We start from the raw sequence: 57,525 nt of genomic DNA, 5'->3' as shown, positions 1-57,525 counted from the left end.
CGACCCCGGCGAGTGGGAGGCCCGCCACGAAGCGCGACGAATCGACTTCGCGGCGCTGACGACGCTTCTGGAACGCCACGAGGCGCAACTGAAGTTCGTCGTCACCGACCCCGACGACATGGCCGAGATAGACGCTCTCGTCGCCGACGTTCGCGAACGGACCGACGCCGACCTGAACGACCACGACGTTCTCCTCATGCCCGAGGGCCAAACCCGCGAAGAACTCGAATCGACCCGGAACGTCGTCGCCGACTTGGCGGCCGAGTACGGCTACCGCTACACGCCACGTCTGCACGTGGACCTGTGGAACGACGCGCCGGAGACCTGACCGACCGACTTCGACTCTCACACCACCCATGACAGAACACGACGCGTCCGACGCAGAACCGACAGAACACGAGATCGAACCGGACGAACGCGACGCCGAATCGGCCGAACAGGGTCCCGCCGCCGCGGACGACCGAACGCGCGCCGTCGTCCTCCTCTCCGGCGGGATGGACAGTGCGACGACGGCCTACGAGGCGGCGGCGCGGGGGTACGACCTCTACGTCCTGCACACCTCCTACGGCCAGAACACGGAGACCAAAGAGTACGACTGCGCGACGACCCTCGCCGAGGAACTCGACGCGGTGGACTTTCTCCACGTCGAGACGGACCACCTCTCGCGCATCGGCGCGTCGAGTCTCACGGACGACTCGATGGCGGTCGAGGACGCAGAACCGGACAGCGAGGAGATACCCACCTCCTACGTCCCGTTCCGGAACGCGAACCTGCTCTCTATGGCCGTCTCTTACGCCGAGGCCAACGACTGCGACGCCGTCTTCGTCGGCGCGCACTCGGAGGACTACGCGGGTTACCCCGACTGCCGCCCCGAGTTCTTCGAGGCGTTCGAGGCGATGGTCGAGACGGGAACGAAACCCGAGACCGAGATACGAATCGAGGTGCCGTTCGTCACCGACTCGAAGACGGACATCGTCCGTCGCGGCGTCGAACTCGACGTCCCCTTCGAGTCCACGTGGTCCTGTTATCGCGCCGAAGAGCCCGCCTGCGGCACCTGTGACTCGTGCGTGTACCGTCTGGAGGCGTTCGGGAACGTCGGGCGCGAAGACCCCATCCCGTACGCGGAGCGACCGACGCACGCGGACTGACGTCGCTCTCGTACCCGCGTCGGGCGAACGGGTCCGCGGGCGGATCGGTCCGTCGGACCTGACCACGTTCGTGCCAAAAGTAGGAAAATTGCCGTGGCGGTCCCAATCCTGATTCCCCTTGGTACTGTAACGCTCCGTATGGCACGAGTCGCAATCGTCGGCGGCGGCCCCGCCGGTCTCGGCGCGGCGTTGTACACTGCGAAGAACGACCTCGACACCGTGGTCTTCGACACCGACGAGACGTGGATGCACAAGGCGCGTCTCTGGAACTACCCGGGAATCGAAGAGGTCGGCGGCACCGAGTTGATAGAACGGATGCGCGAGCAAGTCGAGAACTTCGGCGCGGACGTCCGGTTCGACGAAGTGACGGACGTCGAATCGACGGACGACGGCTTCACCGTCACCGTCGACGGCGAGACGGAACACGACGCCGACTACCTCGTTCTCGCCACCGGCGCGAACCGCGACGTGGCGGAGGAACTCGGCTGCGAGTTCACGGACAACGACCTCGTAGACGTGAACCTCCAGATGCAGACGAGCGTCGAAGACGCCTACGCGACGGGCGCGATGGTCCGCGCCGAGGAGTGGCAGGCCAACATCGCCGCGGGCGACGGGTCCGCCGCCGCGTTGAACATCCTCTCGAAGGAGAAGGGCGAGCACTTCCACGACTTCGACGTCCCCGACGACGCGGAGTAGACCGTCCGCTCCTCTGTCTCCCGAAACGAGTAAGCCGAACGAGGCGGTGTGATGTGGTATGTCCCGGCAGTCCCCGGCGGTGTCCCCGCTTTTGGCCCTCTCCGTCGCCGTCCTCGCGGTGAGTACGAGCGCCATCCTCGTCCGATTTAGCGAGGCGCCGAGCCTCGTGAAGGCGTTCTACCGGGTGCTGTTTACCGTCTCGCTCCTCGCGCCGGTAGCGTTCTCGCGCTCTCGGGAGTCGTTCCGCGCGTTCGGGCGGCGCGACGCCCTCGTCGCCGTCGCCGCCGGGGTCGCCCTCGCCGTCCACTTCGCCTCGTGGTTCGAGAGTCTGGAGTGGACCAGCGTCGCGGCGAGCGTCACCCTCGTTCAGGCCCAACCGCTCTTCGTCGCAGTCGGGGCGTGGGCGCTGTTGAACGAACGCATCACCCGGGGCGTCGTCGCGGGTATCTGCGTCGCTCTCGTCGGGATGGTTACGATGACGCTCGGTGACCTCTTTTTCCCCGCTCTGTTCGCCGGGCTCCCCGGCAGTCTCGGCGCGCTCTACCCCGGCGGGGCGGCGGAGGCGTCGCTGTCGGGCGAGGCTCCGCTCTACGGCGACGCCCTCGCGGTCGTCGGCGCGGTGACGGCCGCCGGGTACGTCCTCGCCGGTCGTTCGCTCCGACAGCGGATGTCGTTGATTCCGTACGTCACCGTCGTCTACGGCGTCTGTGCGCTCGTCCTCCTCGCTCTCACCGTCGCCAGCGGACACGCGCTCGTCGGCTACCCGCCGCGGGAGTGGCTGCTCTTTCTCGGGATGGCCGTCGGCCCCGGCGTCGTCGGTCACACCGTCATCAACTGGGCGCTCGCGCATCTCGAATCCAGCGTCGTCTCGGTGTCGCTTCTCGGCGAACCCGTCGGGAGCACGGTGCTCGCGTTGGTCCTCCTCGCGGAGGTTCCGACGCCCGCCACCGTCGTCGGCGGTGCCGTCGTCCTGTGCGGTATCTACGTCGCCGCCGCCCGTCGTTCCGGGGTGGACGCGGACGTCCCGGCCGACGACGCCCCCCGTCCGACGAGCGAGTGACTCGCGGAATTTCGTATCACGCTTGATAACTGGGGCACAACGCTGATACTCCGAACGTAGAGAGTCGAAGTATGGTCAGCCTGAGCGATAGTGTTACGGTCCTGCACGTAGACGACGAGCCGCGACTCTCGTCGCTCGTCGCCACCTATCTCGAACGCGAGGCTGCCGACGTGAAGCTGACCGTCGAGGCGACAGAACGCCCGCAGGAGGCGCTCTCTCGCGTCGAAGACGAATCGTCGTCGGTCGACTGCATCGTCAGCGACTACGAGATGCCCGAGATGGACGGCCTGTCGTTTCTGCGGGCCGTCAGAACGGTGAGACCGGACCTGCCGTTCATCCTCTACACCGGGAAGGGGTCAGAAGAGGTCGCTCGCGACGCGTTCCGCGTCGGCGCGACGGACTACATGCAGAAAGACGCCGGGACGGACCAGTACGCCGTCCTCGCGAACCGCGTGTTGAACGCCGTCTCGCGGTACCGAGCGCAGGTGGAGTCGCGGCGCTACGGCACCGTGTTCGAGGCGCTCGACACCGCCGTCTACGTCCTCGATGGGTCCGGGCGGTTCACCGCCGTCGACGACGCGTTCGTCGAACTCGTCGGCTACGACAGCGAGGCGATACTCGGCGAGCACGTCTCCGCGCTCACGTCGGGGTCCGACGAGCGAGCGTTCTCGGAGCAACTCGACCGAGTCGTGTCCGGCGGCGATTCCGGAACGGTCCAGTTCGAGGCGGACGTCCGTTCGGCCGGCGGCGAGCGAATCCGGTGCGTCGGGACGATGGGACTGCGACCGCTCGGCGGCGACGACGCGGACGGCGTCGTCGGAACGCTCCAAGACGTGACGGAGAAGCGCCGACGACAGGAGACCGTCCGGTACCGAACGAAGCTGAAAGACGTCGTCCTCGACACCTCGACGACGCTCATGAGCGCCGAACTCGACGAGGTGGAGACGAAAGTCCACTGGACGCTCCAGAGCATCGGCGAGTTCCTCGACGTGGACCGCTGTACCGTCTCTCGGTACGACGAAGACGCCACCACGCTCCAGAAGATGAACGAGTGGACGGCCGACGGCGCGGCGGGGCAACCGGCGTCGGTCGCCGCCGACGACTGCCCGTGGGTCTTCGACCGCCTCCACCAGTTCGAGGACGCGCGCTCCGTCGACGGGGCGATGCTCCCGTCCGACGCGTCGGGCTTCGAATCGGCGTTCGACGCGCCCGACGACGCGGCGTTCGTCACCGTCCCGATGGTCTCGAACTGGTCGCTCTCGGGCGCGGTGACGCTCGTGTCGGAGAACGCCCGCCCGTGGCCCGACGAGGAGGTGTCGCTGCTCCGGACGGCCGCCGACATGCTCTCGCACACGATAGAGCGCAGACGGCGAGAGGAGGAACTCCGCAGGCAAAACGAGCGGTTAGAGGAGTTCGCGAGCGTCGTCAGCCACGACCTCCGAAACCCGCTGAACGTCGCGGACGGCTTCGTCGAACTCGCGCGCGAGACGGGGAACGTGGCGCACCTCGACCGCGCGAAAAACGCCTTAGACCGGATGAACGTCCTCGTGAACGACGTTCTCGAACTCGCGAGACAAGGTCGAACCGTCGGCGACACCTCGCCGGTGGAGGTCGGACACCTCGCAGAACGGGCGTGGCGCGCGGTCGATACCGACGACGCGGAGCTATCGGTCTCCGATTCGCTCGGCGTCGTCTCGGCCGACGGCGGAAGACTCGGTCAGGCGATGGAGAACCTCTTTCGGAACGCCGTCGAACACGGCCCGACGGGCCGCCAGACGCAGTCTGGCGATGTCGTGGAACGCGGGTCAAAGAGCGGTCCGGTCACGTCCGACGATACGGTGACGGTCTCCGTCGGCCCTCTCGACGAGGGACTCGGGTTCTACGTCGCGGACGACGGACCCGGAATCCCCGAGTCGGACCGAGAGGCGGTGTTCGAACACGGTCACACCACCTGCGAACAGGGGTCCGGGTTCGGTCTCTCCATCGTCGAGAGCATCGTCGAAGCGCACGGCTGGAACGTCCGCGTGACGGAGTCCTCGGCGGGGGGCGCGAGGTTCGAAATTCGGACGACTGCTCCCGCCCTCGAGTTCGAGACGCCGGTCGGCCCGCCCGAGCACTGACGCTCAGTCGAACCACTCTCTCGTCCGCCGGTGCCTGTCGCGGAACATCGGTTCGAAACCGACGACCGCAAGCGGCGACACCGCCCGCCCCACCGGACCGAACGGGAGTTCGTACTCGACTTCGTCTTCGACTATGGTCTCGTCGCCGTCGGCGAAAAAGCGGTGCGTGTGCGTCCACGACTCGAACGGGCCGCCGACCATGTCGTCGCGGAACATCGCGCTCCCGTCTCTCTCCTCGCGCGCGACGATTCGAGAGGTCCACTGCTGACGCGGGCCGACGCCGAACGGCCGCATCGACATGCGAATCTGTGACCCCGTCTCCAACGTCTCGGGGTCGGACTCGCCGTCCGGGCCGCGCACCGCCTCGATGCGGAGTCCCATCCAGTCGGGCGTGAGAGCTTCGAGTCCCGACACGCGGGCGTGAAATTCCCACACGTCCGAGAGGGGTGCGTCGATGCGCGTCAGCCGAGAGTACGTCGCCATGGACGGATATAGGGGCGACCGGAACAAAAGCGAGGGGGGACGGACGAATCGGGCCGGGAGACGCCGGACGCGACGCCGCGACGGCGGCGACGCTCACCGGTATCGGCGCGAAGAAAAACGGGCCGTCCCGGGTGGAGGCGCCACGTGGACAGGGGTGAGTAGATGCGGCGGGGGGACACCCGGGCGGGCGGCCGTTCGTCCCGGCGTCACAGACGCCGGGCGGGTGTCCACGGCGACCAGGGGGAGATCGCCGCGGCGGTCGTAACGACTCACGTCTGACACTTACGTTTTGCGTCGAACCCGCGCGGGGTGGCGGGCCGCGGGCTCCCGGTTTGCGACGACGCGCGGTCGGGTGCGCCGTCTCAGAGAGTAAAGCGGGTGACGTTGGTTCCCGCCTCGGTCAGGCCGCGGTCCGTCGCCGCCGCGACGGTAATCTGGTTCTCCCCGTACTCGATGTCGGGGCGCACCTCGAACTGTCCGTCTTCGGGTTCGACGAGCATCGTCTCGCTCGGCGTCTTCACCGCGACGACTGCGGCGTCGGTCTGCCCGGAGACGACGAGTTTGTCGCCCATGAACCGGGTACTGACCTGCAGTCTGGGGCCGTTCGGCCTGTCGGAGTCGACGTACCGGTCGCGGACGAAGTCGGGCATCTCGACCGGTTCGCCCGCGGCGACGCCGTGTGCGAGTCGGATGTACTGCGCCATCGACCACGCGAGGGGCGTCGCCGCGCCGGTTCCCTCGCCGAACTCCCAGTTGTAGTCCGTGGCGTGTTCGCGGTCCCACACCTGCTCTGAGAGCATCCGACCGGAGTTCGCGAACCCGGCCATCGTCCGCAGGAGGTTGTCGGGCGCAAGCGGTCCCTCGTCGGTTCCCGAAAGGAGTTCGTACTCGCCGCGTTCGCCCGTGAAGATGGGCCACAGGCGGCCCTTTCCTTTGGACTCGACGGACCACGGCGCGCCCTCGTCGCCGCGTTCGCGTTCGCCGTAGCCGTCGCCGTTGTAGCGGTAGAACGCCGGTCCGTGCGGCGTATCGACGCGAATCGTGTCGTCCATCTCGCGGACGGAGTTCTCGATGACGGCGTCGTCGTAGGACTTGATTCCGAGTCTGGTGAGTTCGAGAAAGCCCCCGTCGATAATCTCGCGTTCGTCGAGCGTCGGCCCGTTGTTCGCGAGCGTCCGGAGGTGCCCCGCGTCCGGGTCGCCGTCGCGGGTGACGCGGACGTAATACGGCGTGTGCTCGTGGCGGTCGGTTCCGGTCGTCGTCGCGCACCAGTCCTCGACGCGTTCGGTCCAGTCGTCGGCCAACGCCAGCCAGATGAGGGCGTCTGCGTCGTATCCCTCGTCGATGGCCAACGAGGCGGCGCACGACAGGCCCGCTATCTCCGCGGCGATGGAGGACGGCGAGTAGCCCGCCTCCTCCTCCCAGCGTTCCTGAGCGGTCGGCGGACCGTTACGCGCGACGTAGTCCGCAGAGCGCTTTACGTTCACGTAGTCGTAGTCCACGTCGTCGAAGGTGACGCCGTGTTCGGCGAGCATGTACGCCATCACCGACGGGAAGGAGATGTTGTCCATCTGCTCGCCGCCCCAGCGAGTGCGGCCGTTCAGATACGTGTTCTGCGGGATGAAGCCGCGTTCGTCCTGTTGGAACTCGTAGATGTACTCCAAGGAGTCGATCGCCGTCTCCACGTCGCCGACGGCTTCGAAGACGGTGAACACCTGATACAGGTCGCGCGACCAGACGAAGTTGTACCCGTACCCCTTCGACTCTTCTGAGGTGACGGCTTCGCCCCACGGCACGGAGGGCGAGGCGATGCCCGCGCCGAGGAACGTCTTGTCCTCGACTGCGCGAAGCGTCATCAAGCAGGCGCGGTACTGGTTCGCGAGTTCCGCGTCGTCGGCGACGGACGTCGGCAGTTCCTTGTCCGCGAGGAAGTCGGCCCACGTGTCGGCGTAAGCCTGCCGCACCGTCTCGTACCCGCGGGTGAGTGCGCCCGCCGCCTCGCCGAGTGCGGCGGCGGTGTCTGCGTTCTCTGCGAACCCGAGTGCGAGCGTCTCGGACAGTCGCGTCCCGATGCCGACGCGGCCGACGAGGACGACGTTCTCGTTGTCGATGCCGTCCTGCGGCGTCGGCAGTTCGCCCGCGGAGAACAGCCCCGACAGATGCTCGGACCCGGCGACGCCGACGGTGGCCCAGTCGAACCGACCGGCCGAAGTCATCGCCACGGCGACGCTGTACTCTTCTCCCTCTTCGTCGATGAGGAGCGGTTCCGTCTCGCCTTGCTGGTCGTACGCGCCGGCGTCGCGGGCGACGAGATGGTACGTGCCCATCTGACCGAGGCGGAGCGCTCTGTCCGTCGCGCCCGTGTTCACGAGTGCGGTGTCGGCGACGGAGTACAGTTCGTACTCGTTGCCGTCGTGGGATTCGAAGTTCACGTCCACGAGCAACGCGTCGTGTTCGGGGTCCGTCGCGTACTCGACGGTCAGCGTCCACTCGTGGCCGCGGCCGTCGCCCGTCTCGCGTATCGTGTGCCGGTAACAGAGCGCGTCGTTTTCGACCATCTCGGCGGTGCGTTCGATGGTGTCCGCGTGGTCGTCGCGCCGCGTCTCGTTGTGCGTCCGCGCGGTGTACGTCGAGTCGGCGTCGCCGTCGACCACGAGGAAATCGAGCGTCCGCATGTTCATCAGATCGACCCGCGGGAAGCGAATCTCGGTCAGCGACCCCTCGGTCAGCGTGAACCAGAGGCGCGAGGGGTCCGATTCGGTGTGGTCGGCGACGGTGCCGACGCCGTACTTCTCGCCGGTGGTCCACCGCGGACGGTGTTCCGGCCCCGACGGCGCGGGCTTGGGAGCGGGAAGCGCGTCGTGCTCGTGGAGCACCGCCGTCGCGTGCAGGCGAAGCGCGTGCGACCACCCAAGCGGAGTCGCACTGTCGAACGACCCGTCGTCGAACACCTGCTCTGCGAGGTTGCCCGACTCCGTCGTGAAGGGGCCGTCCTCTCGGAGCAGTTCGTAGAGGTTCGACGCCCGCTCGAAGAACTCCTCGGACTCGTCCTCGCGGCCGTAGTCGTCGAGAAGCACCGCCAGGTCGGCGGCGGCGTTGACGCCCCACGCGGTGGAGACGGACCAGACCTTCTCGTCGTCCTGTCCCGCGCTCCGCCAGTAGTCGTCTTCGAAGCGGATGAGTCCGGCCACCTCGCCGTCGTCGGACTCGCGGTAGAGGTCTTCGAGCGCGATTTCCACGTGCGAGGCCAACCGGTCGAGCGTCCGTTCGTCGACGTCCGCGAGTTCGTCGTACTCGACGACGGCGTCGACGAGCGCGAACGACCCCGAGTCGATGCGCGAGTCGAGTTTCTCGCCCTGCAGGCGGAGGCCGTACACCTCGTAGCCCTCGTCCCACAGGAGGTCGAGCCCCTCGAACACCGCGTCGGCCTGTTCTCGCGCGTGGGTGGCCAGTTCCTCGCCGACCGGCGCCCGAGCGACCGCCGCGTACGCCTGCAGGAACGTCGCGGCCGTGTGGCTGAACCGCCCGACCATGTTCTCCCACGCGTTCTGACATCTCTCGGGGAGCCCGTCGGCTTCGAGCGAGTCGTCGAGTCCCTCGACGCCGCGTTCGACCGTCCGTCGCACGTCTCTGCGGAGGTCGGGGTCGAGTCGGCCGCGCCGAGAGCGCAGGAGCGTCGCGAGGAAGGAGACGACGCTCGCGGTCTGGTCGGCCTGATACTCGGGCTTCTCGGAGCCTTCGACGCGGGCGTGCGCCCACCCCGGGGCGATAGAGCCGTCGACCGCCCACGCGCGTTGCGGCCACGTTCCGTCCTCCAGTTGCGTGTCGCAGAAAAAGCGCGCCGCCGTCGCCAGACCCTCGGTGAGTTCGAGGTCCAACAGGTCGTCCGCGCCGAGGAGGTAGCGCGACAGTTCGGCGTCGTCGCGGAACCACGTGTAGCCGTACCCGCCGGTGTGCGAGTAGAACGGGTCGAACTCCGGACCGGCGATGTGCGACCCCGACGGTGCCGTCAGAAGCGAGAGGGCGCGGAGGTCGGAGCGCACCAACTCCTCGCGGGGGACGTGGTCTGGGACGTACACCTCCGCGCGTTCGCGCGCCGCCGCCCGGATGTCGTCGGAGGTGGCGTGGTCGAGCGCGCAGTGGCGGAGGTCACGAAGCGCCTCCTCGCGCGACAGTTCTCGGTGGTCCGAAAGCTGCGTGACGAGCGTGGTCTGTGCGCCGCGACCGGCCCGTTCGAGAGGGGCGGAGACGACGATGTCGCCGCTGAGGTGCGTGTCCTCGTACTGCTGGAGGACGGCCTCGCGCGGGAACTCGAACACCTCCTCGGAGAGCACCTCCTCGAACCGTTCGGGGACCTGCCCACGGACGTCGTCGAGACCCGTCGAAGCGGTGACGTAGTCGTGTTCGTCCCTGTGGAACACTTCGACCGCCTGTTTGCCCTCCGGACCGCCCTCCTCGTGGATGAGGCGGCCGACGCGCGTCTCTCGGCCCTCGGGGGCGAGCGTGAGAAACGCGGTCAGGTGCGCGTCGGTCGGTATCGCTCCGCGGAGTTCGACGTGCGTGACGTGCGCCCGTCCGAGCGTCAGGTCGTACTGGTGGACGGTGAACTCCCCGGCGTCGTACTCGGTTTCGACGAGGCTCGTCTCTCGATAGTAGTGCTGTCGAACCGGTTCGAGGTCGTCGAACCACTGGGTCTCGCCCCCCGCCTCGATGCCGAAGCGAGAGCGGTCGATGCCGTACAGACCAGAGAGCGAAGACGAGTAGTCACGGAGCGACCCGTCGGCGCCGACGTAGACGAGTCTGTCCCCGTGGCCGGAGAACGCGCCGTCGGCAGTCCGGCACTCCTCTGGGAAGCGCCGCGCGCCGCGGTCGCGCTTGTAATCGTTGAGTGCGGTCCGGAGTCTCATATCATGTGCAGGCGTCCGCCCGAGACATAAGTATTGGCTGATACTGTCCGATAGACGAGAATTCCACTCTATCGGAAACCGCAAACGGCCGATTATCGCCGCAGCGACCGGTTAATCAGGCTCCACAACAATTCTTCGAACAGGAGTAAAGACAAAGGGCCGACGTGCCGTTGGTAGTAGTATGCATCACCCAGGCCCGCCCCGATTCATGGCCGTGGGCGAGACCGTACAACTCGCTCCGCGGGACCCAGACCCCGACGCATCGTACCGGTGGCGAGTACAGAGCGCGCCGGTCAGCAGCCAACTCGAACTCGACGACGACGAGGCGGTACTCGACTTCACGCCCGACGCCGCGGGGACGTTCGTCGTCGAACTCGACGCTCCCGACGGGACGCACGAACTCACCCTCCGCGTGTTCCGCGGCGACATGGCCCCGACCGGCGGTGGCACCGGGTCGTCCGGACAGAGCGGATACAGCGGGTTCCAGAGCGGTCCGACCGAGACGACGCAGCGAAGCGGCGGCGTCTCGGGGTCGGGTTCAGGTGCCGGGTCCGGCGGCGGCGGTGGCGGCCGCCCCCGAATCCAACTCCACGGGTCGGTCGAGGGCGACCACGTCGTCGTCAGCGCGGACCCCCAACCGAACCCCGAGAGCGACACCGACCGAGACGACCTCGTCGTCGAGTTCCTCGTGGACGACCGAGACGGCATCTCCGAGTCCGACGTGGAGGTGTCGGGGTGGGAACTTCGCGTGCCTCTCTCCGCCGTCGGCGACCGCCTCCGCGTCCACGCCGTCGCACTCGCGGACTCCTACAGCGTCCCCGACAGCGTCGAGTTCACGCGCGACGCGATGACCGACGGGGGCTCCGAATCGATGGCGACGGAACTCGTTTCCGACGGCGGCGAGGCGGAATCGGTTCCGGCCTCCGGCGCGGACGCCGTCACGGTGTCGCGCCCGAACGACCCCCCGGAGTGGGCCAAAGAGGTGACGCTGTACGAGATTTACGTCCGCGGGTTCGCCTCCGACGACGACGAGGCAGAAACCACCTTCGAGGCGTTGGAGAAGCGTCTCGACTACCTCGCTGACCTCGGCGTCGACTGTCTGTGGCTCACGCCGGTCCTCCAGAACGACCACGCCCCGCACGGCTACAACATCGTGGACTTCTACGAGATAGCCGAGGACCTCGGCACCCGCGAGGACTACGAGGCGTTCGTCGAGGCCGCCCACGACCGGGGGATGAAGGTGCTTTTCGACCTCGTGTTGAACCACTCCGCGCGCGACCACCCGTTTTTCGAGGACGCGTACGAGAACCCCGACTCGGAGTACTACGACTGGTACGAGTGGAAGGAAAACGGCGAACCGGGCACCTACTTCGACTGGGAGTTCATCGCGAACTTCGACTACACGACCTTGGAGGTCCGCCGCCACCTGTTGGACGCCGTCGACCGGTGGTTCGAAATCGCGGACGGCTTTCGCTGCGACATGGCGTGGGCCGTCCCCGACACGTTCTGGCAGGAGGTCCGCGACCGGGTGAAGTCGCGCGACCCCGAGTTTCTCCTCTTGGACGAGACCATCCCGTACGTCGCGGACTTTCACAACGGGATGTTCGACATGCATTTCGACACGACGCTTTACTTCACGATGCGGCAGGTCGGTCGGGGCCACCAACCCGCGGACGCGCTTCTCGACGCCGTCGACCAACGCTCCGAAGTCGGGTTCCCGTCGCACGCGGCGTTCATGCTGTACATCGAGAACCACGACGAGACGCGCTACATCGTCGAGTGCGGCGAGGACGCCGCGATGGCCGCCGCGGGCGCGTTGTTCACGCTCCCGGGCGTCCCGATGCTGTACGGCGGGCAGGAACTCGGTCAACGCGGCCGTCGGGACGCCCTCGCGTGGGACCACGCCCGCGAGGAGATTCGAGACCACTACCAGCGACTCATCGACGTCCGCAACGAGACGCCGGCGCTCGGATACGAGGGCGCGTTCCGACGCATCGACTACGAGGCCGACAGCGAGGACGCCGTCGCGTTCGCCCGCGACGGACCGGACGAGACGTACGTCTGCGTTCTCAACTTCGGCGACGACGCCGCCACCGTCGGCGTAGACGGGCTTTCGGTCGATTCGACCGACGTGATAACGGGCGACGACCTCGCCGACGCCGACGGACTGCGCGTCGATAGCGTCGCGGTCCACCGCGTCGAGGAGTGAGCATCGACCGCCGACGCGCGCCGCGAGTCCCCCTCCTACGGCCTTCCTTCCCCGACACATGAACCCAGAGCACGACTGCCGACTGCTGCGGGAACCGACAGACGAACTCCTCGCGTGGCACGACGACGTGACGGCGCGCCACGAGTCGGCCTTCGAGGCGGCGACGGAACTGACCGACCGACTCGGCGTCCACGCGGACGGAGACGGAAACGCCCGCGTCGGCTTTTGGACCCCCGAACTCGTCGAAGACGGCGTCCCCGCCGACGACGTGTTTCTCGACGTGTTGACCCCGCCCGAGGGCGTTGACCCGGGCGACACCGACGTTCGGCGCGTCGAGTTCCGCCGCGAACGCGTCCCCCTCGAACGACGCGGCGAGTACCACTGGGGCGTCGTCGCGGGGATGCGACCCGGAACTCGGGAGACGCTCGGGTCGCTCTACCGACTCGCCTACCGCACCGACGACGGGTGGGAGACCGTCTCCGACCCCCTCGCGTACTCGGTTCCGTTCGGCGCGTTCGCCCCGGCGGAGTTTTACGACGTCGAGCGCCTCGACGAGACGCGCGCGGACCGAGAGTACTTCCGCACCCTCGGAACCGACGCGGAACGCGTCTCGACGACCGACGACGACGGCCTGCCGCGCGTCGACCCCGCGGTGAGCATGGTCGAGATTCACCCCGGGACGGCCACCGAGTCGGGGTCGCTCGCGGGCCTCGCGGAAGTGTACGAGGAAATCGGTCGGAAACGGCGCGCGGGCGAGGAACTCGAACCGTGGGAGCGGAACTTCGCGGGGTACGACGCGATACAGGTGATGCCCGTCGAACCCCTGACCGAGAACGAGGAGGAGCACGACTTCTGGTCGGTCGAAGCCGAAAGCGACGACGCCGTGACGGCGGCAGTCTCCCGCCCCGAGATGATAAACTGGGGGTACGACATCGTCGTCAGCGCGTTCTCCGCGCCGAACCCGGCCATCCTCGAATCGGGCCGTCCGGACGAACTCGTGGACTTCATCGCCGCCTGCCACGACCTGCCGCGACCGATCAAAGTCGTCTTCGACGTGGCTCTGGGCCACGCGGACGACAGGGGTGCGGAACTCCTCTCGGACCGCTACGTCCTCGGACCGGGGATGTACGGAAAGCACCTCGACTACACCGAACCGACGGCGCGCGCCGTCTTCTTGGAGATGCAGCACCGCAAGATGGATTTCGGGGCCGACGGCATCCGCGTGGACGGGGCGCAGGACTTCACCTCTCACGACCCCGAGACGGGCGAGATGTACCACGACGACGCGTTCCTCGCTGAGATGGACCGCGTTACGCAGGAGGTTGCGGGCACCGAGTACCGCCCGTGGATGATATACGAGGACGGTCGGCCGTGGCCGCGCGAGGACTGGGAGTTGGCCTCCTCGTACCGCGCACTCGTCGAACAACATCCCCACTCGTTCCAGTGGTCACCAATCACGTTCGCGCACAACACGCCCGCGTTGCTCACCTTCTGGGCGACGAAGTGGTGGCGCGTCCGCGAAATCGGCGAGTTCGGCGGTCACTGGCTGACGGGCGTCGCCAACCACGACACCGTCCGCCGCGGGACGCAACTCGACCCGACGGTGGAGTTCAACCAATCGCCCGTCAACCCCTATCTCGGTGACGACTACCCCGAGACGCTCGACGAGGCGTACGACAATCCCGCGTCGTCGATGCTGTTTCACTGCTTCCTCCCCGGCGTCCCGATGGACTTCGTCAACGCCAACATGCGCGCGCCGTGGGGGTTCGTTCGCGACACCGACGCCGAGTGGAACGTGAAAGTCGTCGCCGACGAGTCGAACTTCCTGTTTTGGCAGGTGCGCGACGAGGACTTCGAGAACCCCGAGTTCTTCCGGCGCGTGAAGGACCTCGGCTTCGAATCCCGCGAGGAACTCAGGACGTTCATGAACGCGCTTTCTGCGGCCGTGGACGCGACGGATTACGACCTCGACGTGATGGCGGCGATGCTGTCGGCGATGGACCAACCGCTCGGAGACGGCCTGTCGGCGGGCGACTTGGAGACGTACGCGCACGCGTGGATGCGGGACGTTCACGACTTCGCGAACCTCTCTGCGTGGCGCGACGCCCAAGACGACGAACGGACCCGACTTTCCCTCGCAGTCCGCGAGTTCCGCCACGACAGACCGTGGCTTCGCGCCGACCTGCGCGAGGACGACTACTTCACCTACCGGCACCCGACGGAGGGGACGGTGCTCTACTACGGACTCCGCACGTCGCCGTCGGGCGACGAAGAACTGCTCTTCGCCGCGAACATGGAGGGCGTCCCGGTGACCGTCTCGCCGGAATCGCTCGCGGCCGACGCGGTAGACGACGAGAACGCACCCGCTATTCCGACCGACGGTTGGGAAATCCTCCTCTCTGCGCCCGACGTAGACGGAGGTGCGGCGGTCGAACTCGCCAACGCGGACGCCGCAGTCTGGCGGCGCGTCCCGTAGGCGGCCCGTCCGAACCGTCGGTCCGACGCCGGTCGGTCGTAAATGTCGTGTACGTGCGACACACAACACACTCGTAGTGACCGAGACGTACGTCTGTCCGAACTGCGGCGCGAGAGAGCACCGTCAGTACCGCGTCCGACTCATCATTCTGACGTGCCCCGAGTGCGGCCAGAACGGGAGCTTCCTCAACGAGACGCTCGTCGAACTCCTCGACGATATCCCGGAAGACGAGAGGCCCGAGGAGTGGACCGAACTGCCGGCAGACCAGAGACTCCGCCGCGCGATGAAACGGGGGCTGCTCGACACCGACGAAATCTGGTTCTTCTGACCGAAATCGCGCGCCGCGGGCCGTTTCAGTCGTCTGTGAGCGCCGCGAGCAACTGGACCGCCTCCGCCTTCGAGAGGGGGTCGTTCGCGTTACCGCAGTGCGGCGACTGCACGCAGGCGGGACAGCCGTCCTCGCAGTCGCAGTCGGCTATCATCCTCCTCGTTCGACCCATCAGCGTCTCCACCTCGTCGTATCCGCTCTCGGTCAGACCGACGCCGCCGGGGTAGCCGTCGTAGACGAAGACCGTCGGTCGGCCCGTGTGGGGGTGGTGCGGCGTCGAGAGGCCACCGATGTCGCCCCTGTCGCAGAGAAACGACAGCGGGAACAGCGAAATCATCCCGTGTTCGGCGGCGTGGATGCCGCCGTTGAAGCCGTACTCTCCCCCCTGTTCTCGCATCGCTCTCTCCGCGTCCGCTGGGACGGTGAAGTACAGCGCCTTCGTCCGGAGCGTCGTCTCCGGCAGGTCGAGCGACTCTCGTCCGATGGCCTCGCCCCGTTTGGGGTCTCTGCGCTCGAACCCCGTAATCCGTTTTCGCATCGTCACGTCGGCGAAGCGGACGGCGGTGTCGGGACGCGCGGACAGTTCCTTCGAGCGCAGGTCCTCCTCTACGGTGACGGTCTTGTCGTGGAGGACGCGGGTGTAGTAGTCCGCCCACGTCGGTTGCACAACCGCCGTGTCGCGGTCTAAATCCAGTTCCGTCACCTCGTACGACTGGCCCTGATGGTGGTATATCGCGCCGCGGTGGGCGTCTCGCAGGGCGTCCTCGAACGAGAGCGAGGCGATGACCTCGTTCGACCGGCCGTCGAGGAGGTCCACCTCCCGACTCTCGATGGTCCGCAGGCTCATCTCGTGTTGCGGGCTGCCGTCGCCCGAGTGAATCCAGCGCAGTCCGCCGTCCGTCTCCCTGCGGGAGAGTTCGCCCGCCGATTCGAGCGCGGAGACCACGCCGGGGAACGTCCCGCCGAAGTGCGCCTCGTCCGCCCGCGAGAGCCAGTTCTCCGCGGCGGCGCTCGCTACGTGGTCCGGCAGCAGTTCCTCGTTTTCGGGGTTCGAGATGGCGCGTTCCGGCTCTCCACCGACGGACGAGTCCGTCGAGCCACCGCTCGCGTCGCTCGCGGTGACGCCGAAGAACTCCTCGGGGTGGTTCATCAGGTACTGGTCGAGTTGGTCTTCGCCGCCGACGAGGACGACGAGGGCGTCGTCGTCGCCGCGTCCGGCGCGTCCCGCCTGCTGGAACGCCGACATCCGCGTGCCGGGGTAGCCGTCGATGAGGACGGCGTCCAACCCGCCGACGTCGACGCCGAGTTCGAGGGCGCTCGTCGACCAGACGCCGGTGACGCTCCCGTCGTGGAGCCCCGACTCTATCTCCCGGCGCTTCTCGTGTCCCAGCGCGGCTTGGTACGCCGCCACGCCCGCCGCCGTCTCGCGTTCGCCGCGTTCGCGCAGGTCCTCGGCGCTGTCGGTGGCGTAGCGTTCGGCCGCCTGCCGGGCGCGGGTGAACGCGAGCGTCTGGTACCCCCGAGAGAGCAGGTCCACGAACAGGTTCTTCGTCTCGACGTGGCTGGAGCGCCGTCGCCCGCTTTCGCGACTGCCGTCGCGGTACTCCGGGGGGTTCCAAAGCACCCAGTGCGTCGCGCCGGTTCCGCTGGTGTCCTCGTCGACGAGGCGGAACGACGACTCCTCGCGGCCGGTGACGCGGGCGGCGTGTTCGACGGGGTTGCCGATGGTCGCAGAACAGCAGACGTACTGCGGGTCGCTCCCGTACCGTTCGCAGACGCGGTTCAGTCGCCTGAGGGTGAGCGCCACGTGACTGCCGAAGACGCCGCGGTAGCCGTGTATCTCGTCTATCACGACGGTTTCGAGCGACGAGAAGAACCACTCCCAGAGGCGGTGCGCGTGCGGGAGAAGCGCGTAGTGAAGCATGTCGGGGTTCGAGAGGAGGACGGTCGGACGGCGCTTGCGAACGTCGCGTTTCTCCGTCTTCGAGAGGCGACCCGTGTACTGGTCCACCGAGACGCGACTGCCGAACCCGAGGCCGCGCGCGAGAGCGGAGAGGCTCTCCGATTGGTCGGCCACGAGGGCGTTCTGCGGGCCGAGATACAGCGTCCGCCCGCCGTGGTCCATCGCGCGTTCGAACGCCGGGACGGTGTACGCGAGGCTCTTTCCGCTCGCCGTCTGCGTCGCCAACACGGCGTTCTCGCCGCCGCGGACCGCCTCTATGGCCTCGACTTGGTGGCGGTAGAGTCGGTCGATTCCCTCGTCGTCAAGCGCCGACGCGAGGCGCGGTTCGAGGTCGATATCGCCGAACTCCGGGGCGCGTTTCTCGACCCGCCGGTGGTCGCGTATCTGGCCCTCGTAGTACGGTCTATCGCGGAGCCACGTGACGAGGTCGTCCACGTCCGTCCTCGGACCGACGCCGTCGTGACGCTTTCGGTCGTCGGAGTGTCACCGGTACTCCCAGCACGGTTTTCTTCGCTCGGTCCGAACGGTCCCGCATGGACGAGTACGACGCCGTGCTGATATACGACGGCGAGTGCGCTTACTGCTCTATCGCCGCGAAGGCGCTTCGGAAACTGGACCGCGTCGGCGCGATTTCGTGGTACGATGACGCGTCACAGGCGTTCTTGGAGGCGCAGTTCGGCGAGACGCCGTTCGCCATGTTCCTCGTGGACCGTCGCGAGGGGCGCGTGTACGCCGGCGGCGACGCCGCGGAGGAACTGGCCGACCGCGCCGGGACGCCCGGAATCGTCGGCTCTCTCGTCCGCGACAACTACGACCGAATCGCCGCGACCGTCGGCGCGGTCACCGGCCGTGACCGCGACCCGGACGACTACCACGAGACGTACCCGCTGGCGGACGAGGCGAGAGCGCTGTTCGATGGCCTCCTCGAATCGGCAGAAGAGCGACCGGAGGCCCTCTCGTAGACGTGTCTCGGGCGGGGCGCGGACCGGTCGTCGTAGACCCCGAGGCGATACGCGCGGGCGACGACGAACTCGGTATCGGAGACGGCGACGCCGCGGGTGGAACGTACTCGCTCGTCTACGAACTGGAAGAAGCGGCCCGAATCGACGTCGGCGCGTTGGGCGACTGCGCGTTTCCGGCGGGCGCGTACGCCTACGTCGGAAGCGCCCATGGGTCGAACGGTCTCGGACGGGTCGCGCGTCACCGCCGCGTCGCGTCGGGCGACCACGACGTCCGTCACTGGCACGTCGATTATCTCGGCGGCCACCCCGAAAGTACGCTCGTGTCGGTCGTCGCGTCGCCGAACGCCGATATCGAATGTCGCGTCGCGCGTCGCCTGCGTTCGTCGGACGCCTCCCCGTCGGCGGGCGAACGTGAGCCACTCTCGGTCCCCGTCCCTCGGTTCGGGTCGTCGGACTGCGACTGCACCGCCCACCTGGCGTCCGGAAGAGACGCGGAGACGGTTCTGTCTGCTGTCGTCGAGTCTTTCGAAGGGAAAGAGTAGAGAGTCCCTTCAGACCGACGCCCCAGTCCGGGCAGGCCGAGGCTGTCGGCGTTGCCGGTTGAGTCAGAGGCACCCCGGCAGCCAGTGTTTACGCTTCGACCGTATTTAATTCATCTGCCGACACTCCGCACCGCTATCCGGTTATAGTATATGTAATTTTCTCCCCTTTTATATGCTCAGTCGGTTCCAACTTTTTTACCGGCTCGCCGTGGATACCACCAACATGCCTCCGGAGGACGCCTCGTCGGTTCTCTCTATCCTCGGTCGGCGCGAGAACGTCCTCCGTCAGATCGGTCCGGAGGAGTGCCGAAAGCGGGAGTTACTGGACGAACTGTCGGTCTCTCGGTCGACCGTCGACCGCGCGGTTCGGGAGTTGGTCGACGCGGGACTCGTCGGTCGGTCCGACGACGGGTACTACCGGACGGTCACGGGCGAGTTGACTCTCCGAGAGTACGACCGCGCCGTCGGCCGCATCGGCGGCCTCCTCGACGCCTCCGCCCTCTTCGACGGACTCGACGGCGAGGGCGACGCCGACCCCGTTCTCTTCGACGGCGCGACGGTCGTAGAGGCCGAACCGCTGTCGCCCTCGGCAGCGATAGAGTCCTTCGTCGACCTCCTCGAACGGTCGTCGTACGTCGTCGGATTCGTCTCGGCCGTCTTCCCCGCGCAGGTCGAGGCGTACCGCGAGCAACTCGTCGACGGAGACCTGACCGCCCGGATGCTCGTCACGGACTCCGTCTGTCGGCGTCTCGTCTCCCAGTACGCCGACGCCGTCCGAGACGGCTTCCGAACCGGACGCATCGACATCAGACACGCCGCGGAACTGCCGTCGTACACGCTCGTCGTCGGGACGACGCCGACTCGCGCGGAGGCCGTACTCGTCGCTCACACGGCCAACGGCCTCCGAGGCGTCCTCCGCAACGACAGCCCCGAGGCCGTCGAGTGGGCGCGGCGGCGAATCGCCGCCCGGTGGCGCGAGTCGGCGTCGGCCTGCCCGCCCGGACTCGCCGACGACTGACCGCCGACCGCTACCCGAACACCTTACTCCGCAGACGGGGAAGTTCGCTCCAATGTTCCCGACGCTCCCGTATCTCGAATGGATCGACGGCCGCCCGGAGGCGGCCGAACACGACTTCGCGTCGAGCGACCTGCGGGCGTCGCCGGACGACGGGGGCGTCGTCCCCGAATCGCTCCGCGACCGGTCGGTGCCCGAGGGGACGACGCTCGAAGCGTTACTCGCAGACGAGTACGGTGTGGACGAAGAGGACGTGCTGGTGACGGCGGGGGCGACGCAGGCGAACTTCCTCGCCGTCGCGGCGGCCGTCGAGTCGGCGTCCGATTCGAACGTCGAACGGCGGCCGCAGGTCCTCGCCGAGAAGCCGGGCTACCAACCGCACGTCGTCACGCCGGAGGCACTCGGCGGGCGCGTCGACCGGTTCGTGCGCCCGGACGACGAGGGGTCCGTGCTCGAACCGGGGCGCGTCTCGAACGCCGTCACCGACCCGTTCGCACTCGCGGTGGCGACGAACCGACACAACCCGACCGGGAGCCTCACCGACCGCGAGACGCTGGCCGAGGTGGCGCGGGTCTGTGCCGACGCGGACGGCTACCTCCTCGTGGACGAAGTGTACGCGCCGTACGTCGACGGGGAGAGAGCCGAGGAGTCGTCGGCGCGCGCGTTCGGCGGTCCGACCGCCGCGGGCCTGCAGAACACCGTCGTCACCGGGTCGCTCACGAAGTTCTACGGCCTCGGCGGTCTCCGAATCGGATGGCTCGTCGGCCCGACGGAACTCGTCGAACGCGCCCGGGCGGTGTCGTATCACTTCTCGTCGGTCGCAGAACCCAGTCGCCGCCTCGCGGCGCGCGCAGTCCACCACGCCGAGGACCTCACGGCGTCGGCGCGGGACCACCTCGCGGCGAACCACGACCACCTCGATTCGTTCGTCGCGGACCACGACGGACTCTCCGGGCGCGTCCACCCCGACAGCCCGTTCGCTCTCCTCTCGCACGCGGCGGCCACCGGCGACGAGTTCGCCGCGGCGGCGTGGGACCGTGGGGTGTTGGTCGTCCCCGGCCGCTTCTTCGACCGACCGGACCACGTCCGCCTCGCCCTCGGACAGTCGCCCGAGGCGGCCGCCGCCGGACTCGACGCGCTCTCCGACGTCGTCGCGTCTCTCGGAGACGAGGCGTAGACACCCTCAGACGAGGGCGTCGGCAAGCATCTCGACCGGGTGCGGCGGTTCTTCGTTCTCGCCGTCGAACTCGCCTATCTGGGACCGGCAGGACGCGCCGGGCGCGACGACCACGTCGCCGTTCGACTCATCGAGTTGCTCCGAGAGCATGCCGCCGATGGCCTTCGACATCGAGTAATGTTCGGCCTCGTAGCCGAAACTCCCGGCCATGCCGCAACACGTCGAGTCCACCGGGTCGACCCGGTAGCCGACTCGGTTCAAGACGCCGACGGCGTGGTGGTCTTTCTTCGTGGACTTCTGGTGGCAGTGACCGTGGTACGTCAGTTTCAGCGAGGGCGCGTTCGGGTCGAGCGACGACGCCTCGACGAGTCCGAACGAGTCGAAGTACTCCATGACGCCGTAGGTGCTCCGCGCCACCGCCTCGGCGTCTTCGCCCGACAGCAAGTCGAGGTAGTCGTGTTGGAACATCACCGCGTCGGACGGTTCGACGACGACCACGTCCCACCCCGATTCGACGAGGGGGGCGAGAGCCTCGACGTTCTGCTCTGCGTCGCGGCGCGCCTCGTCTACGAACCCCTTCGAGTGCGCGGGGCGGCCCGACCCGGCGACGCCGTCGGGTATCCGGACGTGGACGCCGACGGCTTCGAGGGCGCGGACGGCCGCTTTGCCCGCCTCGGGGTGGTTGTAGTTCGTGTACGTGTCCGGGAACAGCAACACCTTCCGGTCCGCCTGCGCTTCGGGGACCCCGGACCGTCCCCGTTTTTTAAACCAATCGGCGAAGCTCTCGCGGTGGAACGTCGGTAGTTCGCGTTCCTTCGCGATGCCGAGCGTCTTCTCCATCACCGTCCGCGCGCCGGGCACCTTCGACGCCGCGTTCGAGAGGGGCGCGAGAGCGCTTCCGACCTTCGAGAGCGTGTCGATGTTCGCGAACATCCGGTCGCGAAGCGACGCCCCGTTTCGCTCGTGGTACTCGTGCACCACCTCCGCTTTCATCTTCGCCATGTCCACTTCGCTCGGGCAGTCTTTCGTACAGCCCTTACAGCCGATACAGAGGTCCATCACCTCGGTGACGAACTCGTCTTCGAACATCTCCGCTTCCGAGAGGCCGCCGCTCATCGCCTGACGGAGCATGTTCGCCCGCCCGCGGGTGGACTGTATCTCCTCTTCTGCGGCGCGGAACGTCGGGCACATCACGCCGCCCGTCGTCTCCTGCGGGCCGCGACAGCCCGCACATCCGTGGCAGAGTTCGACCATGCCCTGAAAGCCGTTCTCGTTCTCCCAGTTCAGCGTCGTGTCGAACTCCGCGTCGAACTCGTAGTCGGGGGAAAACCGGAGGTTCTCCGCCATGTCGTGGTCGCCGCAGACGTTCCCCGGGTTCAGGAGCCAGTCCGGGTCGAACGCCGACTTCAGGTCGCGGAACGTCCGCCAGAGGTCGTCGCCGTACAGTTTTCGGTTCCACTGGGTGCGCGCGCGGCCGTCGCCGTGTTCCCCCGAAACCGACCCGCCGTACTTCACGACGAGGTCTGTCATCTCGTCGGCGATGGCCTCGAACTCCGCCAGTCCCTCGACCGTTTTGGTGTTGACGAGAGGGCGGATGTGGAGGACGCCCGGCCCGGCGTGCGCGTAGTAACTCGCGAACGTGCCGTGGTCGTCGAGTATCTCCTGTACCTCCGAGACGTACGCCGGGAGGTTCTCCGCCGGGATGGCGGTGTCCTCGATGTAGGCGATGTGTTTCTCGTCCGTCGTCCGCGACAGGAGGATGGGAAGGCCGGACTTGCGCATCTTCCAGAACTGCGCGCGCGTCTCGGCGTCGTGCGCCTCCATCGCCGTCAGCGCCGTCACCGGTTTCGTCGTCGTCTCGTGAGCGTCCTCGGAGGGGGCGGCCGACGACTCCGCCGCCGGGACGCGGTCCGCGACGAGGTCAGCCACCTGTCGTCTGCCGTCGTCGTCGTCCTCGGCGTAGAACTCCACGAGGAGGACGGCGTCCGTCCCCTCGGGGAGCATCCCGACCACGTCGCGGAACTCCGCGGTATTTCGCGCGAGGTCCAACAGCACGTCGTCCATCACCTCCACCGCCGCGGGGCCGTGTTCGAGGATGGGTTCGACGTCCTCCATCGCACTCACCACGTCGGGGTACGTCAGAAGCGCCACCGACGCCGTGTTCGGAATCGGTTCGAGCGACACCGTCGCCTCCGTGACGATGGCGAGAGTCCCCTCCGACCCCGCGAGCAACCGCGCGAGGTTGACCGTCCCCGGTTCGCTCTCGGGGTCCGGGCCGGAGTCGTCCGGCAGTCGCCGTTCCCCCCGCATCTCGTCGACCAGCATGTCGAGGTTGTACCCCGAGACGTTCCGCTTCAGGTCGGGGTACGCCTCGGCTATCTCCTCTGCTTTCTCGTCTAAGACGCGCGCGACTTCGGCGTAGATGCGCGCTTCCAAATCTCCCTCCGGGTCGCCCTCTTCGCGAAGCGTCTCGACCGATATCTCGCCGAAGGTGGTGACGGTGCCGTCCGCGAGGACGACTTCCGCCTCTTCGAGGTAGTAGTCGGTCTTGCCGTACTTCAGCGAGTGCGACCCCGTGGAGTTGTTGCCGATAGCGCCGCCGAGAGCGGATTTGTCGCCCCACGCCGGGTCGGGTGCGAACTTCAGGCCGTGGGGTTTCAACTCCGCGTTCAGGTCGCCCAACCGGGCTCCGACCTGCGCGCGGGCCGTCTCGGCGTCGGGGTCTATCGACCGCACGTCGTGCATGTACTTCATCAAGTCGAGGACGACGGCCTCGTTGACGGTCTGTCCGGCGAGACTCGTCCCGCCGCCGCGGGGGAGGACGGGTATCTCGCGGCGCGCGCAGTACTCCACGACGGCGACCACGTCCTCGGTGGACGTCGGCATCACCACCCCGATGGGCGTCTTCTCGTACGCCGACGCGTCGGTGGCGTACTGCTGTCGGGTGTAACTGTCGAACCGAACGTCGCCCTCGACTCTGTCTTCGAGGTCCGAGACGAGGCCCGGCCGGTCCACGTCGTCGCTCACGTAGTCGTAGTTCGCCCTCTCGTCTGCCGACGGGTCGCGGGCGGTGTCGCGCGTGTTGGAGGCCATCTGTCTACCAGCGTGTTAGGCAGTGTCGTATAAAAATGCGGAGTGTGATTTCCGTCCGCGTCGCACAGACAGCGTCTCGGCGCGTCGTCCGGTCTCAGAACACCCCCGGGAAGAGGACGTAACTGAACAGCAACGCCAAGAGACCGGTGAACGTCGCGTAGTACACCAACGGGATGAGTTCGAGTCTGATGACTCGGCCCTCCTGTCCGACGAGTCCGACGACGGCGAGGGCAGCGACGACGTTGTGGACGGCGATGAGGTTACCGATGGCCCCACCGACCGCCTGCGCACCGAGCATTATCGTCTTCGGCGTGCCGATGCTGTCTGCGACGCCGTACTGGAACGTGCCGAACAGGATGTCGGAGACGGTGTTCGACCCGGCGAGGAACGCGCCGAGTGCGCCCACCCACGGGGCCAAGAACGGGTACAGCGCGCCGGTGAAGTCCGCCATCGTGTTCGAGAGGACGATGAGCATCCCCTCGCTACCGGTCGCCGTTCCCGACTGGAGCATTATCTGCACCGTCGCGACGGCGAACAGTAACGCGACGACTGCGGGTGCGACCTTTTCGAGCGTCTCCGTCCACGCGTCCTTTACCCCCTCGCCGTCCATGCTGTGGAACGGAATCGTCACGAGGTGGACGGCGAGGAACATCGCGCCCGGCAGGTAGAGCAGTTGGATGCTGTCGCCGAGACTCGTCCCGAGGATGCTGTTCCACTCTAAGACGAGCGTCGAGGTCAGGAAGTTCGTCAGGGGGTCCCAGACGCGGGTGACGACGAGGAGCGCGGCCAACACGACGTACGGCGTCCACGCCTTCGTGAGCGACATCTGGCCGTTGCCACCCTGCACGACGCCGCCGTCGGCGGCGACGCCGACGTCTCGTCCCGTCTCCGTCTCTCCGGGTTCGATGTCGCCGACCCAGTGGTCGGGCCACATCTCTCGGGGAGCGAAGTCCCAGTCGTCGTCGGGGTGGAAGTAGCCGGCCTTCAGAGCGCCGACGGTCACCACGAGTCCGACCATCGAACCGAGGAGGCCGGGGAACTCCGGTCCGAGGAAGTAGGCCGTGAGCCAGTACGGGACGGCGAACGACGCCCACGCGAAAAGCGTCAGCGGTAGCACTTCGAGCGCCGGTCGGATGGACCGTTGCTCGCCGAAGAAGCGCGTCATCATCGCCACGCCGATGAACGGAACGGCGATGCCGACGATGACGTGGTACGAGGCGGCGAAGACGGCGATGTTGCCGACCCACCCGGCGACGGTCATCCCCTGCGCTTGGACGGCTTCGTTGACGAAGCTCACGTCGCCGAAGACGTCTATCATCCCGATGATGAGGGGCGTACCGACGGCCCCGAACGTGATGGCCATCAGGTTCCCCGTCAACGCGACGACGACGGCGGCCAACGGCGGGAAGCCGAGGCCGACGAGAAGCGGTCCGACGATGGCCGCGGGCGTCCCGAACCCGGCGGCCGCCTCGATGAACGACCCCATCAGGAACACCAACAGGACGACCTGCACTCGCCTGTCGTCGCTGACTGCGGCGAAGCCGCGGTTGATGGCGTCGAAGGCACCCGTCTGCTTCAGCGTGTACAGAAGCAGTATGGCGCCGAAGACGATGTAGAGGATGTTCGAGGCGGTGATGAACCCGAGGATGCTCGACGCGGCGATCCACGTCGGAGACATCCCCCACCCGACGATTCCCGCGCCGATGGCGACGAGCCACGCCACCGGCATCGCCCGCGTCGCGGGCCAGTAGAACCCGACCATCAGAACGGCGATGGTGGCGAGTGGAAGCACCGCGAGCAACAGTTGCGTCATGGTCGCCATCAGGAACCACCCCCGTTGTCCGCTTCGGCGAGTTCGTTCCTGCCCGATGCTGTCGCCCAGTCGATCCTGTGTCTGGGTAACATCACCCTATGTAACAGTAGTTAATGATAAACATCTGTCGTTAACGGTTCCCAATCTGATCATTCTGTCGAGTAATCCTGTCCATCGCTGAGGCGACAGTTCGACTCGCGGACGGCGCGGGTGCGCCGCGTTCGGCCCGACCCGAAGAACCAACTACTCCGATTTGCAACTGCGTTACATGATGACTGACACGGCCGCGACGTTCGAGGACTCGCTCGAACGTCTCGACGTCGACTGGACGCACGCCGCCGCAGGGGACGTTCCCGAAGTGCTGGAATCGGTCTGTTCGGCCCCCACCGTGGGCGTTCCGCTCCCGTTCGACGGCGTCTCGCTCCCGGAGTGGGTGAACGACGACCCGTCTCCGAGCGACCTTCGCGAGGCCGACACCGGCGTCACCGCCGCCGGTATCGGTATCGCGGACTACGGGAGCGTCGTCCTTCCGGCGACGCCCGAGGGGACCGAACCGGTGAGTCTGTTCTCCGACACGCACGTGACCGTCCTCCGGACGTCGGACATCGTCCCCGGGATGCCGGACGCTTTCGGGTGGTTGGGCGAGGAGTTCCGCGCCGGAAACGACTCCGCCATAATCGCCACCGGACCGAGCGCTACCGCGGACATGGGCGCACTCGTGAAAGGGGCCCACGGCCCGAAAGACGTCCACGTGGTGATGCTCGATGAGTAAGGGCGACTCCAGAGAGGCGAAGGCGTCCCACATCCGGCAACTGCTCGAAACCGAGGGCGACGCCGTCGCGCGGAACACCCGCGGGTTCAACGCCGGTCGGTACGACTCCGTCTCCCGCCTCGACGACTACGAGGAACTGAAACAGGAGGCTCGCGCCATCAAAGAAGACGCCATCGAACGCCTCCCCGAACTGATAGACGAACTCCGCGATACCGTAGAAGAGAACGGCGGAACGCTGTACCTCGCGGAGGACGCCGAAGACGCGAACCGCTACGTGAGCGAGGTGTGCGACGAGAGGGACGCAGAGCGCGTCGTGAAGTCGAAGTCGATGACGTCAGAGGAGATAGACGTGAACGAGGCGCTCGAAGCCGAGGGGGTGGACGTGGTGGAGACCGACCTTGGCGAGTGGGTCCTGCAGGTCGCCGCGGAGGCGCCCTCCCACATCGTCGCGCCCGCCCTCCACAAATCCCGCGAGGGCATCGCGGACCTGTTCAACGAGACGTTCGAACCGGAGGAACCGCTCGAAACCGCGCAGGAACTGACGATGTTCGCCCGCGAACATCTCGGAACGCTCATCGAGGACGCCGACGTGGGCATGACGGGCGCGAACTTCATCACCGCCGATACGGGCACAGTCGCACTCGTCACGAGCGAGGGTAACGCCCGAAAGAGCCTCGCGGCGACGGACACCCACGTCGCCGTCGCGGGCGTCGAGAAGGTGATTCCGACGGTCGAGGACCTCCAACCGTTCGTCGAACTCATCGGACGGTCCGGGACGGGCCAAGATATCACCTCGTACGTCTCGCTTCTCACGCCGCCGATGGACTCTCCGACCGTCGATTTCGACGACCCGGACACGCCGGTGACAGAGGCTGAGACGGACCGAGAGTTCCACCTCGTGCTCATCGACAACGGGCGCATGGAGATGCGCGAGGACGAACACCTCGAAGAGACGCTCTACTGCATCCGGTGTTCCGCGTGTTCGAACTCGTGTGCGAACTTCCAGAGCGTCGGCGGCCACGCCTTCGGCGGGGAGACGTACTCCGGCGGCATCGCCACCGGGTGGGAGGCCGGAATCGAGGGCCTCGACACCGCATCGGAGTTCAACGACCTCTGTACGGGCTGTTCGCGGTGCGTCAACGCCTGCCCCGTCGGGATAGACATCCCGTGGATAAACACCGTCGTCCGCGACCGGATAAACCGCGGCGAGAGCCGCGAACTCGACTGGCTGGTCGAAGGGTTGACGCCCGACGAGGAGTCCGGCGGCGTCGACCTGCAAAAGCGGTTCTTCGGCAACTTCCGGACCGCCGCGACGGTCGGAAGCGCCCTCGCGCCGGTGTCGAACTGGGCGGCGAACCTCGGCGTCGCGCGGACGGTGATGGCGAAGACCCTCGGCATCGACGAGCGACGAGACCTGCCGGAGTTCCGGCGCGAGACGCTGAAAAAGTGGTTCGAGAAGCGCGGCGGGGCGGACGCCTCGGAGAAGCGAGCGACGACGCCGCGAGCAGAGCGCGGTTCGGCGGCCGACGGCCCCGTCCGGCGCGCCGTCCTCTACCCCGACCTGTACACGAACCACGTCCAGGTCGAACGGGGGAAAGCGGCCGTCAGAGCGTTGGAAGCGCTCGGCGTCGCCGTCGTCGTCCCGGACGTGGCCCCCTCGGGCCGGGCGCCCCTCTCGCAGGGGATGATTGCGACGGCGAAGAAACAGGCCCGCGAGGTGTCCGACGGACTCGGAGCGTACCTCGACGACGGGTTCGACGTCGTCGTCGTCGAACCGTCGGACCTCGCGATGTTCGACCGCGAGTACGAGAGACTCCTCCCCGCGGCGTCCCAGCGTCGCCTCTCCGAACGCTCCTACGAGGTGATGGAGTACGTCTTCGGACTGCTCGAAAACGGGGCGGACGCCGACGCGCTTTCGTCGCCCGACCCCGGCAAAGCGGACGTCGCCTACCACAGTCACTGCCAGCAACGAACGCTCGGACTGGAGGGACACACGGAGGCGGTGCTCGAACGCCTCGGCTACGACGTTCTCACCTCGGACGTCGAGTGCTGCGGGATGGCGGGGTCGTTCGGCTACAAATCGGAGTACTACGAACTCAGCATGGACGTCGGCGACGAACTCAGACGGCAGTTCGAGACCGAAGAGGCCCGCGACCGAACCGTCGTCGCCTCCGGAACCTCCTGTCTCGACCAACTGGACTCGTTGCTGCGACGGCCCAGCAGACACCCCGTCGAGTTGGTCGCGCCCCGCCCGTGAGAGGCCGGGACGCCGTGCGAGGGAGGGGCGGCCGTTCGCGCCCCGCCGCGAGTCTGACAGTCGTCTGCCACGAACCGACGTGTCACCCGCTGACGCTGTCGACGGCTACGAACTATTAAGTCAAATGCCTCCAAGAGACAGGACATGGACGGGACCCCCGAAGAGATCACGACACTTGTCGGTCGCGAGGTCTACTCCAACAACGGGGTGTTCGTCGGGGAAGTCGAAGATATCCGACTCGACCTCGACCGGCAAACCGTTACGGGACTCGCACTCTCCGCACTCAACGACGAACTGTTCGGAAACCGCATCGCACCCGGGAAGGGCGTGCTCATCCCGTACCGCTGGGTACGCGCCGTCGGCGACGTCATCCTCGTCAACGACGTGGTCGAACGCCTGAAAGAACCGGAAGAAGAAGAAGAAGGCTCGCTGGTCGCCTGACTCCGATTAGCTCCCGTTGCTGCTGTCGGAACTCTCGACGCCCATCCCCTCGAAGAGCTTTCTGCGAACGGCCTCCTCGGTGAGTTGAAGCAGGGTACCGCGGTTGTCCTCGTTCGTCTCGATACCCGTGAAGATGCCGAGCGGAATCTCGACCGACCCCTGCGTCGAGTGGCCACCAGCGTCGCCGATACCCTCGAAGGCGTCCTGCAGGACCTTCCCGATGTTCATCCGGATGTCCTTCGACCGAGCCGAGAGGTAGATTTTCTCGTCCGCGATGCCGAACACCGCCGTCGTCGTGATGCCTTCGAGTTTGAGCAGATGTTGGGCCGCCTGTCCCAACGCGTCTCTGTCGCGGATGAACCCCGCGTTCGAGACGAGGTGACTCCCCTGTACCTCGCGGTTCTGGATGGCCTCCGCGAGCACGTCCAACGTCTCGGCGGACATGGAGGGCGACTCTACCTGTTCGAGGGTGTCGTGGTTGGCGAAGGGGTAGAGATACGCCGCCGCGGTGAGGTCCGCGGGCGTCGTTTCGCGCTTGAAGTCGAGCGTCTCAGCCCGGACTCCGTACAGAAGCGCCGTCGCGACCGCTTCGCTCGGGCTCAGGTCGAACTCCTGGATGTACTTCGTGAGGATGGTCGACGTAGACGAGACGTTCGGTCGAACGTCCATGAATGCGGCGTCTATCTCCTCGTCCGGTTCGAAGTGGTCGATGAAGATGTCTATCTCCGCGTTGACCTCCGGTTCCGAGGACTTCATGTGGTCTACGAGCGCCACCGCGCCGTACTCCGAGAGGGGCGGCGCGTCCGAGAGACGAACGAGTTCGATGCCGAGGAGGTTGACGAACGCGCGGTTCTCCTGGTGACCGATTTCGCCGTCGTAGAGGATATCGGACTCGATACTGTACTCCGACGCGATGGCTTGCAGAGCCACCGCACTCGCGATGGAGTCGGGGTCCGGATTGTCGTGGGTGAGGATGGCGAGTCCGTCTTCCGTCCCTTCGAGGATGTCGGCCAACTGCCGCGCTTTGTACTCCAGTTCGCCCGATTCGAGCGACCGAAGCGCGGAGTCGGCGATGACCTCGGAGGGGTTGATGACGACGTCGGCCCCGAGTTCGGCGAGTTCGTCCTCCGAGACGGGGTCGGAGGCCCGGACGACGATGAACTGCTCGCCGCCGTTCTCCCGGATGGCCGAGACGGCGGCTTTGTTCGCCTCCACGTCCGACGAGAGGATGAGGACCACGTTGCGGTCCGCGACCACCTCCGCGACGGACGGGTCCGCGATGTCGGTCGTCTGTGCGTTCAGGTCTTGGTCGCGGAGCGCCTCGACCCGGCTCTCGTCCTTGTCGAGGATGAGCACGCTCTTGCCCTCCTCCGCTAGCTCCTCGGCCACCGCGTGACCCACACTCCCGCATCCGAGTATGGCGTACGTAGACATCGAGGAGATAGTGACCCCAGCACTCATGTTACTTGCAATTCTGGCGGACGACACTTAACAGCACTCGTTTCGACGAGCGAGCGGAACTCGTCGGGGCCCGCGAGGCGCGATACGACCGCTCGAACGGGGCCGAAAGGAAACACATTTACTTACCCCTCCGTTACGAGAAATTGCGAGGGCCGGTAGCTCAGTTAGGTAGAGCGTCTGACTCTTAATCAGACGGTCGGGGGTTCAACTCCCTCCCGGCCCGTCCTCGGACGGTAATCGGACTGCGGGCGGAGTCGAACGAGACGAGACGAACGAAGTGAGTCTCGGCGTGGTTCAACTCCCTCCCGCCCGTTTTCACTACTCTCGAACTCGGAGCGTCCGCGCCGCCGACCGCACACCGGGTTTCCAGTAAAAATCGCCGGACGGAGGCGTCGTCGGTACGACATTCGCCCTCGTCGTGGTGCCAGACGACCGAAGCGGATCGTTCTTCTCACCGTCGTAGCGGAGACGTCGGTTGCACCGACGTTCGGCGCGGTTCCGTCAGGACTGGACCGTCTCTGGCTGTTCGTGCGTCTCGTCGCCGGGAGCGTACGTCTGCTCTGCGCCGTACTCCGTCCGCGAGGACGACGTGTCCCGCGTGTTTCGGTCGTCGCCGAGTTCGACGGCGCGCCACGCGTTCCCGCGCATCCCGACCGCTTCCGTCTCCAGCGGAACCGTCGTCCCCGCGGGTAACCGTTCGAGTGCGTCTCTGACGTCGCTCGATCCGTACTCGACTATCTGTCGCACTTCGTTTCCGGACTCGACTCTCACCGTCATCGCGCCGTGGTCGTTCATCGGCCGGACGATTCGGACGTCGGTGACCGCCCGTGTCGCCGGAGTGACGTGTCGGCTCACACTGTCTTCTCTCGGAACCGACCACAATAAACGCTATTCTGACAACAACGCGTTTATCGCCGGAAATTAAGAGTCTAGACGACGATAATGAGGGTTTTACTTCTCCTCGTCGAGGAGTTCGTCGAGAAGCGTCTCCAGACTGTAGTTCTGTAGCGCCCGGTGACTGTCCCGGAGCGTCGAGATGACGAACGTGGAGTTCGTCCGTTGGACCTCCTCTATCGTCTCGAAGTCGGTGATGAGTCGCTCGACCATCTCCCTGCCCGAGAGATGCGCGACGACGATGAAATCCGTCTCACCCATGGTGAAGTACGCCTGCGTCACGCCTTCGACGTCGAGAATCTTCTCTTCGAAGTCGTGGTGCGACCCGCTGTAGTCCGCGAGAATCTCGACGAGAACGGTCACGTCGAGTCCGACCTTCTCTATGTCCAAATCGTACAGGTCGTTCTCGATGACGCCCGCATCGCGGAGATTGTTGAGTCGGTAGTGGATCGTCGAGACGGGGATGTCGGTCTCCTCGTGGAGTCTCTCGGGACTCCCCGTCTCTAAGTCGGATATCGCCTTCAACAGGCGGATGTCTCGTTCGTCCATGACCAGTTGCGAGAGGATACGTCTCCGGTCGCTTAACATCCACCGCTATCGGACGCGTCGTCAACCGGATTACACGTTTCTCCCACGCTCTACTATTGTATTGATCTTTCAGGACCTAATAGGGCATTTCTTTGTGTGTGAATCCAATTCAATGGAGGTACGTTGTAGTCAGGTTTAACAACGACCGTCTCAGATGGAGAAATACATCGATGAATCCACTCGCTCGATTCGGTTCTGCAGGACGCGACGCGGCGTTGTTTCTCACGCTCGCGTGCTTCTGGGGCACCTCGTTCGTCGCTATCGAAGTCGGACTACCGTACTTTCCGCCGATGCTGTTTGCGGCCATCCGGTACGCGGCGGCGGGTGCGATTATCCTGGGCTACGCTGCCGTCTCGGCCGACCGCCTTCTCCCGCGCGGGCGTGACGAGTTCCTGAGCGTCGCCATCGCCGGCGGTCTGATAATCGCCGCCTATCACGCTCTCCTCTATCTCGGTCAGATGCACGTTCCGGGCGCCGTCTCCTCGGTGGTCGTCAGCCTCTCTCCGGTACTGACGGCCGTCTTCGCGGCCATCGTCCTCGACGAGTCGCTGGACCGATTCGGCGTGCTCGGCTTTCTGCTCGGCATCGCGGGCGTCGTCGTCGTCGCGGACCCCGACCCGGCGAACCTCCTGTCTGCGGACATCCTCGGTATCGGCCTCATCTTCCTCGGATGCGTGACGTTCGCCTTCGGGGCCGTCATCGGCCGTCCGCTTCGGGTGAGTCTACCGACGGAGTCGATGCAGGCGTGGGCGATGCTCCTCGGCGCGGTCATCCTCTTCGGAGCGTCGTTCGCCCGCGGCGAATCCGTCGCGAGCGTCGAGTGGACGGTCCCCGCCGTCGCCTCGCTGGCGTATCTGACGCTCGTCTCCGGCGTCGTCGCCTTCCTCATCTACTTCACCCTCTTGGACCGCGTCGGCGCGACGGAGGTGAACCTCATCGGATATCTCGAACCGGTCGTCGCCTCGACGGTGAGTTGGGCGATTCTCGACCACGCTATCAGCGGGCAGACGCTCGTCGGCTTTCTCGCCGTCTTCGCCGGGTTCGCACTCGTAAAGCGCGACGCCTTCCGCGCGCGCCTCGGACTGGGTGATTCGCCGTCGCCCTCCACGTCGTCGCACGGTTACGACGCCGACTGACCGGCGTACTTCCGCCGCCGCCAGCTTTCGTGAACCCGGTGGTCTTCGTCGGCGGTCCCTTCGCTCGTTTTGACGTTTGTACCCTCCTCGTCGTCCTCGGCGCGACTTCGAAGGGACGCACTCACCGACGGTGAGGCTCCCGCGTCCCTAGTGTCAATACGCTCTCACGCGTACCGAACGTCATGGACCGACTCAACACTCCGAGAATCCAGAAGTTCCTCTCGTCGCCCCTCGGCGCGGTGACGGCCACAGGCCCGTTCGAGTCGCTGAAGATGCGTTCGCTCCCGCGGCAGTTCGCCGGATACCGCCTCCGCGCGGCGGCGGACGTCGCCCTCGGGTCGGGTCCCGAGGCGTTCCTCCGCGAGGCGGACGCACCTCCCGCCCCGCATCTCCACGACAGAATCGAGGCGGCACTCGCGCGGTACGCCGAGGTTCGCGAGGCGTACGAGGAGGTGACCGAACGCTGGGAGGCCGTCTTCTGGGGCGACGCTGACGCCGGACCGGACCGACGCGTCGCACTCGAACGCGAGCGACGCCGAATCTCCGATGCGCACGCCCGCCCGGACGACCTGTTCGGGTTCATCGCGCGCGACCACCACGTCCCGCCGGTGAAGTACGACGTGCCGGACCCCAGCGACGCCGCGGGAAAGTGGGCGCGGGAACTCGCGGACCCGGACCGTCTCTACGGCTTTTCGGACGCCACCGTGACGGAGGCGCTCCCGCGCGTCACCCGGTCTGCGACGGTCCACGGCCCGGGGACGACGGAGTTCAGACTGCGGTTCGAGACGCCGGCGTTACACGTCGGCGACACCGCCACCGCCCGCGTCTACGAACCGGACGACGCGGAGGGGGACCTGCCGACGTTCGTCTTCTACGGCGGACTGGCGTCTCTCGGCGACCTGGCCGGCTACTGGCCCGAAGAGGAGGCCGTGGGTCGCCGCCTCGCCCGAGAGGGGTACCGCGTCGTCCTCCCCGACGCGCCGTGGCACGCCCACCGCGAACCGCGCGGGCGGTACAGCGGCGAACCGTACCTCGCACGCGCGCCGGTGGGGATGTTCGAACTCTACGCCGCGGCGTCGAAGGAGGCGGGCGTCTTCGTCGACTGGGCGCGGACGGAGGGCGCACCCCGCGTCGGCGTCGGCGGCCTCAGTCTCGGCGGCACCGTCGCCCTCCACGTCGCCGGGCACTGTGACCTGTGGGCCGAGTCGATGCGGCCGGACTTTGTCGCTCCGATAGGGATGCCGGGCGCGATAGACCAGACCATCACGTCGAGTCGGTTGGGCGACGCCGTCGAACTCGGCGACGCCCTCTCTGCGGCCGGATGGACGGGCCGCCACCTTCGGGAGTTCGCTCCCCTCCTCAATCCGCCCGCGGACCCGGCGCTCGACCCCGAACGGATACTCGTCGTCTACGGATCCGACGACGACGTCGCTCCGACGGAGACCGCAGAGGCCCTCGTCCGCCGGTGGCGACTCCCGCGCCGAAACGTCTCCGAGTGGGACGGGGGACACTTCGGCGTCCTCTCTCGACTGATTCGGGGCGACGCGTACCAACGGACGGTGGCGCGCGAACTCGACCGGCAGACGGCGCGGGCGGAGACGGCTCCGACCGTCTGAGAGACCCAAAAGCGGCTACGGACTCCGTCGGGCGGAGCGCTTCACTCGGGTACGCTCTCAGTCGGGCAGGTAGAAGTCCGACTTCGAGTGGCGGTGCGGCGACGACTCCCTGAGTTTCTTCACTTTCGTCGGTCGCCGGTGACGGACGACGACTACGTCGTAGGAATCGTCCGCGGCGACGTTGCGCCCGACGCTGCTCACCGGCGACACGATGCGTCCGGCGTTCTCGCTGCCGACGAACACCATCGAGGCGCCCTCCTCTTCGGCCGTTCGCCGCAGTTCCCGCGCTATCGTCCCCGCGGGGGCGAACCGGTCTACGACCTCGTGTCGAAAGTCGGCGCTCGGACAGAGTTCGACGACCCGCCGGTGCAGTTTTGAGACGACGGACGACATCTCGAACGCCTCGTCGGGGCCGAGCCATCCGTGTTCTCGGGCGTAGTCGCGGTTCCTGTTCGGAATCACCGCGACGGCTACCACGTCTTCCTCGAAGACCGATGCGAACTCCACCGCCCGGACGAGAGCCGCCTCGGCCAGTTCCGACCCGTCGAAGGGCACGACGAACGTCATACCGCTAGCTTCGTCCGTCTCGATTAAAATTCGCTCGTTCTGACATTCGACGGTGGTCTCTCCTCCGCCGGACGTAGGGGGACGGCCGACCCCGCCGCGCTAGGTTCTCAATTAGAAACTGTTTCACCCGCTAGCTCGGGCGTAATCGACCGACCGAGGCGGGAACGATCCGAGCGCAGGGAGGGCCGTTCTCGACTGTTTCACTCCTCCAACCGTCGGCGGCGTTTATCCGTTCTCTCTCCGTTTGCGAACGATACACAGCCCCGGCGCGGACGCCGGGAGGTGCCCCGAATGCAAGACCACGAACGAGCCGCGGAACGTCGGACGGCGAGCATAGTTTCGGAAATCAAACGCCACCTCCGGCGTGCGGTTGCGAAGGCGTCCGTCGCGCTGACCGGATTGACGCTCGCCTTCCTGCTCACGCCGGTGTGGTGACCCGTTCCGAGACGGCGAACGCCCGCCCCTCCGCGCGCGGACGAATCGACGGGGCGGGTTCTACTCGTCGATGAAGTCGGGTTCGAGGCGTTTCTCCCCGTACTCCGCGCCGAGGTGGTCGCGGAACGCATCGACCGCGACGTCCTGTTTTTCGCGCTCCTTCCGGTCGCGCACGGAGATGGTCCCGGCCTCCTCCTCGTCGCCGCCGACGATGACCATGTACGGGACGCGGTCGTCTTGCGCCTCGCGAATCTTCCGGCCGAGCGTCCACGACCGGTCCTCGACGCTGACGCGGAAGTCGCCGAGTTCGTTTTTCACGCGGTGGGCGTAGCCGAGTTGGTCGTCGCTGATGGGGAGGATGCGGACCTGTTCGGGCGCGAGCCAAAGCGGGAACCGCCCGTCGAAGTGCTCTATCAGCACCATGAAGAACCGCTCGTAACTGCCGTAGAGCGCGCGGTGGATCATCACCGGGCGGTGTTCCTCGTTGTCCTCGCCCGTGTAGGTGAGGTCGAACCGTTCGGGCATGTTGAAGTCCACCTGCACCGTCGGTCCGTCCCAGTGACGGCCGAGGGCGTCCTCGAACGAGAAGTCTATCTTCGGTCCGTAGAACGCACCGTCTCCCGGTTCGAGGTCGTAGTCGATGTTCTGGCTCTCCAGTACCGACCGGAGTTGCGTCTCTGCCTGTTCCCATATCTCGTCGCTGCCGACGGACTTCTCGGGGCGCGTCGCGAGGGCGACGTGCGCGTCCAGACCGAACGTCTCCAGCACCTCGAAGATGGAGTCCATCACCTGTCGAATCTCCTGTTCTATCTGTTCGGGGCGACAGAACAGGTGACCGTCGTCGATGGTGAACGACCAGACCCGCGAGAGACCAGACAGTTCGCCGCGTTGCTCTTTGCGGTAGACCTTCCCGTCTTCGAAGTAGCGGACCGGCAGGTCGCGGTACGACCACGAGTGTTGGTCGAAGATGGTGGCGTGGCCCGGACAGTTCATCGGCTTCAGGCCGTACTCCTCGTCGTTGACGTCGAGGAGGAACATGTCGTCGACGTAGTTGTCGTAGTGGCCCGACTTCTTCCACAGTTCCGTCCGGAACAGGTGCGGCGTCTCGACGGGTTCGTAGTCGGCGTCGAGGTTCAGCGACTCGGCGTAGCCGGACAGTTCGTTGAGGATGCGCTTGCCGTTCGGGTGGTAGAGCGGAAGCCCCGGCCCCGTCGTCTCCGGGATGGAAAAGAGGTCCATCTCGCCGCCTATCTTCCGGTGGTCGCGCTCTTCGGCCTCCGCGCGCCGTTCGAGGTACGCGTCCAAGTCGGACTCGGACTCGAACGCCGTCCCGTAGACGCGCGTCAGCGTCTCGTTTTCCTCGTCGCCGCGCCAGTACGCAGAGGAGATGTTGAGCAGTTCCACCGCGCCGATTTCGCCCGTGGACTCGACGTGCGGGCCCGCACATAGGTCCTCGAACTCGCCCTGCACGAAGAAGGAGACGGGGTCCTCGTCGGCCGCCTCGTTCTCCAAGATGTCGAGTTTGTACGGGTTGTCCTCGTACTTCTCTACGGCCTCCTCGCGGGAGAGACGTTCGCGCTCGATGTCGAGGTCCTCCTCGACGATGTCGCGCATCTCGTCTTCTATCTCTTCGAGGTCCTCTTGATCCAGGTCCACGCCGGTTACGTCGTAGTAGAACCCCTCGTCGGTCGGCGGTCCGATGGCCAGTTTCGCCTCCGGATACAGTCGCTGAAGCGCCTGCGCGAAGACGTGCGCGGCCGAGTGGCGGAGCACGTCCAGATACTCGTCGCTCTGGTCGGTGACGATGACGACGGTGGCCCCGTCGTGGACCGCCGAGGCCTTGTCGACGAGTTCGCCGTCGACGACGCCCGCGACGGTGTCCGACCCGAGGCCCGGCCCGATTTCGTACGCGACGTCTTCGACCGTCGCCCCCTCCTCGACGGGTAACTCCGTGCCGTCGGGGAGCGTTACAACGATTTCACTCATATGCGTCCCGAGTCGGAGCGTACGAATAAGTGTTTTCGAGTGCCGCCACGGGGTCGCACGGACGAGCGACCGACGGCAAATCGACCGGTCCTCAACGGACATTCCCTGTTAAACAACACAGTCTCCGGTTAGTGTAAAATATATTTACAGGACGCAGCTCGGATATAGAGAAGATGGACGAATCATCTCCGTCGCGTCGGGAGACGCTTTTGGGCGCCGGTGCCGTACTCGCGGTAGCCGGCGGCGGCGGCGTTCTCGGACACCTTTTCAGCTCCGACGATTCCGGCCAATCCGACGACGCTGACGACTCGGGACAGTCCGAACGCACAGCGGACTCCGGGCAGTCTGACAGCACGACGGATTCGGGTCAGTCCGACGACGCCGACGACTCCGGGCCGCCCGACGACGGACCGATCACGGCCTGTTCGTTCAATATCTTGCACGAAACCTCGAACAGCGACCACCCGTGGGAGTCGCGTCGGCCCCGCGTCACCGAGGCTATCGGCGGACTCGAACCCGGCCTGTTGGGTATCCAAGAGGCCAAACCCGGGCAGTTTTCGGACCTCAGAGAGGCGTTTCCCGACTACGAGTGGTACGGCATCGGCCGCGAGGGTGGCGAGGAGAGCGAGGCCGTTCCCGTCGCGTGGGCGACGAACCGCTTCGAGATGCGAGAGACGGGAGAGTTTTGGCTCTCGCCGACGCCCGAGAAGCCGAGTATCGGATGGGCGGCCCGGTACCCCAGAATATCGACGTGGGCGAGTCTCACCGACACGGCGACGGGAACCGACATCTGGTTCTGCAACGCTCACGTCTCCTCTGCCAGTTGGAGGACTCGCCGGAACTCGGCCGAACTGATTCGACAGCGAGCGGTCGAACGGACGAAGAACGGCGAAGTCCCGGTCGTCAGTATCGACCTCAACAACGAGCCTTCGACCCCCTCCTACGAGAGCATCACGGGACAGACGGACGCCGGTTCGAGTCCCGTCGTCGACGGCCGCACGGCGGCCGACGAAGCGTCGGTACGCGGCCCCGAGAAGACCTATCACGCGTTCACTAACGAGCCGAAAGAACGGTTCGACTACGTCTTCACTCCGAAGTCGGCCGACGTGCACGAGTACCGGACGCTCGAAGTGCGAGAGGGCGGATACCGCTCCGATCACCTGCCCGTCGCCGCGACCTTCGAACTCTGACGGAACTGCACCTCGTCTCGACGCTCCGGCCCGAACGGGAACGGACGAACGGTCGGAACTCCGGCGTCGCCGATTCCAGCGCTCGACGAACCCTCCGTCGGGTCGCTCTCGACTGAAACTGTGCCTCCCGCTACTATCAACGAGAATAGATATACATATCTCCGGCGAGAAACTTTTTCGCGGTGGAAGCGGACGAACAATCGTTATGAATGTCGGATGCTTGTCACGACGTGAAGCGCTCGTCGGTGTCGGAACCGCCATCGGTGCGGTCGGTGGTCTGGGTCTCGCGGGGAGCGTCTCCGCCGACGAGACGACGGAGTTCGAGCAACCGGACGACGAGGGAACGCTCGCGGCCTGTTCGTTCAACGTCCGGTACGACAATCCGGAAGACGACTACCCGTGGGGGTCGCGTCTCCCGCGGGTCGCCGAGACGGTCGATCAGATCGACCCCGAACTGCTCGGCGTCCAAGAGGCTCAGCCGAACCAGTTCGCCGACCTGAGAGAGACGGTGACCGGCTACGAGTGGTACGGACTCGGCCGCGACGGAGACGACGAGAGCGAAGCCGTCCCGATAGCGTGGTACTCGGATCAGTTCGAACTGCGGGACAAGGGCGTGTTCTGGCTCTCGCCGACGCCCGACGAACCGAGCGTCGGGTGGGGAGCCGAGAACCCGCGCATCTCGACGTGGGCGAGTCTGACCCACGACGAGACGGGCGCGGACATCTGGTTCTGCAACACTCACTTCTCCCACGTCGATGCGGAGGCCCGCCGCGAGTCGGCCGCCATCATCCGAAAGCGGGCAGAACAGCGCTCGGAGAACGGCGAGATGGTCGTCATCACCGGCGACCTCAACTCGGTCCCGACGGCCCCGCCGTACCACGTCCTCACGGGTCAGACGGGGTCCGCCGGGTCGAGTCCCGTCGTGGACGGCCGCCGCGAGGCGGGGACGACATCGGTGTACGGTCCGTGGGGTACCTTCCACGGCTTCACCGACGAGTTACGGGACCGAATCGACTACGTCTTCACTCCCGCGGAGGCCGAGGTACTCCAGTATCGGACGCTCGGAATCCGCGAGGGGGCGTACCGTTCCGACCACCTCCCTATCGTCGCGCACTTCGAGCCCTGACGGTCCGAGGCGCACTCTCCGCGCGGAAGCGGTCTCCGACGGTCGCTCCCCGACCACACGCTTAACTGCCGTGCCGCGGAGATTCCGGTATGCGATTCGAGAGACAGAGCGGCGTCTTCATGCACCTCACTTCGCTGCCCGGACCGCACGGAGTCGGTGACTTAGGAGACGGCGCTCGGACGTTCGTAGACTGGCTCGACTCGGCGGAGCAGTCGCTGTGGCAGTTCTGTCCGCTCGGCCCCACGTCGTCCGTCCTCGGCAACTCACCGTACCAATCCTACTCGGCGTTCGCCGGCAACCCGCTTCTCGTCAGTCTCGAACGACTGAGAGAACGGGGCTACCTGACCGACGACGACGTCGAACCCGTTCCCGACTTCTCGGACCACGAAGTGGAGTACGAACGCGTCGGCGACTACAAGCGCGAGAAACTCCGGGCGGCGTACGACCGATTCGAGTCCGAGGCGTCGGACGACGAACGCGAGGCGTTCGAACGGTTCCGCGAGCGAGAGTCCTCGTGGCTCTCGGGGTACGCCCTGTTCATGTCGCTCCGCACGCGGTACGACGGCGCGTGGGTGGACTGGCCACAGGAGATCAGAACGCGGGACGAAGCGACGCTCGAACGCCTCCGCGAGGAACTCTCAGAGGAGATTGCCTACCGCGAGTTCGTCCAGTTCGTCTTCGACAGGCAGTGGCGCGACCTGAAGGAGTACGCGAACGACCGCGGCGTGCGGTTGGTCGGTGACCTGCCCATCTACGTCGCCCTCGACAGCGCAGACGTCTGGACCGCCCCGGAGGCGTTCGACCTGACCGAGGAGAACGAACCCGCCGTCGTGGCGGGCGTCCCGCCGAACCCCGGCGACGACGGCCAGTCGTGGGGAAACCCCCTCTACGACTGGGAGTACCTCCGCGAGAACGACTACGACTGGTGGATGGACCGACTGAAACGGCTCTTCGAACTCGTCGACGTCACCCGCATCGACCACTTCAAGGGGTTCGACGAGTACTGGGCCATCCCCGCGGACGAACCGCCCTCTGCGGGCGAGTGGCGCGACGGGCCGGGCGCGGAGTTTTTCGAGGCCGTCGAACGCGAACTCGGTGACCTGCCGTTCGTCGTCGAGGACCTGGGGTTCCTCGACCAAAGCGTCGTGAGCCTCCGCGACCGGTTCGACTTCCCGGGCATGCGCGTCCCCCAGTACGCCGGGTGGTGCGAACAGGGCCACATGTACCAACCGATGCACTACCCCGAGAACTGCGTGGCTTACACCTCGACGCACGACACGAACACCCTCGTCGGCTACTACGAGGACCTCCCGGACGACCAACGGGACTGTCTCAACTACAACATCGGCGCTGACGGATCCGAGATTCACTGGTCGATGATCGACGCCGTCTGGCGGTCTAACGCCGTCCTCGCGTTCACGACGATGCAGGACGTCCTCGGACTCGGGGCCGAAACGCGGTTCAACGTCCCCGGCACCGCGGAGGGCAACTGGCGGTGGCGGTGCACCGAAGACAGGTTCGACGCCGACTGTGCGAACCGCCTCGCGAGTCTGACCGACGAACACATCCGCGATTGAACCGCCGGTCGAATCCGCGACGAACTCGGACCCGTCGGATGTCCGGACGATGCGCGGAATTATCTCGTCTACTGTCGTAGGCCGCGGCAGTGACCCGACGTGACCGCCGGACCGCCGGCGACTCTCTCGCCGCGGTATCTCCCTCTCTGCCGAACGGACTCGCGGATTTCGAACCGACTCGTCTCGAACCCACTCGTGCCGAACCGACCGGTGTCGCACCCCGCGGTGAACGCTCACCGCGGACGCTCGCCTCCGAATCAGACTCTTCCTCTGAGGACTGGAACCTGCGACGCGGAGTTCGGTAGTTTCTCTTGTCGCACAGCAGATATTCTCCCGTGTCAACACGACGACTCGGGTACGGTTCGCTGGCGCTCGCACTCGTATTCAGTTTCGCGGCGGCGTTCGTCGCGGCGACGGCACTGTTCGGCGACGCGACTCTGGGCGACCAGACCCTGAACGCCGTCGTCCGGAAGGTGCTCACCGTCGGAACGGTTCTCTCCTCTGCCTACGGCGTGTACGCTCTCGTCACGTACGCTATCAGCGGGCGTTTTGAGAGCAAACGCCGCGTCCACGACGCGCGGAACGTGCTTCGGCTCTGCTTCGGCGCCGTCGCCGCCGTCGGCGTCCTCGGCGTCCTCACCGAGGAGTGGGTCGGGGTGCTGTTCTCACTCGGGGTGGTCGGGTTCGCCATCACCTTCGCCCTCCAACAGCCGATTCTCTCTCTCATCGGCTGGTTCTACATCATGCTCAAGCGGCCGTTCGCCGTCGGCGAGCGAATCGAAGTCGAGGAGACCCGCGGCGACGTCATCGAGGTTGGATTTCTCGCGACCGAACTGTGGGAGATTCACGGCCACCTCGTCACCACGAACCAACCGTCCGGCCGGGTGGTCACGGTTCCGAACTCGCAGTTTCTCACCTCGCAGGTGAAGAACTACTCGACGCTGTTCGAGTACGTCTGGAGCGAGTTGACGGTGCAGGTGGCGTACGAGACAGACCTCGCGTTCGCCCGACAGACGATGGCCGACGTGGCCGACGACTACCTCGGCGACGAGATGGAGGACGCGATAACGATGTACCGGCGACGACTCGCGCAGACCCCCGTCGACCTCGACGTTCCCGACCGGCCGACGGTGAACATCGTTCAAAAGGAGTCGTGGGTCGAACTCCACCTCCGGTTTCTCTCGCCCCCGCGCGGCGTGACGGGGACCAGAAACGCCCTCTACGAACGTATCTTCGAGGAGTTCGACGAACACGACGAGCGAATCAAGTTCCCCCTCGGGCGCAACCGCTGACCCGCCGGGGGTCGGTCCGCCTCCGAAGCGGGCATCGAAACCCCGAAGCGGTCCGCGTCCGTCTCTCGGCACGATGGAGTTCGAGACCGGTTCCCTCGCGTGTTCCGACCTGGACGGCCCCTTCGACCTGCAGGCGACCGTAGAGAGCGGTCAGTCCTACCTCTGGGACCGCGCGGACGGTCGGATGTACGACTCGATGGACGTCCACGGCGGCGAGGCGTGGTACGAGACGGTCGTCCCGCCGATAGAGGACGTCTCCGACGAACGGATGGTCGTCCGCGTTCGACAACTCGACGACAGACTGGAGTGGGAGGCGACGGGCGACGCGGTGCCCGTCCTCACGCATCTCCTCCGTCTCGACGACGACTTGGACGCGATATACGAGACGACGCCCGACGACCCCTTGCTCGAACGCGCCTACGACGCCTACGAGGGGATGCGCCTCGTCCGCGACCCGCCGTTTCCCTGTCTCGTCTCCTTTATCTGCTCGGCACAGATGCGCGTCTCTCGCATCCACGGGATGCAGATGGCACTCGCGGAGTCGTACGGCGACGAACTCGAAGTCGAGGGCCGGACGTTCGACGCGTTCCCGTCGCCGGACCGTCTCGCGGACCGGACCGAGGCGGAACTCCGAGAACTCGGACTCGGATACCGCGCGCCGTACGTTCAGCGCACCGCAGAGATGGTCGCGGGCGGCGACGACCCCGCCGACGCCGTCGGTATGGAGTACGAGGCGGCCCGAGAGCGCCTGACGCGGTTCGTCGGCGTCGGCGACAAAGTGTCCGACTGCGTTCTGCTTTTCTCGCTCGGATTCCTCGAAGCCGTCCCCCTCGACACGTGGATTCAGTCCGCCATCGCCGACCACTACCCCGACTGCGACCGCGGGTCGTACCGAGAGACGTCGCGGGCGATTCGACGCCGACTCGGCGGTCGGTACGCCGGGTACGCCCAGACGTACCTCTTTCACTACCTCCGCGGCGGCGGGGCCTGAGACCGATTTCGCGGCGGCGACCGCTCCGCTTGCGACGCTTCAGCCCGCTCTCGGCTCTCCCGCCGTTCTGGACTCTCTGGCCGTCCTGAGACTCGGTTCTCGCGAGGTTCGGGCGAAGTTTCTTGCCGCAGGCAGCGCAACATTCGAACATGGATTGTCGAGTCGTCGTCGAGGCCGCAGTCCCGGTGTACGACGTCGAAACGCCCGACGAAGCCATCCGAATCGCCATCTCGAAGACGGGCGAGATGCTCAATCCGGACCTCAACTACGTCGAGATAAACATGGGGTCGCGAACCACCCCGTCGGGCGAAGAACTACCCCCCGCGTTCATCGCCGCCGACGAAGCCCTCGTCGCCCTCGAACTGGAGATGACCGTCTTCAACGTCGAACAGGAGGAACACGCCTCGCGCATCGCGCGCAAAGAGATCGGACAACTGTTAGAGAACGTGCCGCTGAAAATCCTCTCGGTCGAAGAGATACCCGACGAGGGCGCGGACGACGACGGTGAGGAGTCAGACGACGCCGCCACCGACGACGGCGACGACACCGCGGACGACGACGATCTGATCCCCGAGTTCGAGGAACTCGTCGACGACTCCTGACTCCTCTCGCGGCGGTTAAGAAGGGTATAACCAAACGTTTTGCACACACGTATCGTACCGGTGCGGCGCCGTGCCACTCTCGACGCACGGCTTTCTCGGCGTCGTCACTCGCGGACGTGACTGCTGGAGGAACAGCTTTCCGTTGTTCTCTCAGTCGGCCTTCGGAGCAACGCGTTCCTGCGTTGTCTCTTCGAACGACGAGGTGATACCTTTCGACAGTTTGAACACGGCCGCCTTGTGATCGGTCTTGGACTTGTGGATAGATGTCGGTCGGACGCCAAGTTCGTTGTAGGCAGTAAGTGGAACGTCGTCGTCTTCCCACTTCTCCACGTGGCTGTGTACTTCTGCGAGCAGGCCGTGCAGGTGGATGAGCTCCTGCTTCTTCATGAGCAGCAGTTTGTTACAACCGGAGGATTATATTACTATCTTGACTCGCGTTAACACACTCCTACCAGAATCCGGCGGAGTAGCCGGTTAATTCAGGCGATTTCTGTTTCTTCGATCGTGAAGGTTATCGTTGGTTATTAGCCATTTAACACCGACGCGAACGTTTTAGGGAGCGTAACCCTTCACGGCGAATATGGACTACGAAGACACTCTCGACCGGGCCCTATCCGAGACGCCGGACGAGGCGGAGGACGCACACCGCTTCGAAGTCCCCGACCCGACGATTCGACAGGAGGGAAACGCGACGGTGTACGAGAACTTCGAGGAGACGTACGACCGCCTCGCGCGCGACCGAGACCACCTGCTGAAGTTCCTTCAGACGGAACTCGGGACGAGTGCGAGCATCGACGCTCGGGGTCGGGCCCGATTTACGGGGTCGTTCAGAGAACGCCGAGTCGCCGACGCCATAGACGAGTACGTGGACGCGTACGTCCGGTGCGACGAGTGCGAGTCGCCGGACACGCGCCTCGTGGACGAACAGGGCGCGACCGTTCTCAAGTGCGACGCCTGCGGTGCGCTATCTCCGGTCCCAGACCAGTAACTCCGCGGCCACTCTCGGCAGTACACCGTTTCTCTCGTTCGTTTCTCACCGGGTCGTCGAGGAGACGCTACTGAAACTGTTTCACCGTCTGTAGGTCGCGTTCGGTCCGCATGAACTCCGCCAGTCGCCGGGTCGCCCCGCAGGCGCCGCAGGTAAAGTTCTTCTTCGGGTCGGACAGATCTGTCGGGGCGGACTCCCAGTCCTTCCGGCATTCGGGACACAACAGCCGAACAAAGGCTTCGACCATGTCATATCTTGACACTCGGCGAGCCAATAAACCTTTCCGCGGGACCGAACCGCGGCGTCGGTTGGCGACGCACCCCGCGGAGAGCCGAGTACCGACGCCTCTGGGGCGTATCTACGAAAGAACAGTAATCGAAGTGAGAAGAGAAGACAGAGAGAGGCTGTGGGGTGGTCTCGGCGTCACCGGACTCCCCGCACCGCTGAGCGATTTACGCGAATATTCCTCGGTCGTCGGCTTCGAGGAGTTCCTTGTAGCGGTTGCGGATGGTGACCTCCGAGATGCTCGCGACGTCGCTGACCTGACTCTGCGTCACCTTCTCGTTCGTGAGGAGGGCGGCCGCGTAAACGGCGGCGGCCGCGAGGCCGACCGGCGACTTCCCGGAGTGGATACCGGCTTCCTTGGCGTTCCGAAGCAGGTGGCGCGCCTGTCTCTCGGCCTCGTCTGAGAGGTCGAGGTCCGAGGCGAACCGCGGGACGTACTGCTCCGGGTCGGCCGGTTGGATTTCGAGCTTCAGTTCGCGGACGACGTATCGGTACGTCCGGGTCAGTTCCATCTTGTCGACGCGAGAGACGCGTTCGAGTTCGTCGAGCGAGCGGGGAGTGCCCGCCTGTCGCGCCGCGGCGTACAGCGCCGCCGTCGCGACGCCCTCGATGGAGCGCCCCGGAAGCAGGTCGTCGCTGAGTGCGCGGCGGTAGATGACCGACGCCGTCTCGCGGACGTTCTCGGGCAGACCGAGCGCGGAGGCCATGCGGTCTATCTCGCCGAGCGCTTGCTTGAGGTTGCGCTCTTTCGAGTCCCGCGTGCGGAATCGCTCGTTCCACGTGCGGAGACGTTGCATCTGCTCTCGCTGGCGCGCGGACAGCGACTTGCCGTAGGCGTCTTTGTTCTGCCAGCCGATGTTCGTCGAGAGACCCTTGTCGTGCATCATGTGGGTCGTCGGCGCACCGACGCGGGACTTCGAGTCGCGTTCCGAGGAGTTGAACGCGCGCCACTCGGGGCCGCGGTCCACTTCGTCCTCTTCGACGACGAGTCCGCAGTCGGTACAGACCGTCTCGCCGTGTTCCTCGTCCGCGACGAGGTCGCCGCCGCATTCGGGGCAGACGTTCTCTTCTTCGGGGTCTATCGTCTGTTCGTCGGTCTGTTCTGTCGGTCGTCGCTCCGTGCTGACGTACTCTCGGATTGTTGTATCGCTCATGGTGTTGGGTGTCGGCGCAGACCCGCCCCGAGGCCGGTGAAAGAGGAGAAAGACGGTGCCCGGACAGGGTGAGTCCTTACTCTTCGTAAGCATCCTGGCTACTTAAATCTTTGCCGGTGTTGCGGGCGCTAAACCGCATCACTACGCCCCAATAAACCGTGTATTACGGGATTTCGGTCGTTCAGATGTTCGAACCAAACGACTACTTATAGCTTTCGACACGATTGTTCGTTACATCCACCCCTCGCGTCGGAAGTACGCAAGCAGGATACCGGAGACGAGAGTCATCCCGAACATCACGGCAGGGTAGCCGAACGTCCACCCGAGTTCGGGCATGTTGTAGGGACTGTCCGCGAAGTTCATTCCGTACACTCCGACGACGAAGGTGAGCGGAATGAATATCGTCGCGACGACGGTCAGGCGCTTCATCACTTCGTTCGTCGACTGCGAGAGGGCGTTGAGGTAGATATCGCGCGCCCCGCGCGCTAAATCGCGGTACGTCTCGGTCAGATCGACCACCTCGACGAGGTGGTCGTACACGTCGCGGTAGTAGCGTTCCGTCTGTTCGCGGACGTACTCGGCGTCCCCGCGCGAGAGGACGGCGATGGCCTCCCGCGTCGGCCAGACGACCTTCCGAAACGACAGCAGGTCGCGTCTGACCGCATTCAACCCCTCCAGCACGTCCTCGTCCGGCCCGGCGAGGACGCCGTCCTCGATTTCCTCTATCGTCTCTCCCACGTCGTCGAGGAGGTCGAAGTAGCCGTCGACGATTCGGTCGGTGACCCTGTACGCGGCGAAGTCCGGACCGTACTGGAGCGTCCGCCCGTCCCGGTTCTCGACGGACTGCCACACCTGCGACACCGCGCTCACCGGCCTCTCTTCGTCGGTTATCGTCACCAGCCACTCCGAACCGACGAACAGTCCGACCGGTCGCGTCCGGACCTCCTCTTCGAACGTCGTCTCTCCGCGGCGGAGGACCGCCGTCTTCACGAGGACGAACGTGTGCGCCGGGAACTCCTCGGTCTTCGGCCGCACGTCGTTTTGGATGTCCTCGACCGCCAACGGGTGGATGCCGAAGATGTCCGTGATTCGTTCGAGTTCCGCGTCCGTCGGGTCGGCGACCCGAACCCACGTCGTCCCGGGGGCGTCGCGCGCGTCCGCGAGATCGGCCTCGGAGTCGATGCGGAACTCCGTCGCGTCGCCGGCGTCGTAGACGAGCGACGAGATCATTCGTCGGTCTCCCCGCCGTAACTCCGTCCGATTGCGTAGAACGTGATTCCGACCATCACGCCGACGACCGACGCGGACCGGCCCGGATACGCCTCGACGGTCCCCGCCGCGTACCCGAGTACCCCCAAGACGGTCAGAAAAGCGCCCACGACCCGCAGGTAGTTCATGTCCGGTACTCACTTCGGGGAGAGAAAAACGTTGTTCGGCCGGTCGGTGGCTCTCGGGCCCGGGGCGAGAGCGCGTCTGCGGCGCGGTCAGTCGGTCAGGCCGGGTGTTGGATGGCCCGCATCATCGAGATGACGTTCTGCTCTTCGCCGTCGAGTTGCTGCGGGTAGATACCCGTCGCGACGACGAAGTCCTCACCGTCGCGGTACTTCGTCACGTGGACGTAGACGTCTATCTCTCGCCCGTCGACGTTCGCCTTCCCGGCGAACTTCGTCACTTCCGTCTCCGTGCCTTGGACGGTGATCGTCTGCGAACTCACCTGACGGACGTCGGAGAGACCGCTGTATCGGTTCTGCATCAGTTCGACGAGGCGCGCGTTCGAGTAGTCGCCGATGGGGTTCATCGTCTGTCCCGCGACTTCGACGGCGGGCGTCGAGATGACGGTGAAGACGCCCAACTTCGCCTCGAAGACGACCAAATCCATCGACTTCTCGTACGTCGTCACCCGGTTTTCGGCGACGACGGTTCGCTCTTGTCCGGCGACTTCGAACGTGCGGTTCACGTCCATCGTTCGAGTTCCATTCGACTCGTACCCGGCGTTCGACGCCACGGACTCCTCGACTGCGGCGGCGTCCGCGGAGAACGTCAGCGGGTCCTCTCCCGTGAGGACGCCGACGCATCCGCTCGTCGAGACGAGTACCGCGACGGCGAGAAACGCTGCTATCGTTCGGCGGCTTTTCATCGTGTCCGATAGTTCAACCCAGACGGCATAAGCTACGTGGACGGCGTCAGCCGCGTCTCAATCGTCCGTCACGTTCGGACGCTCTCCGCGGTGTCTCCGCCGTCTCTGACCCCGCGCGCGTCGTTCTCCCGTCGTACGACGCGTCCGCTGTACCAGTAGTACGCGAGTGCGACGAACGGAAGGGTAAACGCCGCGCCGAACCAGAGATGCCGCGAGTGTCCCCAATCGACGCCCTGTCGCCGGAGCGACTTGATGTCGGCGCGAATCAGTCCGGCGAAAAAAAGGTGCGTGACGAGGACGACGGCCAACGCCGCCCGCACGTCGAACCATCCGACGACGAGAAAAAGCACCGCTCCGATACCCCAGATGACGGGGAGAATCGGACGATATCTACCGCTCACCGCCCAGTCGTCTCTCTCCCGTTCGACGTCTCGCCCCCGCCTGTACTCGTCGCCGGTTGGACCGCGACTCATCTCGTCTGTCGTACTCTCCACGCGCCCTAAAAGTCGTCGCGGTCAGCCGAGATACCGCACGTCGACGTCGTGTGTACCGCCGTCGAACGAGACGGTGACGGTGTCGGCGAGTGCGCCCCGAACCGCCGCGCGCCACCGTTCGACGGCCTCCGCGTGCCGCGCCCTGTGTCGCTCCGGCGTGTACGCCGTTTCGGACGCTCTCAGTTCGTCTTCCGTCTCGTCTACGGTCGGATACGGCAGGTCCTCGGCGACGAACGCCTCGGGTTCGACGTGAAGCGGGGTCACCTCGCCGTCGTACGCTCCCTCGCCGCCTGAGACGTGCAGTCGCGCCCGCATCCGCCCGGCGAACGGCGGCGTCACGCGGAGGACGGCGTCCCGCCCGCGCCGTTCGTTCGCCTCCAACGCGGCGAGTACGTCGCCCGTCGTCACCGCGAGCGAACGGATGGTCCGGGGATCGCTCGAACCGCCGGACGCGTCGCTCCGCGTCTCGTCGTCTCCGTCCGAGCGAGAGCGTTCGCCGTCGGAGGCCATCGCTCAGTCGCCCGCGGCCACCCTCGCTCCGGCGTCGGGTCCGAGTTCGCCGCCGCAGTCCGGACAGTTTGCCCGGAACGAGCCCGGGGAAACCCGTACACCACAGTTCCGACAGATGAAGGATGCCCGCTCGTTCATGTGATACAACCCCACATTAGTTCCTTACATTGTTAAGACTTACCGTGGTCGGAGAGAGTCCCGCGCTCGCTCACTCCGCCGCAGGGTCGTCGGCCCCTTCTTCGTGGACGCGAACGGTCGAAATCCGGGTTCCCTCTACGTTCGTCACCTCGATGGCGTGGCCGGCGACTTCGACGCGGTCACCGACCTCCGGCGCGCGGTTGAGTTCCCCGAGCACCAGTCCGCCGATGGTTTCGACCTCCTCGCTCTCGAAGTCCGCATCGAGGACGTCGTTGACTTTAGACAGCGGGACGCCTCCGTCGATGTCGTAGTTCCCGTCGTCGCGTCGCCGTATCGAGTGTTCGCGCTCGTCGAGGTCGAACTCGTCTCGAAGGTCTCCGACGAGGGCCTCGACGATGTCTTCGACCGTCGCGATACCCTCGAAGGACCCCCACTCGTCGATGACCGCGGCCACCTGCTGGTGGTCATCTCTGAACTGCATCAGGAGGTCGCTTATCGCCATCGTCTCCGGGACGATGAGAACATCGCGGGCGATGTCGCCGACGAGTTCGGCGTCCCCGCCGTCTACCTCCGCTCGCAGCACGTCCTTGACGTCGACGAATCCGATCACTTGGTCGCCGTCGTCGGCGTCGAGTACCGGGTAGCGCGTGTGACCGGCCTCGAAGACGGTCGAGTGCAGTTCGGACAGCGGAGTGTCCGCCGGAACGCCCACCACGTCCGGTCGCGGGACCATGACCTCCCGCACCACGGTGTCGTCGAGGTCGAACACGCGCTCTATCATCGTCACTTCCGCCACGTCGATGTCCCCCTCCTCGCCGGACTGCGTGAGCACCCGGAGGAGTTCCCGTTCGCCGAGCGTCTCGTCTGACTCGGACGCGGGCGGGACGCCGAGCGACCGCGTGAACGCGTTGGCCGCCCCGTTGAAGACGACGATCCCCGGATAGAGGATGTAGTAGAATAACTTCATCGGCGGGGCGAGGAAAAGCGAGAGTCGCTCGGTCTGGGCGATTGCGAGCGTCTTCGGAGCGAGTTCGCCGAAGACGACGTGGAGGAACGTGATGATAGTGAATCCGATAGCGAAGGCGACGAAGTGGAGCGTCCCCTCGGGGAGAATCGGAGCCAACACGGGTTCGAGAAGCGCCGCCACGGCGGGTTCGCCGACCCATCCCAGTCCCAGCGATGCGATGGTGATGCCGAGTTGCGTCGTCGCGAGGTAGTTGTCGAGGTTGGTCATCACCTCTTGGAGCGTCTCCGAACCGGCCCGCCCCTCCGAGACGAGTTGGTCGACCGACGTTCCTCGGATCCGGACGAACGCGAACTCCGACGCGACGAAGAAGCCGTTCAACACCACGAGAAACAGCGCGAGAACGACCTGCGCCGCCGAGAGAACGACGTTTACCATCGATGCTTCCAGAACGCACTGCCGTTCGGTTGTACTGTGTCCATATCGATGCATCTCGCTCCATCTACTAAAGTCACCTAACGATTCCGTGAGTGAGTGAGTGAGTGCCGATAACAGTTCACAGATGCTGTCGGTGTCGCGGCCGGAGACGACACTCTCGGCCTCGTCGACCGCCACCGCTTAGATTTTCGACGGCTATCGGGCGACTCAGCGCCGGGTCGCCCCGGATATCTCCTCTAGGACTACCGTGACTCCGCGTACCGGGACGGATATACCCGTTCGGGGACAGCGTGGAACTATGAACGACGGAGCACCCTCGACGAGTGCGGGTTGGTTCGAGGGCGTCGACCCCGACGACGTAGCGAGTGCGAGCGAAGCGATAACCGAAAATCGGGCCGAAGAGCCCGGAGAGTGGCCGGCGGTGGCGGTCGAGTCGGGATACGCGGACTCGAAAGACGAGTACTACGAACGGCTCCGCGAGGCGTCTCTCCGCGCGACGAGAGACCAGGTCCAAAAGCGCGAACGAGCCGACGACAAGCAGTTAGTTCACAGCGTTCGCGCGATGGACGACGCCGAACGCACGGCGAACGAACTCGCCGAACGCCTCGCCGAGTGGGCCGGGACGCTGTACGACGACGCGGGCGTCGGCGTCGACGGCGCGCGCGAACTCGCCGCGAAAGACGCCGAGACGCCGGTCGAAGAGCGAGTCGTCTCTCTCGCGGAACGGGTCGTCGCCCTCGCCGACGAACGCGACGACCTGCGCTCTTTCATCGAGACGCGCGCGCCCACCGTCGCGCCGAACCTCTCTGAGATGGCCGGTCCCGTCCTCGCGGCGCGACTCGTCGCCCTCGCGGGCGGCCTCGAATCGCTGGCGAAGAAGCCCTCCGGAACCGTCCAAGTGCTCGGCGCGGAGGACGCCCTCTTTGCGCATCTCCGGGGCCGTGGGTCCTCGCCCAAACACGGCGTCATCTTCACCCACGAGTACGTCCGCGGGACGCACCCCGAAAACCGGGGCTCGGCCGCCCGGGCGTTCGCCGGCAAACTCGCCATCGCCGCGCGAATCGACCACTACGCGGGCGACTTCCGACCCGACCTCCACGAGGAACTCAGAGAACGCATGGAGACCATCCGCGCGCGGGAGGTGGACCAATGAGCGACTCTCTCCCCGCGGGCGTCGAACGCCGCACCTTCGACGGCCGCGAACGGTTGGCGACGGAAGGCGAGACGGTCTACGGCGAACCGACGGACGCGGGGTGGCGCGCGTGGGACGCCGGCCGGTCGAAACTCGGCGCGATGCTCGAACTGGGCGTCGAGACGGGTCTTGCGGGCGGCGAGACGGTGCTCTATCTCGGGGCCGCCTCGGGGACGACTGTATCGCACGTCGCGGACTTCGCCGGGCCGACGTACGCCGTGGAGTTCGCGCCGCGGCCCGCCCGCGACTTGGTCGGCGTCGCCGAGGACCGAACGAACCTCTTTCCCCTGTTGAAGGACGCCCGAAAGCCCGAGACGTACGCGCACGTCGTCGAGTCGAACGTGGACTGCATCGTCCAGGACGTGGCGACGCGGGGGCAGGCGACGGTCGCCCTCCGAAACGAGCAGTTCCTCGCCGAGGACGGCTATCTCCTCGCGGCGGTCAAAGCCCGAAGCGAGGACGTTCTCGCGGACCCCGACGACGTCTTCGAGGCGGTCACCGAGGAACTGAAAGAGGGGTACGAGATTCTGGAGACGGCCCGCCTCGACCGGTTCCACGACGACCACCTCGGCGTGGTCGCGAGGCCGAAGTAGGGTTTTTCGACCCCGTGTCTCGCCGGGGTCCACGACATATTTAATCGACCGTCTCGAACGACGGACCGATGGAGCTAGGGTCCGCGGACGCGTTCGACCGGATGGGTACGCTCGGCGTCGAAGAGGAGTTCTACATCGTCGACGCCGACGGACGCCCCACATCGGGTATCGCGGACTTGATCTACGACCACGAACCGTCGGGTATCCTCGATGGGCGTCTCGACCACGAACTGTTCCAGTTCACCATCGAGACGCAGACCCCCCTCATCGAACGCCCCGACGCGGCCGCAGAGAAAGTCCGCGCCGTCCGCGACGCACTCGTCGAATACGCCGCAGAACACGGCTATCGCATCGCCGCCGCGGGCCTGCATCCCGCCGCGAAGTGGCGGGAACTCGACCACGCGACGAAACCGCGGTACAAGGCGCAACTCGACCGTATCCAGTACCCGCAGCACCGAAACACGACCGCCGGACTCCACGTCCACGTCGGCGTCGACGACGCGGACAAAGCGACGTGGGTGTCGAACGAACTCCGGTGGTATCTCCCGCCCCTCCTCGCGCTTTCCGCGAACTCGCCGTTCTGGAACGGGTTCGACACGGGCCTGTCGTCGGCCCGCGCGAAGGTGTTCGAGAACCTCCCGAACACGGGGATGCCGACTCACTTCGCGGATTTCGAGGCGTACCGGCAGTTCGAACGCCGGATGGTCGAGTCGGGGTCGATAAACGACCGCGGCGAACTCTGGTACGACGTGCGCCCGCACACGGGCCACGGAACGGTGGAGGTCAGAACGCCCGACGGACAGGCGGACCCCGAGGTGACGGCGGCGTTCGTCGAGTACGTCCACGCGCTCGTCTCGGACCTCGCGGAACGCTACGAGGACGGCGAGTCGGGCGCGGACATCCGCCGCGAACTGTTAGACGAGAACAAGTGGCGCGCCATGCGATACGGCCACGACGCGGAGTTCATCGCCCGCGACGGAGAGGGACTCGTCTCTCTCGAATCGTTCGTCGCAGCCGAGTGCGACAGACTGGGCGTGACCGGACTCCGAGACGTGTACGACCGCGAGAGCGGTGCCGAACGACAGCGACGCATCCACGAATCCGAAGGGTTGGATGCGCTCTGTCTCGACCTCTGTCTCGACTGAGTCCACGGAAACCTTTTCAAGGCCCGGTTTTGTCCCTGTTGATAGAACAGTATGTCTGCGGACGACCCCACCGACGACGCGACGGACCCGGAGACTGCCGACACCGAGGCGGTAGCCGCCGACGAATCGACGACGGACGACTCGCCGCGGGCGCGACTCGACATCGACGCCGACCGCGCCGTAGAGGAGTTCGACGAGGGAATCGTCGATTTGCTCGCGTGGCTTCTCGACACCGAGACCCGCGCCCGAATATACGTGTTCCTCCGGCAACACCCGAACGCGACGAGCGAGGAAGTCGCAGACGGGACCGGTCTCTATCCGAGCACGGTTCGGGAGGCGTTGGCGGAACTCCACGGCGAGGAGACGGTCGCCCGACAGAAGCGGCAGAACTCGGGGGCGGGCAACAACCCCTACGAGTACACGGCCATCCCGCCGAGCGAACTCGTCCACGGCGTCGTCGGGCAGGTACAGTCGCAGTTGAACACCGTGTTCAACCTCGACCGACGTCTCGGCGGGGCCGACGCCGAAGACGACACCGAACCCGTCAGTATCACCGTCGAAGACGCGTCCGAGGAGTGAGACGGTTCGAGGCGAGGACCGCCCGATTCGGCCTACCGAGCCGACCTGTTTAAGTCACGGCGGACCGACGCCCGGATATGAACGTCGCCTTGGGAGGGACTTTCGACCCGGTCCACGACGGCCACGTCGCACTCTTCGAGCGAGCGTTCGAAATCGGTGACGTGACCGTCGGTCTCACGAGCGACGACCTCGCGCCCGAAACCCGCCACGTCGACCGGTGCGTCCGTTCGTTCGAAGAGCGCCGCCGTCGCCTCGTCACCGAACTCGAACCGTTGGCCGAGGAGTACGACCGCTCTTTCGAGGTCCGAGAACTCGACGAACCGACCGGAATCGCCATCGAACCGCAGTTCGACGTCCTCGTCGTCTCGCCGGAGACGACGAACGGCGCGGAACGAATCAACGAGATACGGCGCGAACGCGGCATCGACCCCCTCGACGTCGAGGTGGTCGACCACGTCGTCGCCGAGGACGGCGACCGAATCTCCTCGACTCGAATCGTTCAGGGTGAAATCGACCGCCACGGGAACGTGACTCCCGAACGCGAGGGCCGCGACCCGATGGAACCGGTCGGCGACTCCGACGACTCCTGACTCACCACGACGGCGGGCGGAACCCGGCGTCTTCGAGGATGTCCTTCCAGCGCTTTTGGATGCTCAGCCGAGTCACGTCGGCGGCGTCTGCGACTTCGGTCTGGGAGCGTTCCTCGCCCGCGATGAGAGCGCCCGCGTAGAGGCTGGCGGCGGCGATGGCGCGCTTGGACCTGTCGGAGGCCGGAATCTGCGAGAGGAACATGTCCGAGGCGTACGACCGCGCTTCCGACCCGAGTTCGAGTCTGTCCGCGGCCGTCTCGATGCGCGTCAGCCACTCTTCGTTGTCGACTCGGTCCCGGGCGCTGTACATATCTGTGCGTTGCGCGTCATCACACATGAACCCTCCGCGCGGAACGACAGTTTGATTGTCTCGTTGGGGAAAACTGGGAGTGCGCGCGGGTAGCCAAGCTAGGCCAACGGCGCAGCGCTTAGGACGCTGTCCCATAGGGGTCCGCCGGTTCGAATCCGGTCCCGCGCACTGAACGAGTTTTCGAGCGGAGCGAGAAAACGAGTGAGGGAGCAGGCCGGATTCGCGGCCCAGAGGACGAGCGAAGCGAAGTCCTCGCGGTTCGAATCCGGTCCCGCGCACGACTTCTCCGAACGTCAGTGAGGAGAGTCATCGATACGAGCGGATTCGAAGCAGGGAGCGAACGCAGTGAGCGACCGAGGTTCGAATCCGGTCCCGCGCATATCGAACTCGGCGGCGGCGATGCTGATTGTCTCGACTGGAACCGCGGTTGTCGTCTCGGCCGGGACTGTTGACCGGAAAGAACGAGAGCCACGAACCAGACGAACCCCTCGCATGAATCCGCACAGATGCGGACGCACGTCCCGCGGCCGATGTTCCGATGCACCAGCGCCGCTGTTCGGTTTAACTGAGTCGACCGCTTACAGGGAGTATGAGCGCCGAGCGACCATCACCGCACCCCGAGCAGAGTGACAACCCACGGATCGGTGCGTTTCTCTTCCTGACGTTCGGATGGTCGTGGCTGTTCTGGGGGCCGAAAGCGCTCGCGGCCCGGGGGTTCGTCGGGGACGTCCCTGTTCTCCCCGAGTTGGGCGCGTTCGGCCCGACCGTCGCCGCCTTCGTCCTCGTAACGTACGCGAACGGTACGACTGGGGCTCGATACCTCCTCCGACGAGCGGTTCGCTTCGATTTCCCGAAACGGTGGTTGCTCCCGGCGCTGTTTCTCTCTCCTGTCGTCGTTTTCGTCGCACTCGGCGTCGCCCTCGCCACGGGCGCTTCGCTGTCGTTCCCCTGGGCGGGCAATCCGGTCGTCCTTCCAGTCGCGTTCGCCGTCATCTTCTTTCTCGGCGGACCACTCCAAGAGGAGTTCGGCTGGCGTGGCTACCTCCTCGACCCCCTCCAGAAGCGATTCTCTGCACTCGGCGGCG

Annotated in this window: 51 protein-coding genes and 2 tRNA genes (2 of these 53 running past the window's edge); 33 read left to right on the top strand and 20 right to left on the bottom strand. The window is 66.0% G+C overall.

Translation table 11 applies throughout. The annotated features are described in order from the left end of the window. From BM167_RS14285 to BM167_RS14265, 5 genes are all read left to right on the top strand, one after another. Positions 1-328 carry the final stretch of a 7-carboxy-7-deazaguanine synthase QueE gene (locus BM167_RS14285; protein WP_092893397.1) on the top strand. The gene continues 443 nt to the left of window position 1, outside the view, so 328 of the gene's 771 nt are visible here — the last part of the coding sequence; its start codon lies beyond the left edge, outside the window; it ends in the stop codon at positions 326-328. A gap of 166 nt (positions 329-494) precedes the next feature. After that, positions 495-1,148, top strand: a complete 654-nt coding sequence (gene queC / locus BM167_RS14280; protein WP_245781375.1) for a 7-cyano-7-deazaguanine synthase QueC — start codon at positions 495-497, stop codon at positions 1,146-1,148. A 138-nt stretch (positions 1,149-1,286) separates the two neighbouring features. Beyond that, positions 1,287-1,844, top strand: coding sequence for an FAD-dependent oxidoreductase (locus tag BM167_RS14275; RefSeq protein ID WP_092893395.1), 558 nt, complete (start codon positions 1,287-1,289; stop codon positions 1,842-1,844). A gap of 58 nt (positions 1,845-1,902) precedes the next feature. Further along, entirely contained in the window at positions 1,903-2,904 is a 1,002-nt protein-coding gene (locus tag BM167_RS14270) for a DMT family transporter (RefSeq protein ID WP_092893394.1), read from the top strand. A 71-nt stretch (positions 2,905-2,975) separates the two neighbouring features. Next, entirely contained in the window at positions 2,976-5,024 is a 2,049-nt protein-coding gene (locus BM167_RS14265; protein ID WP_092893393.1) for a hybrid sensor histidine kinase/response regulator, read from the top strand. Between the two features lie 3 nt (positions 5,025-5,027). Here BM167_RS14265 and BM167_RS14260 read toward each other — a convergent pair whose 3' ends face one another. Both BM167_RS14260 and BM167_RS14255 read right to left on the bottom strand, forming a co-directional pair. Next, positions 5,028-5,507: an SRPBCC family protein gene (locus BM167_RS14260; RefSeq protein ID WP_092893392.1), complete on the bottom strand. Its 480-nt coding sequence runs from the start codon at positions 5,505-5,507 to the stop codon at positions 5,028-5,030. 362 nt (positions 5,508-5,869) lie between these two features. Then, complete coding sequence (locus BM167_RS14255) at positions 5,870-10,414, bottom strand: DUF7997 domain-containing protein (RefSeq protein ID WP_092893391.1); 4,545 nt, start codon at positions 10,412-10,414, stop codon at positions 5,870-5,872. 181 nt (positions 10,415-10,595) lie between these two features. Between BM167_RS14255 and malA the strand changes: the two genes are divergently transcribed. The 3 genes from malA (at position 10,596) to BM167_RS14240 (ending at position 15,427) form a co-directional block, all read left to right on the top strand. Further along, positions 10,596-12,623, top strand: a complete 2,028-nt coding sequence (gene malA, locus BM167_RS14250) for an alpha-amylase MalA (RefSeq protein ID WP_281244638.1) — start codon at positions 10,596-10,598, stop codon at positions 12,621-12,623. Between the two features lie 58 nt (positions 12,624-12,681). After that, a complete protein-coding gene (gghA, locus tag BM167_RS14245; RefSeq protein WP_092893389.1) occupies positions 12,682-15,099 on the top strand; it encodes a glucosylglycerol hydrolase in 2,418 nt (805 codons plus the stop codon). Positions 15,100-15,175: 76 nt separating this feature from the next. Further along, positions 15,176-15,427, top strand: coding sequence for a hypothetical protein (locus tag BM167_RS14240; RefSeq protein ID WP_092893388.1), 252 nt, complete (start codon positions 15,176-15,178; stop codon positions 15,425-15,427). Between the two features lie 25 nt (positions 15,428-15,452). Here the strand turns inward: BM167_RS14240 and BM167_RS14235 are convergent, their stop codons facing one another. Beyond that, a complete protein-coding gene (locus BM167_RS14235) occupies positions 15,453-17,825 on the bottom strand; it encodes a DEAD/DEAH box helicase (protein WP_092893387.1) in 2,373 nt (790 codons plus the stop codon). A 98-nt stretch (positions 17,826-17,923) separates the two neighbouring features. Between BM167_RS14235 and BM167_RS14230 the strand changes: the two genes are divergently transcribed. The 4 genes from BM167_RS14230 to BM167_RS14215 all read left to right on the top strand — a co-directional run bounded on the left by BM167_RS14230 (position 17,924) and on the right by BM167_RS14215 (position 21,086). Further along, positions 17,924-18,352 (top strand): DCC1-like thiol-disulfide oxidoreductase family protein, encoded by a 429-nt coding sequence (locus tag BM167_RS14230; protein WP_092893386.1) that lies wholly within the window; start codon positions 17,924-17,926, stop codon positions 18,350-18,352. A 2-nt stretch (positions 18,353-18,354) separates the two neighbouring features. Next, positions 18,355-18,894 carry a GIY-YIG nuclease family protein gene (locus BM167_RS14225; protein ID WP_092893385.1) on the top strand — a complete coding sequence of 180 codons (540 nt, stop codon included), beginning with the start codon at positions 18,355-18,357 and terminating at the stop codon, positions 18,892-18,894. Positions 18,895-19,117: 223 nt separating this feature from the next. Further along, on the top strand, positions 19,118-19,912 hold the full coding sequence (locus BM167_RS14220) for a helix-turn-helix transcriptional regulator (RefSeq protein WP_177213383.1): 795 nt from the start codon (positions 19,118-19,120) through the stop codon (positions 19,910-19,912). A 52-nt stretch (positions 19,913-19,964) separates the two neighbouring features. After that, on the top strand, positions 19,965-21,086 hold the full coding sequence (locus tag BM167_RS14215; protein WP_092893383.1) for a pyridoxal phosphate-dependent aminotransferase: 1,122 nt from the start codon (positions 19,965-19,967) through the stop codon (positions 21,084-21,086). A 6-nt stretch (positions 21,087-21,092) separates the two neighbouring features. Here the strand turns inward: BM167_RS14215 and BM167_RS14210 are convergent, their stop codons facing one another. Together BM167_RS14210 and BM167_RS14205 are read right to left on the bottom strand one after the other, a co-directional pair. After that, positions 21,093-24,179 (bottom strand): FAD-binding and (Fe-S)-binding domain-containing protein, encoded by a 3,087-nt coding sequence (locus tag BM167_RS14210; protein WP_092893382.1) that lies wholly within the window; start codon positions 24,177-24,179, stop codon positions 21,093-21,095. Positions 24,180-24,273: 94 nt separating this feature from the next. Then, positions 24,274-26,001, bottom strand: coding sequence for an L-lactate permease (locus tag BM167_RS14205; RefSeq protein WP_092893381.1), 1,728 nt, complete (start codon positions 25,999-26,001; stop codon positions 24,274-24,276). Between the two features lie 259 nt (positions 26,002-26,260). On the opposite strand from BM167_RS14205, the gene BM167_RS14200 reads away from it, so the two are divergent. From BM167_RS14200 to BM167_RS14190, 3 genes are all read left to right on the top strand, one after another. After that, on the top strand, positions 26,261-26,764 hold the full coding sequence (locus BM167_RS14200; RefSeq protein ID WP_092893380.1) for an LUD domain-containing protein: 504 nt from the start codon (positions 26,261-26,263) through the stop codon (positions 26,762-26,764). Then, entirely contained in the window at positions 26,757-29,021 is a 2,265-nt protein-coding gene (locus BM167_RS14195; RefSeq protein WP_092893379.1) for an LUD domain-containing protein, read from the top strand. Before BM167_RS14200 ends, BM167_RS14195 begins: the two co-directional genes overlap by 8 nt. A 144-nt stretch (positions 29,022-29,165) precedes the next feature. Then, complete coding sequence (locus BM167_RS14190; protein ID WP_092893378.1) at positions 29,166-29,462, top strand: PRC-barrel domain-containing protein; 297 nt, start codon at positions 29,166-29,168, stop codon at positions 29,460-29,462. Positions 29,463-29,468: 6 nt separating this feature from the next. Here the strand turns inward: BM167_RS14190 and BM167_RS14185 are convergent, their stop codons facing one another. Further along, positions 29,469-30,923, bottom strand: coding sequence for a DHH family phosphoesterase (locus BM167_RS14185; protein ID WP_092893377.1), 1,455 nt, complete (start codon positions 30,921-30,923; stop codon positions 29,469-29,471). A gap of 149 nt (positions 30,924-31,072) precedes the next feature. On the opposite strand from BM167_RS14185, the gene BM167_RS14180 reads away from it, so the two are divergent. Then, a tRNA-Lys gene (locus BM167_RS14180) sits at positions 31,073-31,146 on the top strand. A 278-nt stretch (positions 31,147-31,424) separates the two neighbouring features. Here the strand turns inward: BM167_RS14180 and BM167_RS18600 are convergent. Both BM167_RS18600 and BM167_RS14170 read right to left on the bottom strand, forming a co-directional pair. Further along, a complete protein-coding gene (locus BM167_RS18600) occupies positions 31,425-31,778 on the bottom strand; it encodes a DUF7999 family protein (protein ID WP_177213382.1) in 354 nt (117 codons plus the stop codon). Between the two features lie 96 nt (positions 31,779-31,874). After that, positions 31,875-32,366, bottom strand: a complete 492-nt coding sequence (locus BM167_RS14170; protein WP_092893419.1) for an Lrp/AsnC family transcriptional regulator — start codon at positions 32,364-32,366, stop codon at positions 31,875-31,877. Between the two features lie 209 nt (positions 32,367-32,575). On the opposite strand from BM167_RS14170, the gene BM167_RS14165 reads away from it, so the two are divergent. Next, a complete protein-coding gene (locus BM167_RS14165) occupies positions 32,576-33,541 on the top strand; it encodes a DMT family transporter (protein WP_092893376.1) in 966 nt (321 codons plus the stop codon). Between the two features lie 182 nt (positions 33,542-33,723). Beyond that, positions 33,724-35,157, top strand: coding sequence for an alpha/beta fold hydrolase (locus BM167_RS14160; protein WP_092893375.1), 1,434 nt, complete (start codon positions 33,724-33,726; stop codon positions 35,155-35,157). A 57-nt stretch (positions 35,158-35,214) separates the two neighbouring features. On the opposite strand, the gene BM167_RS14155 is transcribed toward BM167_RS14160, so the two are convergent. Further along, positions 35,215-35,724 (bottom strand): universal stress protein, encoded by a 510-nt coding sequence (locus BM167_RS14155; protein WP_092893374.1) that lies wholly within the window; start codon positions 35,722-35,724, stop codon positions 35,215-35,217. A gap of 291 nt (positions 35,725-36,015) precedes the next feature. Here BM167_RS14155 and BM167_RS18595 point away from each other — a divergent pair, with 291 nt between their 5' ends. Then, positions 36,016-36,159 (top strand): hypothetical protein, encoded by a 144-nt coding sequence (locus BM167_RS18595; protein WP_177213381.1) that lies wholly within the window; start codon positions 36,016-36,018, stop codon positions 36,157-36,159. Positions 36,160-36,219: 60 nt separating this feature from the next. On the opposite strand, the gene thrS is transcribed toward BM167_RS18595, so the two are convergent. Beyond that, entirely contained in the window at positions 36,220-38,145 is a 1,926-nt protein-coding gene (thrS, locus tag BM167_RS14150; RefSeq protein ID WP_092893373.1) for a threonine--tRNA ligase, read from the bottom strand. Between the two features lie 173 nt (positions 38,146-38,318). Between thrS and BM167_RS14145 the strand changes: the two genes are divergently transcribed. From BM167_RS14145 to BM167_RS14115, 6 genes are all read left to right on the top strand, one after another. Then, entirely contained in the window at positions 38,319-39,335 is a 1,017-nt protein-coding gene (locus BM167_RS14145; protein ID WP_092893372.1) for an endonuclease/exonuclease/phosphatase family protein, read from the top strand. 220 nt (positions 39,336-39,555) lie between these two features. Next, a complete protein-coding gene (locus tag BM167_RS14140; RefSeq protein WP_218153807.1) occupies positions 39,556-40,461 on the top strand; it encodes an endonuclease/exonuclease/phosphatase family protein in 906 nt (301 codons plus the stop codon). 89 nt (positions 40,462-40,550) lie between these two features. Further along, positions 40,551-42,038, top strand: a complete 1,488-nt coding sequence (gene malQ, locus BM167_RS14135; RefSeq protein ID WP_092893371.1) for a 4-alpha-glucanotransferase — start codon at positions 40,551-40,553, stop codon at positions 42,036-42,038. A gap of 335 nt (positions 42,039-42,373) precedes the next feature. After that, positions 42,374-43,330 (top strand): mechanosensitive ion channel family protein, encoded by a 957-nt coding sequence (locus BM167_RS14125; RefSeq protein ID WP_092893369.1) that lies wholly within the window; start codon positions 42,374-42,376, stop codon positions 43,328-43,330. Positions 43,331-43,403: 73 nt separating this feature from the next. Further along, positions 43,404-44,321 (top strand): DNA-3-methyladenine glycosylase family protein, encoded by a 918-nt coding sequence (locus tag BM167_RS14120; protein WP_092893368.1) that lies wholly within the window; start codon positions 43,404-43,406, stop codon positions 44,319-44,321. Positions 44,322-44,470: 149 nt separating this feature from the next. Then, the gene (locus BM167_RS14115) at positions 44,471-44,923 is read left to right on the top strand and encodes a DUF555 domain-containing protein (protein ID WP_092893367.1); all 453 of its coding nucleotides are present in this window, start codon (positions 44,471-44,473) and stop codon (positions 44,921-44,923) included. Positions 44,924-45,073: 150 nt separating this feature from the next. On the opposite strand, the gene BM167_RS14110 is transcribed toward BM167_RS14115, so the two are convergent. Next, the gene (locus BM167_RS14110) at positions 45,074-45,310 is read right to left on the bottom strand and encodes a UPF0058 family protein (RefSeq protein WP_092893366.1); all 237 of its coding nucleotides are present in this window, start codon (positions 45,308-45,310) and stop codon (positions 45,074-45,076) included. A 193-nt stretch (positions 45,311-45,503) separates the two neighbouring features. On the opposite strand from BM167_RS14110, the gene BM167_RS14105 reads away from it, so the two are divergent. Beyond that, positions 45,504-45,911, top strand: a complete 408-nt coding sequence (locus BM167_RS14105) for a translation initiation factor IF-2 subunit beta (RefSeq protein WP_092893365.1) — start codon at positions 45,504-45,506, stop codon at positions 45,909-45,911. A gap of 67 nt (positions 45,912-45,978) precedes the next feature. On the opposite strand, the gene BM167_RS14100 is transcribed toward BM167_RS14105, so the two are convergent. The 8 genes from BM167_RS14100 to BM167_RS14070 all read right to left on the bottom strand — a co-directional run bounded on the left by BM167_RS14100 (position 45,979) and on the right by BM167_RS14070 (position 52,031). Further along, entirely contained in the window at positions 45,979-46,158 is a 180-nt protein-coding gene (locus BM167_RS14100; protein WP_092893364.1) for a DUF7836 family putative zinc-binding protein, read from the bottom strand. 205 nt (positions 46,159-46,363) lie between these two features. Then, positions 46,364-47,350, bottom strand: coding sequence for a transcription initiation factor IIB (locus BM167_RS14095; RefSeq protein WP_092893363.1), 987 nt, complete (start codon positions 47,348-47,350; stop codon positions 46,364-46,366). A 231-nt stretch (positions 47,351-47,581) separates the two neighbouring features. Further along, entirely contained in the window at positions 47,582-48,580 is a 999-nt protein-coding gene (gene corA / locus BM167_RS14090; RefSeq protein ID WP_092893362.1) for a magnesium/cobalt transporter CorA, read from the bottom strand. Next, positions 48,577-48,747, bottom strand: coding sequence for a hypothetical protein (locus BM167_RS18590; protein ID WP_177213380.1), 171 nt, complete (start codon positions 48,745-48,747; stop codon positions 48,577-48,579). The genes corA and BM167_RS18590 overlap by 4 nt, the downstream gene beginning before the upstream one ends. Before the next feature lie 95 nt (positions 48,748-48,842). Beyond that, complete coding sequence (locus BM167_RS14085) at positions 48,843-49,487, bottom strand: DUF6517 family protein (RefSeq protein WP_092893361.1); 645 nt, start codon at positions 49,485-49,487, stop codon at positions 48,843-48,845. Between the two features lie 68 nt (positions 49,488-49,555). Beyond that, entirely contained in the window at positions 49,556-49,960 is a 405-nt protein-coding gene (locus BM167_RS14080) for a hypothetical protein (RefSeq protein ID WP_092893418.1), read from the bottom strand. Positions 49,961-50,002: 42 nt separating this feature from the next. Next, a complete protein-coding gene (locus BM167_RS14075; RefSeq protein ID WP_092893360.1) occupies positions 50,003-50,491 on the bottom strand; it encodes a DUF8009 family protein in 489 nt (162 codons plus the stop codon). 208 nt (positions 50,492-50,699) lie between these two features. Further along, on the bottom strand, positions 50,700-52,031 hold the full coding sequence (locus BM167_RS14070) for a hemolysin family protein (RefSeq protein WP_092893359.1): 1,332 nt from the start codon (positions 52,029-52,031) through the stop codon (positions 50,700-50,702). 298 nt (positions 52,032-52,329) lie between these two features. Between BM167_RS14070 and BM167_RS14065 the strand changes: the two genes are divergently transcribed. The 5 genes from BM167_RS14065 to BM167_RS14045 all read left to right on the top strand — a co-directional run bounded on the left by BM167_RS14065 (position 52,330) and on the right by BM167_RS14045 (position 56,130). After that, entirely contained in the window at positions 52,330-53,184 is an 855-nt protein-coding gene (locus tag BM167_RS14065) for an NOP5/NOP56 family protein (protein WP_092893358.1), read from the top strand. Then, positions 53,181-53,816, top strand: a complete 636-nt coding sequence (locus tag BM167_RS14060) for a fibrillarin-like rRNA/tRNA 2'-O-methyltransferase (protein ID WP_092893357.1) — start codon at positions 53,181-53,183, stop codon at positions 53,814-53,816. Before BM167_RS14065 ends, BM167_RS14060 begins: the two co-directional genes overlap by 4 nt. A gap of 68 nt (positions 53,817-53,884) precedes the next feature. After that, the gene (locus BM167_RS14055) at positions 53,885-54,961 is read left to right on the top strand and encodes a glutamate--cysteine ligase (protein ID WP_092893356.1); all 1,077 of its coding nucleotides are present in this window, start codon (positions 53,885-53,887) and stop codon (positions 54,959-54,961) included. Between the two features lie 51 nt (positions 54,962-55,012). After that, positions 55,013-55,540, top strand: a complete 528-nt coding sequence (locus tag BM167_RS14050; protein ID WP_092893355.1) for a helix-turn-helix domain-containing protein — start codon at positions 55,013-55,015, stop codon at positions 55,538-55,540. A 77-nt stretch (positions 55,541-55,617) separates the two neighbouring features. Further along, positions 55,618-56,130 carry a phosphopantetheine adenylyltransferase gene (locus BM167_RS14045; protein ID WP_092893354.1) on the top strand — a complete coding sequence of 171 codons (513 nt, stop codon included), beginning with the start codon at positions 55,618-55,620 and terminating at the stop codon, positions 56,128-56,130. 1 nt (position 56,131) lies between these two features. Here BM167_RS14045 and BM167_RS14040 read toward each other — a convergent pair whose 3' ends face one another. Beyond that, positions 56,132-56,440 (bottom strand): cyclin family protein, encoded by a 309-nt coding sequence (locus BM167_RS14040; protein WP_092893353.1) that lies wholly within the window; start codon positions 56,438-56,440, stop codon positions 56,132-56,134. A gap of 83 nt (positions 56,441-56,523) precedes the next feature. Here BM167_RS14040 and BM167_RS14035 point away from each other — a divergent pair. Together BM167_RS14035 and BM167_RS14030 are read left to right on the top strand one after the other, a co-directional pair. After that, positions 56,524-56,608, top strand: a tRNA-Leu gene (locus BM167_RS14035). Between the two features lie 421 nt (positions 56,609-57,029). Then, positions 57,030-57,525, top strand: the 5' portion of a protein-coding gene (locus BM167_RS14030; protein WP_092893352.1) for a CPBP family intramembrane glutamic endopeptidase. Its footprint extends 329 nt past the window's final position; 496 of the gene's 825 nt are visible here — the first part of the coding sequence; its start codon is at positions 57,030-57,032; its stop codon lies beyond the right edge, outside the window.

Source organism: Halopelagius inordinatus, assembly GCF_900113245.1.
Taxonomy (GTDB): Archaea; Halobacteriota; Halobacteria; order Halobacteriales; family Haloferacaceae; genus Halopelagius; species Halopelagius inordinatus.
The sequence above is the reverse complement of the archived record's forward strand: the minus strand, read 5'-3'. Positions and strand labels throughout refer to the sequence as shown.

Excerpts from the sequence above, each read along its gene's own strand:
- BM167_RS14055 (WP_092893356.1), top strand. The coding sequence starts at position 53,885 with ATGGAGCTAGGGTCCGCGGACGCGTTCGACCGGATGGGTACGCTCGGC.
- BM167_RS14195 (WP_092893379.1), top strand. The coding sequence starts at position 26,757 with ATGAGTAAGGGCGACTCCAGAGAGGCGAAGGCGTCCCACATCCGGCAA.
- BM167_RS14190 (WP_092893378.1), top strand. The coding sequence starts at position 29,166 with ATGGACGGGACCCCCGAAGAGATCACGACACTTGTCGGTCGCGAGGTC.
- malQ (WP_092893371.1), top strand. The coding sequence starts at position 40,551 with ATGCGATTCGAGAGACAGAGCGGCGTCTTCATGCACCTCACTTCGCTG.
- BM167_RS14050 (WP_092893355.1), top strand. The coding sequence starts at position 55,013 with ATGTCTGCGGACGACCCCACCGACGACGCGACGGACCCGGAGACTGCC.
- corA (WP_092893362.1), bottom strand. The coding sequence starts at position 48,580 with ATGATCTCGTCGCTCGTCTACGACGCCGGCGACGCGACGGAGTTCCGC.
- BM167_RS14275 (WP_092893395.1), top strand. The coding sequence starts at position 1,287 with ATGGCACGAGTCGCAATCGTCGGCGGCGGCCCCGCCGGTCTCGGCGCG.
- gghA (WP_092893389.1), top strand. The coding sequence starts at position 12,682 with ATGAACCCAGAGCACGACTGCCGACTGCTGCGGGAACCGACAGACGAA.
- BM167_RS14085 (WP_092893361.1), bottom strand. The coding sequence starts at position 49,487 with ATGAAAAGCCGCCGAACGATAGCAGCGTTTCTCGCCGTCGCGGTACTC.
- BM167_RS14205 (WP_092893381.1), bottom strand. The coding sequence starts at position 26,001 with ATGGCGACCATGACGCAACTGTTGCTCGCGGTGCTTCCACTCGCCACC.
- BM167_RS18595 (WP_177213381.1), top strand. The coding sequence starts at position 36,016 with ATGCAAGACCACGAACGAGCCGCGGAACGTCGGACGGCGAGCATAGTT.
- BM167_RS14080 (WP_092893418.1), bottom strand. The coding sequence starts at position 49,960 with ATGAGTCGCGGTCCAACCGGCGACGAGTACAGGCGGGGGCGAGACGTC.
- BM167_RS14145 (WP_092893372.1), top strand. The coding sequence starts at position 38,319 with ATGGACGAATCATCTCCGTCGCGTCGGGAGACGCTTTTGGGCGCCGGT.
- BM167_RS18590 (WP_177213380.1), bottom strand. The coding sequence starts at position 48,747 with ATGAACTACCTGCGGGTCGTGGGCGCTTTTCTGACCGTCTTGGGGGTA.
- BM167_RS14155 (WP_092893374.1), bottom strand. The coding sequence starts at position 35,724 with ATGACGTTCGTCGTGCCCTTCGACGGGTCGGAACTGGCCGAGGCGGCT.
- BM167_RS14260 (WP_092893392.1), bottom strand. The coding sequence starts at position 5,507 with ATGGCGACGTACTCTCGGCTGACGCGCATCGACGCACCCCTCTCGGAC.
- BM167_RS14200 (WP_092893380.1), top strand. The coding sequence starts at position 26,261 with ATGATGACTGACACGGCCGCGACGTTCGAGGACTCGCTCGAACGTCTC.
- BM167_RS14210 (WP_092893382.1), bottom strand. The coding sequence starts at position 24,179 with ATGGCCTCCAACACGCGCGACACCGCCCGCGACCCGTCGGCAGACGAG.
- BM167_RS14270 (WP_092893394.1), top strand. The coding sequence starts at position 1,903 with ATGTCCCGGCAGTCCCCGGCGGTGTCCCCGCTTTTGGCCCTCTCCGTC.
- BM167_RS14170 (WP_092893419.1), bottom strand. The coding sequence starts at position 32,366 with ATGGACGAACGAGACATCCGCCTGTTGAAGGCGATATCCGACTTAGAG.
- BM167_RS14095 (WP_092893363.1), bottom strand. The coding sequence starts at position 47,350 with ATGAGCGATACAACAATCCGAGAGTACGTCAGCACGGAGCGACGACCG.
- BM167_RS14265 (WP_092893393.1), top strand. The coding sequence starts at position 2,976 with ATGGTCAGCCTGAGCGATAGTGTTACGGTCCTGCACGTAGACGACGAG.
- BM167_RS14230 (WP_092893386.1), top strand. The coding sequence starts at position 17,924 with ATGGACGAGTACGACGCCGTGCTGATATACGACGGCGAGTGCGCTTAC.
- malA (WP_281244638.1), top strand. The coding sequence starts at position 10,596 with ATGCATCACCCAGGCCCGCCCCGATTCATGGCCGTGGGCGAGACCGTA.
- BM167_RS14220 (WP_177213383.1), top strand. The coding sequence starts at position 19,118 with ATGCCTCCGGAGGACGCCTCGTCGGTTCTCTCTATCCTCGGTCGGCGC.
- BM167_RS14185 (WP_092893377.1), bottom strand. The coding sequence starts at position 30,923 with ATGAGTGCTGGGGTCACTATCTCCTCGATGTCTACGTACGCCATACTC.
- BM167_RS14160 (WP_092893375.1), top strand. The coding sequence starts at position 33,724 with ATGGACCGACTCAACACTCCGAGAATCCAGAAGTTCCTCTCGTCGCCC.
- BM167_RS14165 (WP_092893376.1), top strand. The coding sequence starts at position 32,576 with ATGAATCCACTCGCTCGATTCGGTTCTGCAGGACGCGACGCGGCGTTG.
- BM167_RS14060 (WP_092893357.1), top strand. The coding sequence starts at position 53,181 with ATGAGCGACTCTCTCCCCGCGGGCGTCGAACGCCGCACCTTCGACGGC.
- BM167_RS14070 (WP_092893359.1), bottom strand. The coding sequence starts at position 52,031 with ATGGTAAACGTCGTTCTCTCGGCGGCGCAGGTCGTTCTCGCGCTGTTT.
- BM167_RS14105 (WP_092893365.1), top strand. The coding sequence starts at position 45,504 with ATGGACTACGAAGACACTCTCGACCGGGCCCTATCCGAGACGCCGGAC.
- BM167_RS14100 (WP_092893364.1), bottom strand. The coding sequence starts at position 46,158 with ATGGTCGAAGCCTTTGTTCGGCTGTTGTGTCCCGAATGCCGGAAGGAC.
- BM167_RS14065 (WP_092893358.1), top strand. The coding sequence starts at position 52,330 with ATGAACGACGGAGCACCCTCGACGAGTGCGGGTTGGTTCGAGGGCGTC.
- BM167_RS14255 (WP_092893391.1), bottom strand. The coding sequence starts at position 10,414 with ATGAGACTCCGGACCGCACTCAACGATTACAAGCGCGACCGCGGCGCG.
- BM167_RS14075 (WP_092893360.1), bottom strand. The coding sequence starts at position 50,491 with ATGGCCTCCGACGGCGAACGCTCTCGCTCGGACGGAGACGACGAGACG.
- queC (WP_245781375.1), top strand. The coding sequence starts at position 495 with ATGGACAGTGCGACGACGGCCTACGAGGCGGCGGCGCGGGGGTACGAC.
- thrS (WP_092893373.1), bottom strand. The coding sequence starts at position 38,145 with ATGAGTGAAATCGTTGTAACGCTCCCCGACGGCACGGAGTTACCCGTC.
- BM167_RS14040 (WP_092893353.1), bottom strand. The coding sequence starts at position 56,440 with ATGTACAGCGCCCGGGACCGAGTCGACAACGAAGAGTGGCTGACGCGC.
- BM167_RS14115 (WP_092893367.1), top strand. The coding sequence starts at position 44,471 with ATGGATTGTCGAGTCGTCGTCGAGGCCGCAGTCCCGGTGTACGACGTC.
- BM167_RS14110 (WP_092893366.1), bottom strand. The coding sequence starts at position 45,310 with ATGAAGAAGCAGGAGCTCATCCACCTGCACGGCCTGCTCGCAGAAGTA.
- BM167_RS14120 (WP_092893368.1), top strand. The coding sequence starts at position 43,404 with ATGGAGTTCGAGACCGGTTCCCTCGCGTGTTCCGACCTGGACGGCCCC.
- BM167_RS14215 (WP_092893383.1), top strand. The coding sequence starts at position 19,965 with ATGTTCCCGACGCTCCCGTATCTCGAATGGATCGACGGCCGCCCGGAG.
- BM167_RS14045 (WP_092893354.1), top strand. The coding sequence starts at position 55,618 with ATGAACGTCGCCTTGGGAGGGACTTTCGACCCGGTCCACGACGGCCAC.